Origin of the sequence: Chlorogloeopsis sp. ULAP01 (genome assembly GCF_030381805.1) — a bacterium.
GTDB lineage: Bacteria > Cyanobacteriota > Cyanobacteriia > Cyanobacteriales > Nostocaceae > Chlorogloeopsis.
This window is the reverse complement of record NZ_JAUDRH010000005.1, coordinates 230,687-288,357: the sequence shown is the minus strand read 5'-3', so window position 1 is coordinate 288,357 and position 57,671 is coordinate 230,687. Positions and strand designations below refer to the sequence as shown.

The window sequence follows — 57,671 nt, the reverse complement described above, 5'->3', positions numbered from 1 at the left end:
ATTAGCTGACAATAGTGGTACACCATCCAACCATTCCATTACCATCAACTTGGCAGTAGTCACATCCCAGTAAATTTCGGCAACTACTACCTGATTAGGGTCAAACCAACGACCTTGAGATAGATTACGTCGTAATTGATCAGTATAACTAGCTTCTCGCGTAAAATCTAACTCAGCTTCTAGGGCTTTGGTAAATTCTTCGGCTATGGATTTGATTTCGTAAGTTTGCCCAAATTCGGTACGTGCCACCAAATCGGCAATACCTTGAATCAAAGCAATATCTTGGTTAACGATAATATCTATTCCCGGACGTTGAACTTTCAGCGCGACTTCCCGTCCGTCTTTGAGTGTAGCCCGATGTGTCTGAGCAATTGAGCCAGCCGCTACAGGTATAGGATTAATAGTTGCAAAAGTTTCCTCTAAAGGCTGTTTTAATTGTTTACGGATGATAACTTCTATTTCTGACCAAGGAACAGGTGGTACTTCATCTTGCAGCGTTGACAATTCCTCGATATAAGACGCGCTTAGTAAGTCCGGGCGGGTAGACATTAACTGTCCAAGTTTAACATAAACAGGCCCCAAATCTACCAAGATATTTTTCAAAACCGCAGGTGTGGGCAATTGAGGCTCATCTGGTTTACCGCCAGTGAGCAACCTTCGCATATAGTCCCAGCCATTGCGGAATAAAACTTCGATGATTTCTCTTTGACGGGGAACAGTTTGGGTGAGAAACATAATTCTAACGAACTGCCATTACGATGCAGGAAACGCGAAAAAATAAATTAATTAAAGAGGTATGCAGCAAGGGATGACAATACAACCGCCACCAGAGTTTCTAGTTGTAATAATTTTGCTGGCATGAGTACAATCTTTAAATCTTTGTAAAGATGATTGTACGGCTTCTACTAAACTTTGCTCAGTCAGCATTTTTTTAACGTATTGAGAGCAGGAATCCCCGCCATTTAATAGCCGATGAGGGCAGGAAAATCCTTTGTACGGAGAAATATAATCTTGATAAGCAGTAATAGAGTTGATTGCTGTTTTCTTAACAAAAGGCTCAAAGTAGGTAATTTCCATAACTAGGAGACAAAATATCCAACACTCAATTTATATCGAAAAATTTGTCTTTTCAGCCTCTGTCAAGGGTTAGGGGCTAAGAAGAGGATGGGGAGAGGGGGAGATAGGGAAGAATTGACTCTTATTACTTCCTCACCTCCCTCACCTCCTTGTCACCTGTCCCCTGTTCCCTATCCCCTTCAAAGTAGTTCTGTAAATCGGGGATCGTTTTGAAGAGTTTTGAGGATTTGTTTGATTTCTTGGGTGCGGTCTTTTTTTACAATCAAAGTTACATTGCGATCGCGCACAATTACCACATCTTCTAAGCCGATAGTAACAACTACATCATTGGGATCGCTATTGTAAATAATTGCTCCATTGGTATCCAATCCAACATGAGCACCTAATTCTACATTTGTAGTATCTTCTTTTTTCAATAAACGCTCGATCGCATTCCAGTCACCTAAATCATCCCAACCAAATTCCACCGGAATTACGTATGCTAGACCTGTCTTTTCCATAAGGGCATAGTCTATACTCATCTTAGGGAGATGAGTATAGATATCAGGGCCATATTTTTCCAACGGCTCAATAATATCCGGAGCGTGGATATGCAGTTCCTTAAGAACAACACCCACCCGAAAGATAAACATCCCACTATTCCAGCTAAAGCGTTCCGTAGACAGAAACTTTTCTGCCGTTTGACGGTTAGGCTTTTCAGTAAAACGGTTAACGTGATAAGCTGGCAAGTCATTAAAGCAACCAATTTTTTCGCCTTGTTCTATATAGCCGTAACCAGTTGATGGAAAGGCAGGTTTGATCCCCAATGTGACAATCGCTGCTGTGTTTGCCGCTAGTTGAGTTGCTGCATATAATGTGTTTGCAAAAGCTTCTTGTTCAGCAATCCAGTGATCGGCGGGGAAAAAGCCAACAATAGCGTCATCTCCGTAACGCTTTTTGATTTCTAAGCTTGTCCAAGCAACAGCAGCGGCGGTGTCTCGTCCTTGTAACTCAATTAATAAGTTATCAGGTGGGAGTTTAGGCAGTTGTTCTTTAACTCCTTGAGCTATCTGACTAGAAGTTATTACCCACAAGTTGTCCCAATCGCCTGCAAGTGGTAGCAGCCGATCAGCAGTTCCTTGTAGGAGACTTCTACCACTACCATCTAAATCTAAAAATTGCTTGGGACGGTTTTGGCGACTTAAAGGCCAAAAACGCTCGCCCTTTCCACCGGCAAGAATTACAGGGAACAATGGTCTAGTCATATTGTCATGGAAAATTCAAGAATATTACAAGTTTACAGTGGTGTCTTTAACTAGCAAGATTTGTCGCTAGCATTAACATTACATCCAGGGAGTGGTTGAGTGGGGAGAAAGTTGTGGTTAAACAAGCAGAACGATTAAAAAATAAAATTAAATTTCAACGAGTGCAGCAGCCACCTGTTCAAGCAAATGCGCAACAGCAAGTAGAAGTTTCTTCTCAATTGGTAGAGTCTGTCGGTTCTATTCCTAGCCAGCTTTACCAAAGGTTGGGTTTAGCTATGCCTCGGTGGCTGTTTTGGCTATTGACGATCGTCGTTGGGATCACTTTGTCAGGGCTGTTGGTATCAACCTTGGCGCTTTGGACTCCGTTGTGGAGTGATATAGATAGAACAGACGAAGAATTGGGCATGGATAATCCAGATGCCGAGAAAATGCCATTGCCTGGGGAAATCTGGAGCAATATCTCCCAGTACAAGCTGATACGCCCGATGAATATTTTAGTGATGGGTATCGAACCAGTTCCTGGAACTGTTGACGGCTCACCAGAAAGTTTTGCTGGTAAAAGCGATACCATGTTGCTCCTCAGGCTCAACCCCGAAGACAAAACTATGCGGGTACTTTCAATTCCCAAAGATACAATGATAGCAATTCCAGAATCTAAGGGATTAAATAAAGTATCCGAAGCGAATGCGCAAGGAGGATCGGTTCTAGCAGCACGAGTTGTCAGCCGCACCCTGAGCAATGCGCCTATAGACCGTTATATCCGTATTTCTACTAGTGGTTTGCGGCAGTTGGTAGATCAACTGGGTGGAGTAGAGGTGTTCGTTCCTAAAGCGATGGAATATAGAGACTCTGCTGGTAAATTTTCGATTAACTTAGTCAGTGGCTGGCAAACTCTTAACGGAGAACAAGCAGAACAGTTTATCCGTTTCCGCGAAGCCAATACAGGGGATTTACCAAGAGTGCAGCGACAGCAAGCTTTAATTATGGGTTTGCGCGAACGTCTGTTTAGTCCTACTGTTTTACCCAAATTGCCCCAACTAGTGCGGATTATGGGCAAATACTTTGACACTAACTTAAAAGTTGAAGAAATGATGGCAATAGTCAATTTCACTCTCAACTTAGAGAGGGATAATTTCCAGATGACTATCTTGCCAGGTATTTTCAGCCGTTTAAGTGCAGATCCTGATAGCTATTGGCTAGATCTGTCTGGAAGAATTGACTTACTGACTAATTATACCGGAGTGATTATAGGTGGTCTCAAGTCAGATGCACGACCTGTAACTAGTCTCAAAATTGCTATTCAAAATTCTTCCAATCAACCCCAGCTAACAGAAAAAGTTATTAACTCTCTTAAACAAAAAGGCTTCACAAAAATTTATGCTGTCCCAGATTTACCCGATCGCCACAGCGAAACTAAGATTATCGCGCAAAAAGGTAACCGTAAAGCAGCAGAAAAACTGCAAGAAGTTCTGGGCTTAGGTAACATTGAGGTGTCGGCGACAGGCGATTTAGAATCAGAACTCACCATTCGGATTGGGAAAGATTGGAAAGAGTAATTTGGTTAGTGGTTAGTGGATAGTGGATAGTGGTTAAAAACCAACTACTAGCTACTGTACGGGTGGGTTTAGAAGATAAATTCTCGGTTTGAACGTAAACATAATCAACAGAACCCGCCTCTACTACCTACTAAAAAGCAACTATGTTATGAAAAAATTTTTGCTGCGCTTGTTTGGTTTGATGGGAATTTTGATTCTGGCTTGGTTATGGGTGTTGCTTAGTGCCAAACCAGCGATCGCTTGATGAAATGAGTTTTATCGAAAAAACCCTGACAAAGTTCTAGATTTCCGGTTAAATGTTTTCAGATAAGCGCCGTCTGAATATTTGTCGGGTACTATTTGTGACACAAGAACAAAAAGTTTCTCGTTCTCTTGCCGGGATTGCCGGAATTGTTGCTGTTGCCACCATCATTAGCAAAGTTGTAGGGTTGGCACGGCAAGTAGCAATAGGTGCGGCTTTTGGTACTGGCCCTGTTGCTGATGCCTATAGTTTCGCCTATATTATCCCAGGTTTTTTACTAATTTTACTTGGTGGCATTAATGGCCCTTTCTACAGTGCAATTGTTAGTGTCTTAGCCAAGCGCAAAAAAGAAGAAGCTGCTCCTTTAGTGGAGACTATGACAACCCTGGTTGGTGGTGTACTTTTGATTGTCACGATCGCTTTGGCAATCTTTGCTGGAAATCTGATTGAGGTAACTACACCAGGGCTAGATCAACGTGCAGATGGACAGTTGGTGAAGGCGATCGCCACAAAACAACTCCAGATCATGTCACCAATGGCTATTCTTGCCGGACTTATTGGTATCGGATTTGGCACACTCAACGTCGCAAATCAATTTTGGTTACCATCTATTAGTCCTTTATTATCAAGCATTACAGTTGTAATTGCCGTAGCTTTTTTATGGTTGCAATTAGGTACTAAAATTTACACTGCTGAGTATTTAATGTATGGCGGCGCGGTATTAGCGATCGGAACTTTAGCGGGAGCTGTGCTGCAATGGCTTGTGCAATTAGTGGCACAGGCACGTATTGGTATGGGTTCATTTCGCCTGCGGTTTGATTTTAATCAGCCGGGAGTTAGGGAAGTCATGAAAATTATGTTGCCAGCTACCTTCTCTTCTGGGATGCTCTACATCAACTGGCAGATCAATTCTATTTTCGCTTCCTTCATTCCTGCTGCTGCCTCTGGCTTGAATTATGCCAATTTACTGGTACAAACTCCATTAGGAGTCATTTCTAATGTCGTTTTAGTTCCTCTATTACCAATTTTTTCTCGACTAACCGATCCAAATGATTGGCATGAGCTAAAACAACGCATTCGCCAAGGATTAATTCTTTCTGCCTTCACGATGCTACCTTTGGGCGCATTGATGATTGCTCTTTCAAATCCGATTGTGCGTGTAGTGTATAAACGGGGAGCTTTCGATCAAGCTGCCTCAGATATGGTGTCCTCGCTGTTGGTTGCCTATGGTGTAGGAATGTTTGTATATTTAGGGCGTGATGTGCTAGTGCGGGTATTTTATGCCCTGGGTGATGGTGAAACGCCTTTTCGCATTAGTCTGTTTAACATCTTTGTGAATGTCTTCCTAGATTGGATTTTAATTAAATCTTTTGGCGCTCCTGGTTTGGTTTTAGCAACAGTAGGAGTAAATTTGAGTTCAACATTAATGCTCTTATGGTTGCTCGATCGCAAGCTGAATGGCATCCCTTGGCGAGAATGGAGCATACCTATTTTTGGTTTGACTGGTGCAAGCTTCGTCGCAGGTTTTGCCAGTTTCTTTACTTTAGGGGTTGTACAAAGGTTCTTGACTACAGATGGTTTACTGATTCAACTATTGTTGTTGAGTATATCTGGCTTGGTAGGTTTGGGCGTTTTTGGGGCGATCGCTGCTTGGATGAAGTTACCAGAAGTGAATATTTTTGTAACTCGGATGCGGCAAAAGTTTTTCAAGAAATAGGATAAGCATCTGTCATCATCTATTTACACCAAGGCAGGGAAAAAGTTATGGGGAACAGAACTATTAAACTCATCTGTCTCCTGTCCCCTATCCCCTATTACCTAATTTCCCTTCTGCCATCTGCCCTCTACTTAACTTCCAAAGCTTGTGATGTTGAAGTGACGCCTGCAAAACAAAATTGCTCCCAAATTACAAAACAAACAGGTTATCGCCAGCCACAGCAAAATATAGGTAGGAGCCATTACCACACCGATCGCAAACCAACTATAAACGTGCAAAACCATGACTAAAGCAAAAAGGCAAGCTACCCCTGCGGCTTGCCAGACTTGATGTGATGGGCGACGGAGTGCGGCGAAAATCATCGTCAAAATGGTGGCAAGCAAGTTTGCTGGCACCAGAAATGCGCAAATGCTAACACAGTTCACGCGGGAAAACTCACTTAAGCTATGAAAATCAAGCATTATTTTGTGGAGGTAATGTCAATTTAGTATAAGTTACTTAATAACTACATTAAATAATGAAATATAAAGCATGAGTACCACTTGCTGACATTGTAAAATAAATTAATGAATTTGAATATATACTCATTTGCAACTGAAAATTAACATCATAAAAAATCAACTTATAGGTCAAAATTATGTTAGGTTATTTAGTTGAGTTTGCAACAAATAACATCATTATTGTAAGTTAGTTATTCTCTGTTCAACTTCACCTGCTAGTTACTCTTAATAAACCAAATTAGTTGTGTCAGTTTACTGAAAATTAAATATTTACTCTATAAATCAATTATTACTATCTTTAGTGTCAGCTAATAAATTTTATATTTAAATTTATAATTAAATTTTTGAGTCTTTAGGGGTGGGAAGCTTACCCACCTTTGTATACCAAATATTCAACTACCCCATGAGAATCACTGTGTCGATAACGTGAATTACGCCATTGTCAGCTTCTATATCTGCTGCTAAAACAGTAGCATTTTTAACTTCAAATCCATCAGAACAATCAATATTAATTGTTGAACCTTCGACAGAAGTCACAGTGCCAAGTTTTGCTAAATCATCCTTTTTAAGTTTTCCAGGTACAACATGATACTTTAAAATTCTTGTTAGTTGGGGAATATTCTGTACTAAAGTTTGGATAGTTCCAGGTGGTAATTTGGCAAAAGCATCATCTGTGGGTGCAAAAACTGTAAATGGGCCAGGGCTTTTTAATGTTTCTACCAATCCTGCCGCTTGTACAGCAGTTACTAGAGTCTTAAAAGAATCCGCATTAACAGCAATATCAACTATATCAGCCATTTATTTCACCTTAATATTAGAAAGATTTTAAATAAAATATTAAATAAATGTAAATTAGTGTTGCTTTTGATTAAGTAATGGGAATCATTAGCAGAAACTAATACTCTCAAACATACTCAAGATTATTCTCGCTGTTTACCATTGAGAAGCTAGAAGCCATAATAAGTTCTTAATTCTCTCTTCTTTTTTTAGGAAATGTTGGAGCGCAGATACGCCATTCTCGGAACGGGCGCTTTAGGTGGATTCTACGGTGCTAGACTGCAACAAGCTGGATTGGATGTACATTTTTTACTTAAAAGTGACTTTGAACACGTAACTAAAAATGGTTTAGTCGTCGAGTCAAAAGATGGAAACTTTGCACTTACCCAAGTTAAAGCCTACTGTGACGTTGAGAAGATGCCGGGTTGTGATGTGGTAGTAGTTGCCTTAAAAACAACACAAAATCATTTGCTGCCACAGATGTTGCCTCATGTGCTCAAAGATAATGGCGTAGCTTTAGTACTGCAGAATGGGTTGGGGATTGAAGAGGAAATAGCTGATATTGTTGGTAATCATAAGGTAATCGGTGGATTATGCTTTTTGTGTTCTAATAAATTGGGGCCAGGTCATATTTGCCACCTCGATTATGGAAAAGTTACCTTGGGAGAGTACGCTCCTGACTATCAGGCAGTAGGCAATACAGACAGAATGCGGCAAATAGGTAATGACTTTGAGCGTGCTGGTATTGCGATTGATTTAGCTGAAGATTTACTTTTGGCACGTTGGCAAAAATTGGTGTGGAATATTCCTTATAATGGGCTATCTGTGATTCTCAACGCTACAACACGTGAATTAATGGCAGATGCTTATACTCGTAAATTGGTGGAAAATTTGATGTACGAAGTTGTCGCCGGAGCCAAAACTTCTGGTAGGACGATAGACGATCGCTTCATTGCCCAAATGCTTGAGTATACCGATAAAATGAAGCCTTATCGCACCAGTATGAAGATAGACTACGATGAGGGGCGTCCATTGGAAGTAGAAGCAATTTTTGGTAATCCATTAAGGAAAGCGCTTGCTGTTGGTGTAAATTTGCCACAAATTAGTTGTGTGTATCATCAGTTGAAGTTTTTGGATGCTAAAAGTAGAGACTTTAATAAGTAACAGGGTATGGGTTACAGGGGCAGAACAGGAGTTAGTATTTAAAGAAAAATTTAATTTTTGCAGGACTCCCACATAAAATGCTGACTGAGATATTGCCTTTTAGCTTTGACTTGGATGCAGTAGCAATAGCCGGAACTAGTTTATGGTCTTTGGCGCTATACTTGGGTTTTTCCCCAGTCAGTGAATGGGTAATCGAAATGCTCAATCGCTGGTTTAACTTTGCCGAGCGATCGCTTTATACAAGCCAGTCAGAATTTGAAAAGACTCGCCAAGCAAGAGAATCGCAAAACGCTTTCTACGCCTCATTGTTTAGTATTTTGCCTTTTCTTGGCATCGGTACTTTATGTAATTGGTTAGTCGAACTAAGTTTAGGACGTAGCTGGGCAATTAGCATGGGCATACTCGCCTGTGTCGGTTGCAGCGTGTACGAATTGGGACGACGGGATGGGAAGTCTTCTGGGGATTAGGGACTGGGGACTGGGAAAGAAGGAGAGGAGCAGGGGAGCACCAGGGGCAAGAATGTCAAGCACGATTCTCTGTGTCTCCGTGTCCCCACGCCCCTTTCCCTCTTCTAGCCCCTAGCTCCTATCTCCTCACACACCAACTGTGCAAGTTTTTGCGCTGCACCAGTTTCTCCTCTAATGCCGCGCAACTTGGCTCGTATTTCGTCTAGTTTTTCGGGATAAGTCAAATAATCTAATACTATTTCCGCTACCTCTTGCGGCTGAAGTTTTCCTACCAGTTCTGGCACAATCATTTCTTGCGCCCAGATGTTAGGCCATGCTAATAAACCTTTACGCCTCAAAAATAACCAGTTGATAGCTTTAGCAAAGGCAGAACCTACGCCAGGTAAATTTGCTAGCAATCCTGGCAAACCATCCCAAGCTCTCATCGCATCTAATTGTTGAGTGGGAAGCAAAACAATCATTGGCACTGCTAAAGAACCTAGTTCAGCTGTATTTGCTCCTACGGTTGTTAAGCACATACAACACTTGGACAGCATATCGTAGGCAGGATTTTTAGTTAACAGTTCGATAGTTAAACCAGTTGCGGTTTTAAGTACAGGAGCCTCATAGTGAAATAATTCTGCTGACGAAAAACCGAAAGTTTTCACAAAAGGGTTTTTCTGGGGATTGGCAAAACTAGCTAAAGTGTTTAAATCTAAAGTCGGCGCTACAGGAATGACAAATCTAGTTTGTGGCCTTTTGGCGTGAATATATTCTGCTGCTGCTAAAGTCAGAGGTACTCCCTGAGATAACTTTGCCGCCTTAGAACCAGGGAGTAAACCTATCAGTTCAGTCATTTGTCCTTGGTTTTCTACCATAGACAAATGATTAATGACTAATGACGAATCACTAGCTGCTTCTGCCATCAAATCCCCAACAACGGTAAATTTATGGGCATATTTCTGCGATGCTCTAGCGTAAACTTCTGGCTTCATTACCCCAAAGCGATTGATTAAACTATGCCAGCGTGCCTCCCATTCCGCGTAAACAACCGTACTATAACCAAGCCTTTTGCCAATAACTACAGGAAAAAATTGATCTCCACCAAGAAAAACAACTACACCTCGACTTCTCCAATCCCAATTTTCATCGGTTTTTCCCGAAAGTAAAAAACGCCAAAAATGCTTTGCTGACTGCACTCTATCTACTTCTGGGTAAGAACTGGCTATATCGGTTTCTTTACCAGTGGCGTTAGGGCAAGGCGATAAAATCACTGAAATTCTTACTTTTGAACGGTCATCTCCCAGCTGCTGACGTAATGCTCGCACTACTGGGCGTACCCAAGTCGTTACTTCTCCAGGGCCATTTGAGAGAATTACAATATCAACTGCTGGCATAGTCATTTTTTGATTGGCTGGTGATGGTGTGTTTGCTAAAGGCAGAGGGCAGGGTGAAGATTTTAGAAGGCAAAAGTGGAAAATAGATTTATTTAACAAAAATTTATACTTAAGCAAGTAATCACTTTTTTTCTTGTCAATATTTGTAACAAAGTATTTAATTATTTATATCGTTTTGTGTCAGATAAGCGACAAAATCGCCTGTGAGCAAGCTTTTTCTGATAAAACAAAACTCAGATTGCCTATAGAGAGGAAGTCTGAAAGGCGGCAATTGCCCCTCAGAACTTCTGGAGTAGAGAACACGCATCAAAGGAGCCGAGGAAGCATGTTCACCCACGTCAAGTCCACCATTAGACATATTGCGCCCGATGACCTACGGGGGCGTCATTTAATTAAGGTGGTCTATGTCGTGTTAGAGTCCCAGTACCAGAGTGCATTGTCACAAGCGGTTAGGGCGATTAACGAAAAAAATCCCAAGGTGGCGATTGAAATTAGTGGATACTTGATTGAAGAACTCCGTTCTGCTGAGAACTACGAGGAGTTCAAAAAAGATGTCGAGACTGCCAATATATTCATCGCTTCACTTATTTTTATTGAAGACTTAGCCCAAAAGGTAGTAGAAGCCGTAAAACCACATCGCGATCGCCTTGACGTTGCCGTAGTCTTCCCGTCTATGCCAGAAGTAATGCGCCTAAACAAGATGGGCAGCTTCTCAATGGCACAGTTAGGGCAGTCTAAGAGTGCAATTGCGCAATTTATGCGCAAGCGCAAGGAAAAATCCGGCGCTGGGTTTGAAGATGCAATGCTGAAGCTACTAAGGACTCTGCCACAAGTGCTGAAGTTCCTACCAATGGACAAAGCACAAGACGCCAGAAACTTCATGCTCAGTTTTCAGTATTGGCTAGGAGGTTCTCCAGAAAATTTAGGAAACTTCTTGCTGATGCTAGCTGATAAATACGTATTAAAAGATCTAGATAAACAAAATTTTGCACTTTTCCAATATCAAGAGCCGGTCGTTTATCCTGATATGGGAATTTGGCATCCTTTAGCCACAACAATGTTCGAGGATGTCAAAGAATACCTCAACTGGTACAATAGCCGCCAGGATATTTCCCAAGATTTGAAAGATCCTCTAGCGCCCTGTATTGGCTTGGTGTTACAGCGCACGCACTTAGTGACAGGTGATGATGCTCATTACGTGGCTATGGTGCAAGAACTAGAAGCAATGGGTGCAAGGGTAATTCCCGTATTTGCTGGTGGTTTAGACTTTTCTAAGCCTGTGGATGCCTATTTCTACGATAAGGGGACAGGGGATCGGGGAATGGGGACTGGGAAAAATCCAATCCCTGCTACCCATTCCCCAGTACCTAATCCCTTGGTTGATGGAGTAATATCTTTAACAGGTTTTGCGTTAGTAGGTGGCCCGGCACGGCAAGATCATCCTAAGGCAATTGAAGCACTAAAGCGGCTAAATCGTCCTTACATGGTAGCCCTACCCTTGGTATTCCAAACTACCGAAGAGTGGCTAGATAGCGATTTAGGTTTACACCCAATTCAAGTAGCTTTGCAAATAGCCATTCCCGAATTGGATGGGGCAATTGAGCCGATAATTTTATCAGGACGGGATGGCACTACAGGAAAAGCGATCGCTCTCCAAGATCGGATTGAAGCAGTAGCGCAACGAGCGCTGAAATGGGCAAACTTGCGTCGCAAACCCAAGCTGGACAAGAAAGTAGCAATCACCGTTTTCAGCTTCCCACCTGACAAGGGTAATGTGGGAACCGCCGCTTACTTGGATGTATTCGGTTCCATCTACGAGGTAATGAAAGCACTCAAAAACAACGGCTATGATGTGCAAGATTTGCCAGAAAATGCTCAGGCGCTCATGCAAGAAGTAATCCACGACGCGCAGGCACAGTACAGCAGCCCTGAACTGAACATTGCCTATCGGATGTCCGTGCCTGAGTACGAAGAATTTACTCCCTACTCCCAGCGTTTAGAAGAGAACTGGGGGCCACCTCCCGGACATTTAAATAGCGATGGGCAAAACCTACTAGTATACGGCAAGCACTTTGGCAACGTCTTTATCGGCGTTCAGCCTACCTTCGGTTACGAAGGCGATCCGATGCGGTTGTTGTTCTCCCGTTCTGCCAGCCCCCATCACGGTTTTGCTGCTTACTACACTTACCTAGAACAAATTTGGAAAGCTGATGCCGTACTGCACTTCGGTACTCATGGTTCCTTGGAATTTATGCCAGGGAAACAAATGGGTATGTCTGGCGAATGTTATCCAGATAATCTAATTGGTACAATTCCCAATCTGTATTACTACGCAGCTAATAACCCTAGCGAGGCAACAATTGCCAAGCGTCGCGGCTACGCTGAGACAATTTCTTACTTAACTCCGCCAGCAGAAAATGCTGGTTTATACAAGGGTTTAAAAGAACTCAGCGATTTAATTGGTTCTTACCAAACCTTGAAAGATACTGGACGCTGTATTCCGATTGTCAACACCATCATGGACAAGTGCCGGATGGTGAACCTAGACAAAGACATTAATTTGCCGGAAATCGATGCCAAAGATATGAGCGCTGATGAGCGAGATCATATCGTTGGCATGGTGTACCGGAAGTTGATGGAAATTGAATCGCGACTGTTGCCTTGCGGTTTACACGTCGTTGGCAAACCACCGAGTGCAGAAGAAGCAGTTGCTACACTCGTCAACATTGCTGGCTTAGATCGTACAGAAGAAGAAATTCAAAGCTTGCCCCGTATTATTGCCAATAGCGTTGGACGGGATATTGACGAGATTTACAAAAACAACGACTTAGGTGTTTTAGAAGATGTCCAACTGCTGCAAGACATCACGATGGCAACCCGCGCCGCAGTTTCCGCCCTTGTCAAAGAGCAAACCGACGCAGAAGGCAGAGTTTCCTTCGTTTCCAAACTCAACTTCTTTAACATGGGTAAAAAGGAACCTTGGGTAGAAGCCCTGCATCAAGCTGGTTACACCAAGGTTGATACTGCGGCATTAAAACCGCTATTTGAGTATCTGGAATTCTGCTTACAGCAAGTTTGTGCAGACAACGAACTCGGTGCATTACTTCAAGGCTTGGAAGGTGAGTACATTTTACCTGGGCCTGGTGGCGATCCCATCCGCAACCCGGATGTATTACCCACAGGTAAAAATATCCACGCCCTAGATCCCCAAGCTATACCTACCCAGGCAGCAGTACAATCAGCCAAAATTGTTGTAGATCGGCTGTTAGTGCGGCACATGGCCGAAAACGGTGGTAAGTATCCCGAAACCATCGCCTCAGTACTTTGGGGAACAGATAACATCAAAACCTACGGAGAATCACTGGCACAAATCATGTGGATGGTTGGTGCGCGCCCGGTTCCTGATGCCTTAGGAAGAGTGAACAAGTTAGAATTAATACCTTTAGAAGAGTTGGGACGTCCGAGAATTGACGTTGTGATCAACTGTTCTGGCGTATTCCGCGACTTGTTTATCAACCAGATGAACCTGCTAGATCAAGCGGTGAAAATGGCAGCAGAAGCGGATGAACCTGTGGAAATGAACTATGTCCGCAAACACGCTTTGCAACAAGCAGAGGAAATGGGAATTAACCTGCGACAAGCAGCGACTCGCGTCTTCTCCAACGCATCTGGTTCCTACTCGTCAAACATCAACTTGGCAGTGGAAAACAGCACTTGGGAAAGCGAAGCCGAATTGCAGGAAATGTACCTAAATCGGAAATCTTTTGCCTTCAGTGCTGATAGCCCCGGTACGATGGAAGAATCTCGCAAGATTTTTGAAAGTTCCTTAAAAACAGCTGAAGCAACTTTCCAAAACCTCGACTCTTCCGAAATTAGCTTAACTGACGTTTCCCACTACTTCGACTCCGATCCCACTAAAGTTGTCTCAAGTCTGCGTGGCGATGGTAAAACACCAGCATCCTACATTGCAGATACGACTACTGCCAATGCTCAAGTGCGAACATTATCAGAAACCGTGCGTTTGGATGCCCGTACCAAATTGTTAAATCCCAAGTGGTACGAAGGGATGCTATCTCACGGTTATGAGGGTGTGCGCGAACTCTCCAAGCGGTTGGTAAATACAATGGGTTGGAGTGCGACTGCGGGTGCAGTGGATAATTGGGTTTACGAGGATGTGAACACCACGTTTATTGAAGATCAACAGATGCAGAAGCGGTTGATGAACATGAACCCTCATTCTTTCCGCAAGATTGTATCAACATTGTTGGAAGTGAATGGACGCGGTTATTGGGAGACTAGCGAGAGTAATTTGGAACGCTTGCGCGAGTTGTATCAGGAGGTTGAAGATAGGATTGAGGGAATAGAATAACCCTCAAAATAGAGGCGTTCTCTAGAACGTCTCTATTTCCCCAACTGTTTTACTGATGACAAACAATGCAACGGCACGAAAATTAGAAATATACTTATTCTATAAGTATGTCTCCTAAAGATGTTTTTCATGAAGTTGTCAAAACAGCTTTAGAGAAAGACGGTTGGCAAATTACTAACGATCCACTCACAATTAGCGTGGGAGGAGTTAATCTTTCGATTGATTTAGCTGCACAAAGACTGATTGCCGCAGAATGCCAAGGACACAAAATAGCAGTCGAAGTTAAAAGTTTTTTACAGAAATCGTCTGCTATCTCAGAATTTCATACAGCATTAGGACAGTTTATTAATTATCGAGGTGCATTGAGAAGGGTACAACCAGAGCGTATTTTATATTTAGCAGTGCCTTTAACAACTTATAAAACATTTTTTTAGCTTGATTTTCCCAAAGACATGATAGCAGAAAATCAAGTGAAAATGCTGATTTATAATGTAGAGCGAGAGGTGATTTTCCAATGGATAAATTAACTCGGTATCGCCAGCTTGTACAAGAAATATTACATGAATATAGTGAGCAAAAACCAGCTTACGGCAATATAGAAGTTGAAAAAATTTTTGATAAAGAACGTGACCATTATCAAATAGTTCATGTAGGTTGGGAAGGTCAAAACTGGATACATAGTTGTATCATCCATATTGATATTAAAAATGGAAAAATTTGGCTCCAGTGGAATGGTACAGAGGATGATATCGCTGCTAATTTGGTAGCAGCGGGATTTCCCAAGGAAGATATTGTTTTAGGTTTTCAGTCTCCTTTTATGAGGCAATTTACAGAATATGCAGTAAGTTAGGGGATGTTTTGAAAGTCTCCAAGGGCGACTTTATGAATGTTAACCCCCATTCTTTGAGTAGGGTATAACTGTGTAAATAAATCCAATCCTATAGTGCCATCATAGGATTAGCGATCGCTCTCCTCTTCCCCACAACGCGATCACCTTATTTTTGAGGTTTTCTGCAAAGCGATCGCTCACAAAGTGAAATCAAAAAATATTGTGTAAATTGACAATATAGACAAGAAAAAAGCCAGTAGCGTTAATTCCACTGGCTATACTGGCATTTAAATGGTTGAATTCTATGACAACAAAAATCTCGAAATTGATGATGTCAGTAAATTCTTACCTCGTAAAGTCATATGCAACTTTCATGCAACATTAAAATTTTTGAGTTGTGTAGCAAAAAATTTGACATTGTTGATTTCATATATATAAATGATTTTGCGTAATCCCAAAATCTTTGTCAAGACGCGATATTATATCGCGTCTCTACATCCTTCTAAAGATTTGAGGGCATGAAAATCATAATGACAAATAAAGTTCCTAATTAGTTAGCCTTATTTGTGCCAAATTACTTAAATTTTAACTAGCAGAGAAAACATAATTTTTCTGGTAATATTCTTGATATTCTTCTGAGAGAAGAGGTTGCCACCAGTCGTGGTGAGTAAGATACCATTTCACAGTCAATCGTAAACCTTCTGCAACCGTAACTGAAGGCATCCATCCAAGCTGATTTTTAATCTTAGTAGCATTAATTGCGTATCTGCGATCGTGTCCTGGTCTATCTTTAACAAAAGTAATCAAATTCTCGGCAGGATTTACAGGCAATTCAGTTGCTAATTCATCCATTAACTGACATAACATCCGCACTAGATTAATATTTTCTACCTCATTGTTACCGCCGATATTATAAGTTTCACCGGGAACACCACGATTAATCACTACATCCAAAGCACTACAATGATCGCCTACATAAAGCCAATCTCGAACATTTTTGCCATCACCATACACTGGTAATTGTTTACCCATTAAAGTGTTAATGCACATTAAAGGAATAAGTTTTTCGGGAAATTGATAAGGGCCATAATTATTAGAACAATTTGTAATAATTGTTGGTAATTCATAGGTATGGTAGTAGGCACGAACTAAGTGATCGCTGCCAGCTTTTGATGCTGAATAAGGGCTATTTGGAGCATAAGGAGTAGTTTCACTAAAAGCAGGATCGTCAGCACCAAGACTACCATAAACTTCATCGGTAGAAACGTGCAGAAAACGGTAATGAGCAGGCTGTGAATTTGCTTGCCAGTGTTGACGAAAAGCTTCGAGTAGGGTGTATGTACCCACTACATTAGTTTGTACAAAAGCACCAGGCCCCAATATAGATCTATCTACATGAGATTCAGCAGCAAAATGGGCGATATTATCAATATTTTCGGTTTGGAGTAGCCGATCCACCAACGAGCGATCGCATATATCTCCTTGCACAAAGCAAAAATTTTCTTGCTCTTCCAACCCAGCCAAATTTGCCCGATTTCCCGCATAAGTTAGGGCATCTAATACTACCACTCGGTCATTAGGATAATGCTGACACCAATGATGCACAAAATTCGAGCCAATAAAACCTGCACCGCCGGTTACTAACAAACGACGACTCATGCAACTCGCTCCTGTTTGTTTTTAGCACTACAATACTAGCTGCTAAGTAGGTATTGGGTACAAGTTACAGGAAACAGGGAACAGGAAACAGCTGACAGGGAATAGGAATAAGGATTATCCCTATTTCCCCCACTCCTTCACTCCCCAATCCCCTATGTCGCTGGAGCGATGTTTTCAATTGCAGATGATTGAGAAGATACTCAAAAAACTCACAAATTTGTCAATGACTGATTTAACTCTACCCAAAGCCATAAGAAACATTCTCGACACTCACACTGAACCAGATTCTGTCTTTAGTGCCTTAGTTCCAGTTCTTGGAGAAATATTGCAGTGCGATCGCTGTTTTCTTTATATACGAAATCCTCAAACTAAGCTTGGCAAAGTTCCCTATTGTTGGCGGCGTAGTCGGGAAATTCCAGAAGTTATAGACTCTGAATGGAAATTAGAACCAGATTCATTAACAAAAGAAGATCCAATGTTTGCTGCTGCAATCAGAACTGATCCTTCTATTTATGTTGAAGATGTAGAAACCGCAAATCCAGAGGTAGTAAATAAAGAATTTGAACGTAAACAATTTGGACATAAAGCTTTAATTCATGCTCACTTATGTCAAGATGGGCAATTATGGGGTATTTTACAGCCAGCTATCTTCGGTCAAAAGCGAGTTTGGTCAAAATTTGATCGTGCCATTATCACTAAACTTGAAAGTGAACTAACACCGTTGGTGGTTAGGTACGTTGTAAATCAGGAGATGCAAACTTATGACTGATGTGAACGAGGTTGTTAAGGCGATGTGTGAGAAATATCAGGCAGCCGTTAACGCCAGCGACTCAAAAGCCTATCAAAAGCTATTTGCAAAAGACGCGATTCGGATTCCACCAGGCTCAGAGCCTGAGTACGGCCCAGTCGAGATTTCAAAAAGTGAGCAGAAAGATTATGATATCGCAAAATGGAGTATCCAATCTAAACCCATTGATGTTTTACAGCTCGACGATCAATGGATATACGGAATCGTACACATCGATATAACCACTATCACCCACGCTGACGGGACAACGAATTCATTCAAAGCTACGAAAACCTGGCTTCTCCACAAAGAGAACTCTGGGGAATGGCTGATTAAAAGACAGATGTGGAACCTCAAGTAACTAATTGAACAGAATACTTTATCCCACCTGGTAACGAGTCAATTTGTTTTTGGTAATCAACCAAGAGCTTTTAACAACATATTATTTTATTTGTGTTACGTCATTTCACTAAAACGCTGATCCAAACGCAGAAAATGTAGAGACACGAAATTACCCTGCGGGAATGCCTGCGGTGTACGTATGTCTAAAAAATTTATGGATTATACTAAATTGCCATGCGGAAGTATTGTTTCAAAATCCAAAATTCAACACCCAAAACTTGTACTGAGCTTCTCGAAGTATCTAAAATTGCTAGTATTCCACTATAACAGAGCGAAAACATCAATTATGAACTAAGCACCTTCTGTAAAGTTAGCAATAATTCCTTAACAGTATAAGGTTTTGATAAAAATGTTTTAGCCCCGAAAGTGGCTGCTTCAGCTAATTTACTATTAGACATCAATCCGCTTGTGGCAACAATTTTTACTGATGGATTAATTTTTTGTAAAGTACGAATAGCGGTAATCCCATCGAGTGATGGCAACATCATATCCATCAGCACAACACTGATTTTATTTCGATTTTGGGCGTACAGCGCGATCGCTTCAATTCCATCACTAGCGATTAATGTCTGGTAGTTATAAGCCTCTAGCGATGCTTTAGTAATCTCTTGAATAGCAGGCTCATCATCCACAACCATAATTAATTCTCCCTTACCTGCCAGTGGTTCTAGTTCTTGAACTAACTCTGTTTCAGTTTCCTGTGCTGCTGGCAAGTAAATTTTAAAGCTGGTTCCATGCCCGACTTCACTGTACACATTGACAAATCCACCGTGGCTTTTGACAATGCCAATGACAGTGGAAAGTCCTAAACCTGTACCTTTACCCAATTCTTTGGTGGTAAAGAATGGCTCAAAAATTCTCTCTAAAATTTCTGGAGGAATGCCAACACCATTATCGCTAATAGTAATAACAGCGTAAGAGCCTACTTTGGCTTCTAAATGCATCCGAGCATAATTTTCATCAATGACGAGGTTTTCGGCAGTAATTGTCAAAATACCACCACCCGGCATTGCATCACGGGCATTAACGCAAAGATTCATCAATACTTGATGCAGTTGCGTACTATCTCCGCAAACCGTCCACAGGTTTTGCGGTAAATCCATAACAACTTCGATAGATTTGGGGAAAGTTTGTTTAACAATCTTAACAACTTCTTTAATTAGGTGCTTGACTTGCAAAGTCATGCGCTTGCCTTCAACACCCCGCGCAAATGACAAAACCTGCTTAACTAAATCGGCACCGCGTCTAGCACTGTCTTCTAGTATTTCTAACAGGTGTTCGTGTTCCGAATACAGATCGGGAAATTTAATTGGTAGTAATTGAGCTACTGCCAGGATTGGTGTAAGGATATTATTCAGATCGTGAGCAATACCACTGGCAAGAGTACCAATGCTTTCTAGACGTTGAGTGCGAAATAATTGTGTTTCTAGTTGTTTTTTCTCAGTGATATCAGTATCAACAGTAAGAATAGATTTGGGAGAACCGTCTTGTTGACAAACTAAAGTCCAACGGCTGGCAACCAAAATTTCTTTGCCTGTTTTAGTAACTTTAGTTAACTCGCCCTGCCATTTACCTTTGGCAATCACCGTCAACAGCGCCGTTCCTACTTCTGACGGCAGTTCATCATTATATAAAAGTTCAGTGGCATCTTTACCGTAAACTTCTTCTGCACGCCAACCGTAAAGATTTTCTGCACCTCTATTCCAAAATATAATTTTGTTTTCTAAATCTCGCACCAGAATTGCATCTGTTGTCACATTCAGCAAAGCTGCTTGCTCGCGGATTTTTTCTTCTGCTAGCTTGCGATCGCTAATGTCAATACTGGCGCAGGTTATTCCCACTACTTCTTGTGCTTCATTGCGCAACGGCTCTACAGTTAAATCGTAATATCGAGTTCCTTGCGCTGTAGTAATAAATACTTCTTCTCTAGTGCCGACTCCAGTAGAAAGTACACGTTGTTTAATTTCTAACAGACGTTGCACTTGATCGGGAGCAATCAAATCTAAGTCCCGTTTACCGATAATTCCCTCATCTACAACACCTGGTGAGGTATTATAAACCCACGTATAACAGAGTTCCTTGTCTTGAGTAGAAACAATGATCGGAGAGTTTTTTAATGCTACCCGAAATCTCTCCTCACTTTGCCGCAGTGCTTCTTCTATCCGTTGTCGCTCAATAGCATAACGCATACAGCGCACCAACAAGTCTCCATTTACTTGTCCTTTGATTAAATAATCCTGCGCTCCTTCTTGCATCGCCCTTGTAGCTAAATTTTCATCATCTAAGCCTGTCAGGACAATAATTGGAATCGCTGGTACTTGCAGATGAATTTTGAGAAATGTTTCCAACCCTTGGCTATCTGGTAGTGAGAGATCCAACAGAATCACATCAAAGCTTTTTTGCTTGAGAATCTCTAATGCCTCATCAAGTTTTTCAACTGATATTAATTGAAACTGCGCAGAAGTGACTTCCCACAAAAATTCCTGCAACAGACGGATATCAGCGGGATTGTCTTCAACCAACAAAATTTTGAGCGGTTGTTCTGCCATTTTAGTCATTAGTTATTAGTCATTGGTCATTTGTCAATGGATAGTGGTTAGTAGTTAGTAGCTTATTAATACCCTAGTCCCTAGTCCCTACTCTTCACTCCGATGGCAGTTTGACAATAGTAAACCAAAAGCTTTCTATGGATTGTACGATTTTAACGAATTGGTCGAAGTCTACAGGCTTGGTGATGTAGCAGTTAGCTGCGAGGCTGTAGACTTTTAAAACATCTTCTTCAGCCTGAGAAGTTGTTAAAACTACTACAGGTATTCGCTTGAGAGTTTCATCTGCCTTGATTTCTGCTAGTACTTCTCTACCATCTTTTTTGGGCAAATTTAAGTCGAGTAAGACAATATCAGGGTGGGGTACATCAGCATATTTATCTTCTTTGCGCAGAAACGCGATCGCTTCTACACCATCCTCAACCACACTCAAGTTGACAGAAATTTTGCTATCTTCTAGAGCTATTTTGGTTAATTCTACATCACCAGGATTGTCTTCTACTAACAAAACCTCAATAGGCATGATGTCTGTTGGAGTATTCACGATGTCGTACCTATCCTATCCGGAATTGTGAAGTAGAAGGTGGCACCTTGCCCTACTTCTGACTCTACCCAGATGCGCCCACCATGACGTTCGACAATTTTCTTACAAATTGCCAAGCCAATGCCGGTACCGGGATATTTGCCTCTAGCGTGCAAACGCTGAAAAATGACAAAAATGCGATCGCGATACTGAGCTTCAATCCCAATACCATTATCGCGCACCCAAAAGAGCCATTCTGGGAGTGAAGAGGATGAGTGGGGGAGTGGGGGAGAGGGTATAGGGGTATAAGGGTTTAGGGGTGTAGGAGAAAAAACCTCTTTCATCTTTGGTGATGAAACTTGTTTCATAGCAACTGCCTCCTGCCCTCTATCTTCTACCTCCTGCCCTCTGCCTTCTACCCTAGTTACCCCAATTTCAATTTGTGGTGTCAGTTCGCTCTTGAACTTGATGGCGTTATTAATCAAGTTTTGAAATAGCTGGGTAAGTTGTGTGGCATCGGCGATGACTTGGGGCAAGGCTTCTGTATGGGTGATAATTGCACCGCTTTCGGCAATGGCAACTTTCAGGTTAGCGATCGCTTGCTCTAAAATCAGATTGCAATTAATAGTCTCAAAGGGTTGGGCGCGGGTACTAATGCGAGAGAAGCGTAACAAGTCATTAATCAGGATTTGCATCCGACTTGCACCATCTACTGCATAAGCAATAAATTCATCTGCTTTGGAATCAAGTTTGCTTTTGTATTTTCTCTCCAGCAGTTGTAGATAACTCGTCACCATCCGCAGTGGTTCTTGCAAATCGTGGGAAGCTACATAAGCAAACTGTTCTAATTCTGTGTTGGAGCGAGCCAATTCTTCTCGTTGGCGCACTTCTTGTTCCAACAGTTGTGCTTGAGATAAGGCAATTCCAATTTGGTTTGCTAATTGTTGCAATAAATCAATTTCAAATCTATTCCAATCTCTCGGCTCTACACACTGTTGAGCAATCAGTAAGCCCCAAAGTGTATCTCTAACAATAATTGGTACAACTATGTGTGCTTTTACACTTAAATTCTCCAAAAATTCTCTATGACAAGGATGAAGGTTTGCTGTGGCAATATTGGGGACGACATGAATTCTTCCTTGACGATAAGCTTCTTGGTAATCTTCGTAAAAACATTGCTCTACAAGCTTTTGCGCCAAAATGGAGCTACAATCAGGTACCACAGCTTCTTGCACAACTGTTCCCCAACCATCACGCCCCAATTGAAAAATTAATACTCGATCAGAATTAAGTAGTTTTTGGATTTCTGTAACTGTAGTTTGAAGGATTTCCTCAGTTCGTAAAGATTGGCGAATTTTAAGGGTGATTTCAGCTAAAAGTTGCGATCGCTGATTTTGGTGTCTTAATTCCTCTTCGGCTCGTTTACGTTCGGAAATATCACTGAGCGCTCCTAACATCCGTAGCGGATGCCCCCTAGCATCCCGAATTGCCTTGCCTCTAATTAGGAACCAGTTGTAGCTACCATTAATCTGACGCAACCGTACTTCCATTTGACAGGGTTGGTTGAGCTCCAGATGTTGATAAAGCAGTTCTGCAAATCGCTCTCGATCTTGGAGATGTACTAGTTGATAGAAAAACTCATAGAAATGCCTTTGTTCTTCTTTTGGTGGCAAACCCAGGAATTGATAAAACCGTTTTGAGCAAAAGCAATTGTTATAAACAATATCCCAATCCCAAATTGCATCATTGATAGCATCAATTACTAACTGCAATCGTTCTTCACTTTTGAGCAAGCCTGCCTCTGCTTGCTTGCGCTCGGTAATATCAGTAATTGTGCCAACAAAGCCAGTAATTTTACAACCATTTTCTCTTTCCGCCACTGCCTGTCCAAATACCCAAAATACGGCTCCATCATCACGTTGAAACCGATATTCCGATTGAAATGGCAATAGACACGTTGCATCCAAACTAACTGTATTTACCCATTGATACCATCCACTTGCAACACGCTCTTGGTCATCTGGATGTAAAGCTAGTATCCAGTCTTCTCCTAGTGCATCTTGGAAGGAGAGTCCGGTAATTTCACGCCAGCGTTCGTTAACATAAACAAAACTTCCTTGGGCATCGGTACGGAAAATTCCCACAGGCACGGCTTGGGCAAGAGTGGCATATCGGCGTTCACTCTCGCGCAAAGCTAGTTCTGCTTGCTTGGGCTTCGTAATATCTAAATCTATGCCTGCAATTTGGATCGGTTTACCTGTAGTATCGCAGATCACATGACCTTTTGTCGCAGCCCAACGAATTTTACCGTTAGGTAAGACAAAGCGAAATTCTAAGTCAAGGTAAGAATCTTCTTTTTCCTCGATCGCGCGGATGATCGCATCCAAAACTCTGTCTCTGTCTTGTGGATGTAACAACTTGATGAAAGTTTCAGAGCGCCCGTCAAAGCTCCCCACCTCCATTTCAAATAGCTGTTCTAGGTTAGCAGACCAACTCAACCTTTGCGTCAGTAGATTCCAGTCCCAAGTTCCCATTCCAGCTACTTCCATTGCCAGTCGCAATCTTGCTTCGCTAGCTTGTAGTGCTTGCTCTGTCTGCTTGCGATCACTAATATTAATCCAGTAACCAACGATTTCTAAAGGCTCGCCAAAACTGTCTCGGACTAAAGTCATTTCATCCCGAACCCAGCGATAACTGCCATCTTGGTGCTGAAAACGATATTCATGGGTGTGATGTCCCTGCTCAAACAAAGTAGCTAAGTTTGCAAGTACACTGGCAGCATCTTCAGGATGGATATGCTCTACCCAAAAGCTAGTATTTTCAGTAAATTCACGGTGATTATAGCCCAAAATAGAGCTAACATTATCACTAATAAAGGTAGCAGAAAAATCTCCACTCGGTTGGCAAGAATATATAACCGCAGGGCTAGCGCTCAGTAAGTGTCGCAATCTTGCTTCTGCAAGCTGATGTTGTTCCTCGACTTGTTGCAGCGAAATTACATCTCGCCGCATTTCCAGTTGTGTCATCACTTGCCGTCCTAAAGCTTGCAATGCACTCACCTGTTGTGGATTCAATTGTCGCGGTTCTCGATCCATAACACAAAGAGTAGCGATCGCTTGCCCCTCTGGCGCGAACAGGGGTACACCAGCGTAAAATCGCACATTAAAAGGAGAAGCCACGATTGAGTTTTTCCGCCACTGTGGCTCTGCCAAAGTATCAGAAACAATTAAAACATCATGCTGCTGAATACAAGCAGAGCACATCCCAATCTCGCGTGATAATTCTGTAAAATTCCAACCAACCTTTGCTTTCAACCATTGACGATGTTCATCAATAAAATTGATACAAGCTATTGAGGTGCCACAAATGAGGACTGCTAACTGGACAAGATTGTCAAAAGTTGCTTCGGGTTCAGTATCAAGTATTTGATATTGACGGAGCACTGCTAGCCTTGCCCTTTCCCGATCAATTGGTAGAGCTGACATTAATATTAGTGAAGCAAATCAAATTTTAAGCTTGAAAATAGTAAAATTTAAAATTTGCAAATATTCTAACTACTTAATATTGGCAAATTAAAAGCATAGTAACTCTATTATTTTTTAAGTTACTAAATTAATTTACCGAACTTGATTTTTCACAGGAGTTTCTTTAGATTTTTGTTAAAAAGCGCAACACGAACAAAGGTGCTCAGGCACAGCCGATTTTACGGAAATGCCTCTTCTGGCGTAAGAGAAACCGTCGTCTGATTTGTCAACCAATTCTTGGCAAAGTCAACAGCAGATCTAACCGGAAATAGCCTGGCAGTAGCAGAACCAACTTTCGAGACTTTGACGTGACCTGCTTGTTCAAAAGCTGTACCCATCTCAACAAAACAGTCGTCTTCAAACTCAATATCTGTGTAAAGTTTCCACACTCTCTGTCCTGCCTCCAAAATAGCAGCCCCCTTGGTAACTCGTTTTGCTCTATTGATGCGGTACTCGGCGAGATGAAAGCAGGTGGAACTATCATAGCCAACTCCCAATAACAGCACCCAACCGTTCAAGTCGTAGAGGCGAGCTAGAGGAGAACCCTCTCCAAGAGAGTCGTTTAGAGAGTGATCCGCGATCATGGCTTTAGCGTGCTGCCCCCAAGCGGCAAATGAAACCGCAGGATGAGAACTCCGCAGCACATCAGGCCAGGTTCTGAAAACTTCTACAATCTCACTCATGCCTCGTGTGGGAGTTACCTGGGGGTCAAAAGCTGGCATCGTTTCTCGTATAATTGGCCACCACTCAGCTGGAACTGGTGGTGCTTGCCAATTGGCCGGATCGGAATAACTGGCAGAATGGGTGGGCATTACCAAAGTTCCTGTCGTTGTGACGACATCCATCAGCGCCTCAGTCACTGTAACAGCACCACCACAAACCCATCCAAGTGAACTGAGGGAAGAGTGCACCATTACTGTCATACCCTCTGCCAATCCAAGTTGACGTAAATCCCTTAACAGTGAGGCACGAGTGCGAGGTGATGGTGTGCTTAAAATTATTTCCAGTTCACTCATTTTACGCAGAAAGTATGAAAAAGATACTAACTTCTATAAAAAATCATTAGTTGATTACTTTTTAGCACGGGAAAAGCAAAATCTTTATATTTAGCTTGTACTAGCCCTTGAGCGCTCTAGACCCGTAGCAGCTTCTCGCAGACTAGCACTACTACAAACTAATTATGATTATTAACACCGACTTACTTATCAATATTAATTCCAAGTAAGAACTATGGACTTAATTTTAGGAATTGTTCTGGCAATTTGTATTGGTATTAGCCTGGGATTAATTGGAAGTGGCGGATCAGTTTTGGCAGTACCACTTTTAATTTACATACTAGGTGTACCGCCAAAATCAGCGATAGCGATGAGTTTAGTTATTGTCGGTGCTGTAAGTTTAATTGGTGTTATTCCTCATTGGCAACAAGGTAATGTAAATCTGAAAATTGCCGCCTTATTTTCTCCTACTGCCATGTTAGGTGCTTACATAGGTGCCAGAATTGCCTCACTGCCAATTATTTCTCCTACATTTCAGCTAATTTCTTTTGCGATCGCGATGGTAGTAGCTGCTATTTTGATGATTCGCAACAATAGTAACGAATTAGATAATAGCGATCGCCACAAAAACTATCAGTGGTTGGCAATACCAGTCGAAGGATTAGGGGTAGGAATTCTGACTGGATTTGTTGGTATTGGGGGCGGTTTTTTGATTATTCCGGCGTTAGTCTTACTAGGTAAAGTACCATTTAAAGAAGCTTTAGGCACATCATTAATAGTTATTGCCTTAAAGTCGGTGACAGGATTTGCTGGCTACTTTGGTCGCGTGTTCATTGATTTTAACTTGATGATGTACTTTACTATTGCTGCCAGTGTAGGCACAATTACTGGTGCTTATTTGACAAAATTTACCCAGTCCAAGCAACTAAAAACTGGTTTTGGTTTTTTTATGATTGCTGTAGCGATATTTATCGTCATGAAAGAATATCTTTTCGGTTTGACGTGAAAATAAGGCAGTCCTGATGAAAAAATTTCACTGCCAGGCATGAAAAAACTCACCCCTTACCCCTCTTTTTAGCAAGGAGAGGGACGTCTGACAGGAAGGAGTGAGCTAACTTTCAAGTCAGGAGGCAGAAGAGATAAAGATTTTTATCCTTAATAGTGTGATTAAATCACATGGGTGTCTGATTTAAAAATAGGCTGACGATCGGAGAATTATTAAACAAGAGCGATGAAAAAGGCGATCGCTTCCCCCTGACTTTGACGACATTCAGTCATACATTAAAAATTTGTAAAGGTTTATCACTAGTACAAGTATTCATTGCTTATGTAGTGGATGACAATCCTGACACTTAGTTGTTGAACCAATCGGGGGAAGCGTTAATGGAATTTTTGTCTGATACTGTAGTGCTGTCACGGATGCAGTTTGCACTGACAGCAATATTCCACATTCTTTGGCCTGTACTAACTACAGGCTTGGCAATTTATCTCGCCATTGTTGAGGGAATATGGTTGAAAACCCGCAATCCAGATTACTATTACCATGCTCGTTTTTGGTCAAAACTTTATGTCTTAAATTTCGGTATTGGTGTAGCTACTGGTATCCCAATGGAGTTTCAATTTGGGACAAACTGGGCTCCTTTTTCTGAGGCTGTCGGTAATTTTTTTGGCAGTGTTATTGGGTTTGAGGCTTCTTGGGCATTTATGCTAGAAGCTGCTTTTTTAGGGATTATGGTGTTTGGCTGGGAGCGCGTTCATCCGATCATTCACTTTATCTCTACCATCTTGGTTGCTACTGGTGCCAATCTATCAACTTTGTGGATTTTGACAGCAAATTCGTGGATGCAAACTCCTGCGGGTGGAGAGATGGTAAACGGCAAGTTTATTGTCCACGATTACTTTCAAGCGATTCTCAATCCATTTATGGCGGTGAGCGTGTCCCATATGTTCTTGGGTACACTAGAGACTTCATTGTTTGTAGTTGGTGGGATTAGCGCCTGGTATATCCTTAACAATCGTCAAAGCGCCTTCTTTTCTAAAGCTTTTAAGATTGCCTTAATAGCAGCGATCGCTGTAGCTCCATTGCAGATATATGTAGGACATTTGAGCGGCGAGCAAGTGTATCACTATCAGCCTTCAAAACTGGCAGCAATGGAAGCACAATGGGAAAGCACCCCAGCAGGACAACCAGCAGATTGGAGCCTGGTGGCTCTACCAAATGAAAAAGCTGAAAAAAATGATTGGGAAATTACGGTTCCCAATGCCCTTGGATACATTTTGGAATTTAAGAAAAATCTTTCTGAACCTGTACAAGGACTCAGGGAATGGCAACCCCAGGATAGACCGCACCTTGTTGGTCTAATTTACTACTCCTTCCGTACGATGATTGCCATTGGCTTCTTTTTAGCAGGATTGATGCTTGTCAGCACTTTGCAATGGCTGCGTGGCAAACTTTCTCCAGAAAACATTGCCCAGCAGCGTTGGTTGATGCGTGCTTGGATTTTTGCTGCTCCCCTGGGATATATTGCTGTCGAGTCAGGCTGGATTGTGCGCTGTGTAGGACGACAACCGTGGACTGTTTACGGACTGATCCGCACAGTTGATTCCGCCTCCAATGTACCTGCGACTAATGTCTTAACTTCTTTAATTGGGTTTGCAACTACCTACACAATTTTATTTATAGCTGTCTTGTACTTTGGTAGCCGTATTATCCGTATCGGGCCAAGATTAGACTTGCCAATACCGGGAATGGAAACTAAACCCGCAGTAGAAACAACTCCAGGGCAATTTGTTCCCGATGAGCGTCCCGTAGAAGCACAGCAATAGGAGGTGATATGGAGACGCTAACTTATTTTCTACCACAGGTTTGGTTTGGAATTTTAGCCCTTTTTCTCTTTCTCTACGTCATGCTGGATGGGTTTGATTTGGGAGTGGGAATTTTGTCTCTGACTGCTTCCAATGAAGAACGCCGTGGTATCTTGATGACCAGTTTGAGTAATATTTGGGATGCTAACGAAACCTGGTTAGTACTCATGGGAGGAGGTTTATTTGGGGCATTTCCTCTTGCCTATGGCACAATCTTGAATGCTCTTTACATCCCGATTTTATTGATGGTGTTTGGGTTGATATTTCGTGCCGTGGCATTTGAGTTCCGCGAACAAGCAAAACGAAAATTATTTTGGAACTTTGCCTTTGGCGCAGGGAGTTTTCTAGCAGCACTCGGTCAAGGATTTGCCCTTGGTGGCGTACTGAAGGGAATTCAAGTAGATCAAGCAGGGCATTTTATCGGTACAACTTGGGATTGGTTAAGTTGGCAAACTGTATTAGTAGCTTTGACACTAATTCAAGGTTATGTACTGATTGGCTCCAACTATTTAATTTGGAAAACTACAGGCGAGTTGCAGGAAACCCATTACAAAACAGCAAAAATTGCGGCTGTGACAACCCTAATCGGAGCAATTTTGATTACTATTACAACTCCGATATTTTATGAGTACGCTAGGGAGCGTTTGTTTCATCGTCCTCTAGTTTACGTCTTTGCGATGATTCCCTTGTTAGGAGTCTTTTTGATTTCGCTACTAATTAGGAGTCTATTTCGTAGAGAAGAGAGAGCACCGTTTATTTGGACAATTTTGCTTTTCATGCTCACGTTTATCGGGTTGGCAATGGTTGTTTTCCCTTACATTATTCCGACTCAAATCACCATTTATGAAGCCGCCGCCGATCCTAGTGCGCTGGTATTCATGATTATTCTCATCGGTGCGCTCATCCCGGTGATGTTGTTCTATAACATCTATCAGTACATTGTGTTTCGCGGTAAGGTCACAGGCGGACACTATGGGGAATAATTAACAACAGTAGAGATGCGACACATAGCGTCTCTACAATAGTTTTGGCGTTACACAAAATTATTTTCATAGCCTAAATCAGCAATGCTTCGTTGGTCGAAAATACAATGATATTAACCATCAAGACATTAAGGCACAAAGTAGCACAAGATGCTTATTATAATTAAGTAGATTCTCTGTACTCTAATTCATATCATGTCCGGTTAATCAAACTGAATAAAAATGTTTGCTCGTAGTGAGGACTCTAGTCCTCAAGCCGGGAATGAAGTCCTTACTAAAAACTGTTACTATGGGTGATTTGGCGGACATCATATCACCCTAATGGCCACACGCTCTCGTCCACCTTGATGTAGGATGACGTGTGATGCTTTGCCTGTCTCATCTACTACAAATGTGCGTTGAGCATCTATTAGCTTCATAAAAAACTTTGTTGATGATTCTGGAAACAGTTCAACTCGTTCTTGTCCAATCCATTGAGCAAAAATGCGATCACATTCTTTTGTCACTATCATCACCCATCCCGGCTCCAATTCATATCGCCCGACGTAGGCATCATAAATCGCAGTATCAAGTGCGATCGCTTGTCGTTGCTTAGGTAACTCATAGGGTTCACCAAACAAAATCGCAGCTAAATCATTTGCAATAGCTACAACTGGTGTTGCCACTGCTGGATCGATGTTGGTGAGTACAATAATAGAAACTTGTTCATCTGGATATCTAGCAATGCGAGTACTAAAGCCATCGATTCCGCCACCGTGATACAAAAGCTTACGTTCATAGTGAGTGCATATAATTCCTCCATAGCCGTGGTAATATCCTTTATTATCTTCTGCTGCGCGAATTGTAACCTTGGGTGTAAACATCATCTCCCTAGACGCCTCACTCAGTACTGCATCGGTATAAAGCCCTTGCTCCCATTTGTATAAATCTTCGATGGTTGAGTACATTGCCCCTGCACCCGATGGCCATGACATATCAACAAAATCTGCATTTTGATAAATTTCGCCAGTGAAAATATAACCCGAAGCTCGATGGGGCAAAATCATTTCTTGGCGATCGCAGCCTGAGTTAACCATTCCTAAAGGCTCAAGAATGTGGTGTTGCAGGTAATCGGCATAGGATTTACCGGAAAGTATTTCAATAATTTTGGTGAGTACCACGTAGCCAGAGTTTGTATATTGGTAACGCTTCCCTGGTGTAAACTCTAGCGGTTCACTGCTAAACCTGGCAATCAAATCATCTAGAGTTACCTTGATTTTCTTTGTCTGCTCAAAGTTAGAAAATTCCGTGTAGTTGGGAATACCCGAAGTGTGGTTAAGCAGGTGATGAATAGTAATTTGCTCACCGTTAGGGTAGTCGGGCAAATAGGTTGAAATCGAATCATGCACCTCTAGCAAACCTTGCTCCTGAAGTTGGAGAATTGCTGTTGCTGTGAATTGCTTGGTAATCGAACCGAGGCGGAACTTTGTTTGGGGTGTATTGGGAACATTATGCTCAAGGTTAGCCATGCCGTAACCTTTACTCAACAGTACTTCACCTGCACTAGCAACCAATACCGATCCCATGAAGTAACGATTTGCTAGACATGCTTGCAGATAAGCTGTCATCTTTTTAGCAACAGCTTGATGACTAAACTGTGACTGTTTCCCTTGATGATCCATGAAGACTCATACCAATGCGTGGATTTTGGATTAAAACTATTAATTAATAGGCTATTCCAGAATTTTGAAACCAGACTCCCGCGTGCCAATTTGGTATAAAAGAGCGTACCAGATACAGCATATACCCCCAGGGGCGATCGCCCTTGAGGGTTGAGATGAATGAGCAAATATTTGGTTAAGAAAAAACAGCAATCCTAACTACTAGCAGTAGCAGTTGGCTTCTTCCGCATCCTTTCAAAATAGTCTTCCCAAAATTTCTTTTGAGCGTCTAGCATCATCCGGTTATTTTTTTCTTGGGCTTCCAGAAAGGATTTCACAATTTCTTCTTGGAAATCCAGAGATTTATTAAAAGCTTCTGAGAGATTTTCTTCTCGTTGCATGTTCGGCAAATTTTCCAGGCAGGTATCTAAAAATTTTTTCTGCCAATCGCTAAACTGCTTTTGCCACTCGCTCAATTGCTTTTGGTACTCGTCAAAATAGGTAGTATACATTTGACGTTGAACCGCTACATACCCCATTTTCACTGCTTTGGAGAGGAAGTGGGGCGGTGTTTGCCACTTCCCTGTGAGTAAATACTCATCTACTAATAGTATATGCCAGTGGGATTAGCTTCATTTTGCCCACTTTACAGAATTTTGCAACCACTCGTCATCTATAGAACTTACGCAAAACTCCTCTAAAATCCTCTTTCCTCAGTGTCCTTTGCTGTTTATTATTCCGTAACTCGTGCGTAATACCATTTCACTTTTTGAGTGATTCATATTTAACCCCTCCCAACCTCCCCTTAGTAAGGGGAGGTGCCGTAGGCGGTGGGGTACATCCATATCAGCCTTTTCGTGAAATAGTATAAGTCCCAATCATTAGGACAAACAAAATCAGGGCGATCGCAAAATTTTTGTGGGTATCACAAATCAATCTCTGCTTTTACCAAATCTGGCATACGATGCAGGTGGAAGCCAGCCTTTTCGCAGGTTCTTTGCATAGCTGTATTCTCCGGTAGAATATCGGCAGTGATACGCTTAATGTGTTCATCCTGTCCTACTTGCAGCAGTAGTCTTAGCAATTGTGTACCCAATCCTTGGTATTGAAACTTGTCACTAACCAGCAAAGCAAATTCTGCCTCACTCAAACCATGCAATTTAGTCAATCTGCCTAAAGCTATAATTTCACGCTCATTTGTAGTTAGATTTTTATATTCTGCAACCAGTGCCATTTCGCGATCGTAGTCAATGCAGCACAGACGCATCAGACGTTCGTGAGCAATTCGTTGACTGAGTTTAACTAAATGGAAGTAGCGAAAATAAATACTTTGCTCCGACAACGTTTTATGAAATTTTACAGCTAGCGGCTCATCTTCAGGACGAATAGGGCGGATGATAACTTGTGTGCCATCTTTCAGCGTCCAAGATGTGACATATTGCGTTGGATAGGGGCGAATTGCTATTTTTGGCAGTTCCTCTTCCTTTACATTTGTTGGGTGAAGGACAATTCGCGCATCTAGGGCAACTAAACTAGCAGAGGATTTGATTGTAGAAGCAAACAGGGGATTAATATCAATTTCCTTGATCCAGCGTTGTTCCACCACCAGTTGGGAAAATCTCACCAGTAGTTGTTCAACAGCTGCAATATCCACTGGTAGACGCCCCCTCACACCTTTAAGCGCCTTGTAAATTCGAGTTTGTTCCATCATTCGCCGCGCCAAGGTTGTATTGAGGGGAGGGAGTGCGATCGCTCTATCTTTAAATACCTCCACTAATTGTCCCCCTGCACCAAACAATAATACCGGGCCGAACTGCGGATCGAGACTACTGCCGACAATTAATTCGTAGCCATCGTTGAGGTTTAACATTTGCTGTACCGTCACTCCCAAAAAGTGTTCTGCCCCTACTTTTTCTCTTACAGAAGATTCAATAGCGTGGTAAGCCCAGCGCACAGCTTGGGCATCCATAAGATTTAACTGCACGCCTCCAACATCAGTTTTATGGGTAATTGTCTTCGATAAAAGTTTGAGTACTACTGGATAACCAAGGGAATTAGCACAATCAACGGCTTCATCTATTGTGGCAGCCACGCAGACTTGCACAGTAGGAATACCATAGGCTTCTAGGATTTGTTTTGATTCCATCTCTGTGAGAATGGTTCGCCCTGCCTGACGGGCTATTGCTATTAACTTTTCAGCAAAGTTGCGATCAGGTAATTTATCCCATTTTTCTACTAGCACCGGAGTTTCATAGATGCCACGTAAGTTATATGTGTACTGCCACATATAAGTAAATACACGTGCTGCCGAATCTGGATAGGGATAAGTGGAAATACTAGCACGATTGAGAATCGCTTCTCCTGCCATTACCTCTGCTCCCCCCATCCAACTTGCCAGGATCGGTTTACCTTTTAGTGATGTATCATGAAGCGCCTCTACACAAGATTTTAGCCGTTCAGCAGTTTGGGTAGGATCAGTCATTGCTTGGGGTGTGAGAATCACCAAAAAACCATCGCTATGAGGATCTTTGGCAGCAATTTCTAGAGTTTTGGCATAGCGTTCTGGCTCGGCATCTCCCAAAATGTCGATTGGATTACTGCGACTCCAATAAGGAGGCAAAAATTCATTACCTGCGGCAATCGTATCTGTAGAAAGTTCTGCCAGTTCTCCACCTGTGCTAATCAGACAATCAGTTGCCAATACACCCGGCCCACCTGCATTGGTGATAATAGTTAAGCGTGGGCCTTTGGGACGAGGCTGTTTTGCCAGCACCTCTGCCATGTTAAACAATTCAGAAATTCTAGTGACTCTCAACACCCCACTACGCCGAAAAGCAGCATCCAGTACTTCATCACTGCCGGTGAGCGCCCCTGTATGAGAAGCCGAGGCTTTAGCAGCTGCCTCTGTTCGACCTCCTTTAATGATAATAATGGGCTTAGTTAGTGCTACCTCACGAGCCGCAGATAGAAATGAGCGTGCATCTCCTATGGACTCCATGTAAATAACTATACTGCTAGTACGTGGATCGTCACCAAGATAGTAAATTAAATCGCCCCAACCCACATCCAGCATTGAGCCAATAGACACAAAAGCACTAAAACCAACATTTTCTCGCAAGCTCCAGTCCAAAATAGATGTGCAGAGTGCGCCACTCTGACTGATAAAGCCTACCCTACCCGGACGGGCGATCGCGCTAGCAAAAGTTGCATTCAGTCCCGTATGAGGATTCATTACCCCCAAACAATTAGGGCCGATAATTCTGAGTTTACCTTTGCGAGCTTCCTGTAAAATTTGTTGCTCTAGTTGTATTCCAGGTTCACCAATTTCCTTAAAGCCAGCAGAAATGATGACTGCACTTTTTACTCCAGCTTCTACACACTGCCGCACTATGCCAGGAACTGTTGAGGCGGGTGTGGCTATCACTGCCAAATCTACAGGTTCTGGTACTTCTGCAATATTTTTGTAAGCTTTAATACCCATTACACTGTGGTGTTTGGGATTTACGGGAAATACTGTGCCACCGAAGGGGTTGCTGATTAAGTTCCACAGCAAGGTACGTCCTACACTTCCAGGCGAGTCGCTCGCACCTATGATAGCAACTGTCTCCGGTAAAAAAATAGAACTGAGAGGTTGACGCTCGGAACGTAGAATATCGTAGGTGAGATCGGTTTTAAACTTACTGCCCGATTGCATATGGCTGAAATTCCTTAATCAGGAAACCCTTGTAAAGCTTATAAATCCAGATGGTAGGTTAAAAGAAACAGTTGAGGAAATTGTGAGGAAATTTAACAAAAGTGCTGTTCTGATTGCATGAGTGAGCGTTTAGAGATTTTTTATACTCGATAAAGTCTGGTTCAAACGGCTGTATCGGCGGTTTCTATCAACTTAACTCCACCATATTCTCATTACTTTGTCGTGTGAATGCGATCGCCCTTCAGATGAATCGATAAATGGTGGGTTTAGGCTTGCGCCCAACCCACCCCACAGATAAACAAAACTTGTCTCTTACCTAAATCCGCGACTTGACAAATTTCTCTAACCTATCCATCCCCTTTTCAATAGTTGCTAAATCGGTTGCGTAGGAGAGGCGAATGTTGTCATCTGCACCAAAAGCAATACCAGGAATGACTGCAACTTGCTGTTCTCCTAGTAAAGCATCACAAAAATCTAGAGATTTAAGTCCCGTTTTACTGATGTCGGGGAACAGATAAAACGCGCCATCTGGTTGAGGACAACTCAATCCTGGAATAGCATTGAGCCTTTCTAGCATGACCTGACGGCGTTTAGCAAACGCTTGGCGCATTTCTTCGACACAGTCTTGAGAATCTTCTAAAGCAGCGATCGCACCATATTGGGCAAAGGTGCATACATTGGAAGTGCTGTGGCTTTGGATGGTAATTGTAGCTTTAATTACATCAATTGGCCCTGCTAAATAACCTATACGCCAGCCCGTCATCGAGTAAGCTTTGGCAAAACCGTTGCTAATAATTGTGCGAGCAAATATTTCGTCTCCCAAGGAACCAATTGTCACGTGTTTTGCGCCGTCATAGAGAATCTTTTCGTAAATCTCGTCAGATACAACCAAAATATCTGCTTCCACTACTACTTCCGCCAGTGCCTTAATTTCTTCTGGCGTATACACCATGCCCGTAGGGTTAGACGGCGAGTTGAGGATAAATAACTTTGTCTTGGGAGTAATTGACTTTCGCAATTGGTCAGGAGTAATTTTATATCCTGTAGAGGCATCTGTAGGAACAATTACAGAAGTACCACCTGCTAGCGTCACCATTTCAGGATAGCTTAACCAATAAGGAGCAGGAATAATTACCTCATCACCTGGTTCAATTGCTGCCAGCATCAAATTGAACAGAGAATGTTTGCCACCATTAGTAACAATGACATTTTCTGCTTTATAATTCAGACCATTATCGGTTCTTAGTTTTTTGGCGATCGCTTCTCTCAGTTTTGGTTCTCCAGAAGCTGGCCCGTACTTGGTTTTCCCTTCCTGTAAAGCCTTTTGGGCTGCGGCTTTGATGTGCGCCGGAGTATCGAAATCTGGTTCACCAGCACTAAAACTACAAACATCAATTCCTTCTGCCTTCATTGCCTTAGCTTTCGCTGCGATGGCTAAGGTTATAGAAGGTGTCACTTGACTTACTCTTCCTGCCAGCTTCATCGTCACTAAAATGATCCGTAAATAGGTGTAAAATACATTCAGAATCAGGATTCAAATCCCTAACAGCAATTGAAATAGAAGATTTCTTGCGATAAAGTTCTCAACTATTCCAGAATATCTCACAATCTCGATCGAGAATTTGCTGTCTTGTCATGATTTCATGAAATAAGGGATATCACCCCTCATCTGATTTCATCTGAAAAATGCTATCCACGGCACGCTGAGAAGATAAGCTTCGTTATAGTTCAAAATTTACGGTGGGTTACGGCTTGCGCCTAACCCACCCTACTGGCTACTAGAGAGAATTTAGATGATCAGGCGATCGCAGAAGCACCACTTTTTGAAAAACAAGGCAACTTTATCTATCGTCCTAATTCCACACAATTGCACTCTCTGCGTTGCTATCTGGGTATCATCAAAGCCATTCTCAGCAATCGTTGGAGGAACCCTACACGGTGAATTTTGCTTTAGGGGTTGTGCGTTCGTGGGGTTTATCGCGAAGTCAGGATGCAGAACAAAAGAGAAACTGGGGATTGGGGACTAGGGATTAGGAACCTAGTACCCAATACTCGATACCCAAAGAAGTCGCCAGTTTCCCTGGCTTCCTAGCTTGCGAGGCTCGATTCCGCACCTTTCTTGCGAAGCCGAGGCTAGCAGAGTGGAAAAGCATTGAGCCAATGCTGGGCATCTCTATTGCTCGGTCGCACCTGGAAAATGTTGTATTTTAAGAATTTTATTTCAAATCCAGAAAATTTTTAGTTACTCTAAATATAAAATCTGCATTTATATGTTTTGGGGTATAATTGGGAGTTAATTGTAGATTTTCACCCGATTCTAATACTAGAAGAACCTGAAAAAAGTGTTCGTCTATACTGGTATCAATCTTTTCAAGTTTAACAGCAGTAATTTCATTTAAAGAATATTGAAAAACGGTTTTTCCTAATATTCAAAACCACCTGTAACGGCTAAGTTTTACAGTGTTTGTTTCTTTATCAAAATGACAAGTGATAAATAAACCTGCTGAGGCTACTAGCAATGTTAATAGTCCGCAGAATAAAGTAATAATCAATATAATGTAACCAATAGAAGTATCATCAAGCATAACTGCTAAATTATTCTCTAGAGGATTTGTTAAAAAATTATTAATTATTAACACTGTTGATTGTAATTGTTCGAGTTGAAATTTTGTATATGTTTTGCGTGTAAAATCTTCCCCACATTACACGACTTTTGGCTGGGCGATCGCTCCTTAATAAAAGCTGTTTATGTTTCAATGTCTTTATACCTTTGATGAACCTGATGAAGAATATTTAAACAGCTTGAGCTTAAGTCCAGATGGAATTCTTCTAGTAGGCTGTTTTCATAATCTTGTGAAGGTTTGGGATTTAACAACTGGGAATATTAATCATTCATTTGAACTGCGCGGAGATCGGTATGGTCACTCTAATACTTTGGTAAATCCAGATTGGAAAACCATTATTAGCAATGACAGATATGGTAATCTCAGAACTTATGACCTTTGGACAGGAGAGGAAGTCTTCTGTTTTCAAGGAGAAAACAGTGCTTTAGCATTTTCTCCTGATGGAAAAGTATTATTTTCAGCCACGAGCAAAGCTCATCATAGTAGCAATGCCAGGATTGAAATTAATGTTATTGAATTCTCAACAGGACAATTACTCCGCACTCTGCTATTTGCAAATGTATATCTTCCAGTTCGCTGTCTACTACCTAGCCCAGATGGTAGTATTTTGGCTGCTCAAACATTTGATTTACTAACTCAAGTTTGGGATTGGCAAAATGGGCAAGTTATAAGCGTATTTAATGCTTTACCTACAAGTTCTTCCCTTCACTTGGGCAATTGTGTTTGTAGGCATTGGCTTGATGCAGTTGCAACTCGCCCAAATAGCCAAATTATTGCTGCCGTGGCACAAAGAGACAAACTTAATGAACAAACAACAGTTGGCATTTGGGATATACAAACAACGGAAACACTTTATACACTTGGGATTAGCCAGCGCGAACCTCATTCGGGTATGCCTCATAGTGCGATGACACCCGATGGTTCGCTGCTTGCGGTTGGCAATATTAACTCTATTGAAATTTGGGATTTGGAGAGTAGGCAGCAGCTTTGTGTACTTGATGGGCATCAGTCTAGGATTGACTATCTCACAATCAGCCTAGATGGAAAAATTATTATCAGCCATGCGTCTGGTGACAGCATCAAAGTTTGGCATAGTAATGGGACTTGCTGTGATCTAACAACTGTATTGCCGCAAATAAATTAAAGCCTTTAATAAGGCAGGACAGGAACAACTGCACACACTCTTCAAAAAACGATCGCTGCCAATGTCGCGCAAGGAAGTTACTCAGCATTACCCAAAAGAAATGCTTATGATAAGCCGTCTATAGTTTTGACATCACAAGTATTTCTTAATTTTTGATTTCTGCTGATTGAGCGATCGCTAATCTGTAGTTGATTGCTCTTTGCCAGATCATTCCAAGGATAAGTTGTCAAATTGATATTACATGATTGAATTTTGATAAGATGTCTGTCTCATGTCTTCCATCCACGCTCTTGCCCGCCAAGAAATAAATTTCAAAGGCTGCAAAGCTAAAGTTAGTTAAAACTGACTAGGTAAAAATTTCAGTCCGTTAAAACGGACTTCAGCTATAAGCCTGGAACTGAAGTACCAGGCGTTTTAGGGGTGAGGTGCTGCTTCTTGATCAATCACTCAAATACTACTGTACGATTCCTATACACCAACACACGATTCTGTAAATGCAAACGCACTGCCCTTGCCAATACAACTCTCTCTAAATCCTTACCTTTTCTAATCAAATCTTCAACTTCATCGCGGTGGCTAACTCGCACTACATCTTGTTCAATAATTGGCCCCGCATCTAAATCAGAAGTTACATAATGTGCCGTTGCACCAATAATTTTCACGCCACGTTCAAAGGCTTTATGATAAGGATTTGCACCTACAAATGCTGGTAAAAATGAGTGGTGAATATTGATAATTTGCGGAAATTTAATAATAAAATCAGCACTTAAAATTTGCATATATTTTGCCAATACAACTAAATCAATTTTGTACTGCTGCAATAATTCTAATTGTTTGGCTTCTTGTTCTATTTTGTTCTCCTTTGTAATCGGAATATGGTGGTAGTCAATACCAAACTGCTCCGCCATCTCTCTCAGGTGGGGATGGTTACTGATAATAAGGGGAATCTCAGCAGTAAATTCTTTGGCACGATTGCGCCAAATCAAATCTAGCAGACAATGGTCTTGCTGACTAACCCAAATCGCAATCCGAGGAACAGTGTCGGAAAAATGAAGTTCCCATTGAGCCTGTAATGGTTGAGCGATCGCATTAAATGCAGGTGCGATCAACTCACGGGGCAAGTTAAACCCTGCTAATTGCCATTCAATACGCGTCAGAAACAAGCCTGCTGCAAAATCTGTATGTTGATCTGCATGAATAATATTGCCGCCATTAGAATAGATAAAGTTAGCAAATTTCGCTACTAGTCCCCGTTGATCGGGGCAAGAGATTAATAGGGTGGCTGTTGGACTTGTCATAAGAACATTAGTATATCGAAAGATTGATGTCACCAAGGATAGCTAAATTTAAGCTTAATTAAGATAGCAAAATTAGTATATTTTGTTTGAAAGTTTTTTTGTTGTTAGAAAAACTGTGTAGTAGTCACTAAGTTAGTGTTGAATTATTATAATTAATCGAGCAACAAATCATTTGAAATAGAGAATATAACTATAATTATGAATATAATCGAGCAAAATATTCTCTTTTACATAGCTATCATAATTTACTTAGTAATGACTTACTGTTTCTTTACTAACTGGCTGGAGTTCTTTCGACAAGACAAAGACATGAATCCAGCAGAACGATTATTTTCTGGTGTCATTTTGGTGATAGCTACTATTCTATGGCCGATAATCGTTCCTTTTGCTTATTTGGAGTTATTAAGATTTCACAAAAAGCATAAACAATCTATTGATAAATTAATTAATGAGTCTACTTCTAGTTTTGGCGATCGCTAAGATAAAAATACTAATTTATTAATAATAAATTTTAAATTTGTAGGATGCATTAACGCAGTATAATTTACATTAAGACTCCTACCAAAAGCCACTACATTGAACCTGGTAATGAGAAATAGAAGAAGATTGCTCTTTTCATCGTAGGGTATAAAGATATCAGGTAAGGTACTTTTGTGTTCTGATAAATACAGCGCAAATTCGATTGCATTGAATCATTTAATTTTGTGGAGTTGGTAAATTGAGGCTAGGTAAAGGTTTGCCTTCACCAACATTTGGAGTTTGTTTCCACTCTGATAGTTCGCGATTGACTGCATTTTCAAAATCTTTGGATACTAATAGCACATCTACATTCCCACTTGATTGACGAGCAGGATTAGTTTGAGCATACACGAAACTACCCTTAAAATCAGGCTTACCCAAAGTCAACTGATGAGTTTGCTGATTTTTCAGTACAATGACGATTGTTGCTTGAGGCTGAACTAAACCAAATTCGGTAAGCTGATCAGCTGGAATTGATAAAGTGCGATCGCTTTTACCTTTGACCAATAAATCCATTAAATAAGACACGATTGCGTCACTAGCTGGAGCTTGTTGGGGAGATGTTATTAACCACTGTGGTTGTTCTGAGCCTTTGTTACGCTCCAAATTGAGAGTATAATCTTTGGTTTTTACTGTCAAAGTCTGTACATCATCTGCTCTAAAAGAGAAAATCTGCTGTGTTTTTTTCTGTACTTCTTCTTGTTGAGTTTTTGAGTAAAATTCATAGAAGTAAACAAAACCGCCTAAACTCAACGCTAATAGTATTAAAATTAAAGTTGTTCGCTGTAGTTTCATATTTTAGTCATTAGTTAATGGTTAATGGCTAATGGCTAATAATTAATGGCTAATAATTAATGGCAATCAACTATTAACAATTAACTATTAACGATTTCCTTATCTTCGCAGCCACCACAAAACAAATGCTGCTGCAAATCCAATTAAAGGTAAAACTAACAGAGAAGAAAAGCCAATCACACCGGCTTGCAAGTTTGTCAGATTGATACGACGGTTTTTCGATTCTTTAGGGCGAATGGAAAGGGTTTGTTGATTTTGTTGAGTTGCCCAACTAACTGAATTAAGGAATACATCTCCATTTAGCTGCTGTAAAAATGAACCATTGGTAGCAAAGTCTGAATCGCCTATAATTACCATTCGAGACTCGGTGGCAGTTGAGCTAGGAGATGGTGATTCTACTGGTAGTTTACGCTTTAAAGCTACACCTAATGTTAAAGGCCCTTGGCGATCGCTTTCTTTGTCGAACTGCAAGTTTTCATTTTGGAGGTCGCTTTCTGCCCAAGTATTGGGATAAGCTTTGGTCAGTAATATAGGAGTAGCTTCAACGCCAGGCACAGGTGTGGTATAAATCGGTCGTGCTAAACGATAAAAAGAAATACCGTTACCAAAATCTTTTGTAATCGGATGTTGACCGTAATCTGTCACAATTGGCACAGCAGGGCCAAAAGCAACACTACCAGAGACATCGACTGCTAAACGATTATCCAGTTTTACACCCCATTGTGAGAGTAAATTATCGAGTTTGGGATCTGTACCTGGATCGAGCATCAGTAACAAATTACCACCGCGATTGAGATAGTTTTGTACTGCTGTGACTTCACTGTCCAAAAGCCCTCGTTTCGGATCGGCTATTACTAAGACATTGGCATCACTCGGAACACTGGATTTTTCTGCTAGATTGAGTGGGGCGGTGGTGTAATTTTTGTTGCCAAGAGCTTCAACAGCTTGTGACATACCATTTTCACTGCCATCAAGTGGGCGTTCGCCATGTCCTTGTAGGAAGTAAACTTTGGCACTCGTTGGATTAACGATTTGTTGCAGGCTGTTGGTTAACTTAACTTCTGAGAGGCGATCGCTAACATTTACTGTCTGCACCAATTGGCGTCTATTTCCAGATTGTAGGTAAACTTCACCATAATCTTTGACACCAAATTTCTCTGCCACTGCAAATCTAGTTTGCGGATCGACGAACTCAAACTGAAATTGAGGATTTTGTTGACGATAATTATCTAATAATTCTCGATCTTGGGGATTTTGAGCTACATCAAATACCCAAACTTTTACTGGTTGTTGTAAATTTTGTACTAATTGCTTTGATTCAGGTGCAAGGGTAAATAGCTGAGTTTCTGTTAAATCTGCTCGGAAGTAGTAGCGAGTAGCTAAGAAATTAATTAACCCTAAAATTGCTAAGACAGCCACAGTTGCCACCAAGGCATTAGTACTAGCTTGGGTAGAACGACGCCCCCACCAGCTACTGTATCGGCTTTTCCCTACTAACCATAAGCCAATAATTAGTATTCCAGAAATTATCAACGCTAAGGGTATTGCTCCCCATTGATCTGTAATTAAACCTGTGATTAAACCAGCAACAACTAGGGATTGGCCAATCCAAAATAATAGATAGTTCCAAGTTTTATTTTTTGCAATAATCTTCATTTTTTTAGTCACTTGTCCTACCCTTGTCCATACTAACGAGATTGTACAGACACGATGAATCGCGTCTCTACTAACCAATGACTAATGACTAATAACTACTGTCGTTGAAAGCGGAGTGCATCAATTGATTGTGCCGTGAGAAAGATACCTAAGATTATGTAACTGCCAAATAATACCAAGCTGCTAGTGTCAAAAATTCCTTGGATGAGATTATTGTAATGTTTTAATAGTGATAAATGCCCCAAAGCTTCTCCGATCGGGCCACTAACATTTTTAGCTACTAAATCAATAAATAGCAGCAACAAAATGACTGCAAAGGTAAGTACAGCTGCCAAAATTGTGCTGTCTGTCAAAGAAGAAATAAACATTCCCAACGATAAAATTGCTGCTGCTAGTAAGATTAATGCCAAATGTCCAAGCAGGGGAATGATGGGTGGCATTGCTGGAGTTGATCCACTCAAGGCGATCGCTTCCAATGCCAACAACGGTACTACCATCGTGATAAAAAATGTTAGCACTCCTAATAATTTACCTACAGCTACCGCCCAATTAGTAACTGGTGATGTAGCTAGCAGTTCTAAAGTACCGCGCTTGCGTTCTTCGGCATACAGCCCCATTGAGAGAATGGGCAGCACAAACAACAACAACCATCCCAAGCGATCTAGAAATGCCCGCACAAATTCATAAGGCACGTCTATTGGTGGTACTGGTACTCCAAATTGTTGTCCTTGCAGATCTGCTGCTGCTACTGCTGTTAAAATGCCGTCTGGCCCCATCAAAATGAGAACCAAGAACAATCCTGCCAAAAACCAAAAAATGCCAGCGATCGCATAAGCCAAGGGAGATACAAAATAACTCTGTAACTCTCGACGATAAATGGCAATAACGTTACTCAGTATTACACCCATTTAAGCTGCCTCCTCCTCATTAGTTATTGTTGAGTCAGCCTGATTTTCTGGAATATTTTCTTCCGTAGTTAGCTGCAAAAATACATCTTCTAATGTCGCACTAACGCGTCGCATTTCATACAAGTTAAATCCGGTACGTAGCAACGCTGCCGCAATTTCTTTTCCTGGTTCTGTACCTGGTTGCGAAATTACTCGCAGGTAAATACGCCCATCTTGAATCGGAGTATGACTTGGTAATGCCGTTGCAGTAATTGATTCTACCAGCTTCACACCTGGCAGATTTTGCAGCATTTGTTTAGCCAAACTTGCTTCGCCTTCAATTTCTAATTCATAGCCTGAGCCAACTGTTAATTGAGTCAACAAATGTTCTGGGGTATCGGTAGCTACTACTTTCCCGCGATTAATAATGGTGACGCGGTTACAAGTCATACTTACTTCTGGCAAAATGTGGGTGGAAAGAATAATAGTATGGGTACCAGCCAGGCTTTTAATTAAATTTCGCACCTCAATAATTTGTCGGGGATCTAGTCCTACTGTCGGTTCATCTAGAATAATCGCTGGTGGATCGTGAACAATTGCCTGAGCAATGCCTACTCTTTGACGATATCCTTTAGATAATTTGCGAATAATGACGCGGCGCTTTTGTTGTAAGTTGCAACGTTCTATAGCTGCTTTTACTTTCGCAGGGCGATCGCCTGCCGATACTCCTTTAATCCGCGCCACAAAATGCAAAAATCCTTCCACCGTCATTTCCGAATACAACGGTGGAGTTTCCGGTAAATAGCCAATCCTTTGCCGCACAGCAAGAGAATTTTCATGGACATCGAATCCAGCAATTCGGGCTGTACCGCTTGTTGCAGGCAAATAACCAGCTAAAATTCTCATAGTGGTAGTTTTGCCAGCGCCATTTGGCCCTAAAAATCCTAAGATTTCCCCTTTTTCGACGTTAAAAGTTACATCAGTAATTGCTGGGGTAGAGCCGTATATTTTACTCAAATGCTCAACTTCAATCATTGGTATCAGTTATCAGTTATCAATTATCAGTTACCAGTTACCAGCTCCCCATTCCCTGTTCCCTTTTATTTTGTTGTGACATTTTCTCATGGAGGTCTGTCTAGTAAATGACGAGTTTATGAAAATGAAACCACAAATTAACAAAACATCAAAAGTAGCTTACAAGATACAGGTGACAGCTTGGTTAAATTCCTCATTTTTCTTGCTTTCCCCTACAACGCCAGTCCGCTCAAGTCGGGAAACCCGCCCACGCGGCTGGCTCCCCTACACTCCACAACGCCAGTCGCACGCCACTTGTACTCAACGAGGGAAGCTCCAAGGGCGCAGTGGCTTTCCTATCCCTTCTATTTTTAAAACCATCTGACTATATTTTCATATGCAGACATAAAGTTCTTGTCATCAGGTAAATCAACAGTTATTTTTGATTGTCATGATTTAAAATTTTTGCTCGTATATAAATCATCAATGGTCAACTCTATCCTCGTTGCTACACTTTATGTCAACCCCGTAACGGGGAATGATAAAAATGCGGGGACGCGGTTGCTTCCCTATAAAACTCTTACCCGTGCTTTAAAACTATCTAGAACTGCAATCATTATTCAGCTAGCACCAGGAACCTATAGTTCTGCTAATGGTGAGCTTTTCCCACTTATCGTTCCAGGTGGAGTGATGGTAGTGGGTAATGAGGCAACCAAAGGTCAAGGTATTATCATTTCTGGAAGCGGTGAATATCAAAGTGAAAGTTTTGGAACGCAAAATATTACACTGCGATTACTAGATAATTCTAGTCTGATGGGTGTGACGGTTACTAATTCTATTGCCAAAGGTACTGGCGTCTGGATTGAATCAAATGCCTCACCAACTTTGGCTAATAATACTTTGGTTGGTTGTGGACGTGAAGGTGTTTTTGTTAGTGGTAATGCCAAACCAGCAATTCTAGATAATGTGTTTGTAGAAAATGGTGCCTCTGGGTTATTCATGGCACGTCATAGCAAAGGGGAAGTGTTGCGCAATGTTTGGCAACGCAATGCGATCGCCATCGCGATTAGTGATTTTGCTGCTCCTTTGCTTGCGAATAATCAAATCTCTCAAAACCAGACTGCGATCGCTCTTGCTAGAGAAGCACGACCCGTTCTGCTACACAATATTATTGAAAAAAATCCCCAAGGCGGTTTGTTGGTGAATGGCAATGCTATCCCCGATCTAGGTAGCGCTCACAATCCAGCAGGTAATATTTTTCGCGACAACGAAGCCTTTGACATTCAAAATGCCACATCAAATAAATTAGTTTCCGTTGGCAACCAACTCAATCCTGTGGGTATCAAGGGTTTAGTTGAATTAAGTGCAACGGCAGTCGAAGCTCCCAAGTCAGTGACTGTTAGTACTAGTTTTTCCGATCTACGGGGACATTGGGCAGCCGCTTTTGTGGAAGCTTTACTCAGTAAAGGTTTAATTAGTGGATTGGGCGATGGTAAGTTTCAAGCTCAAGCCTCGATGAATCGTGCCGCTTTTGCCGCTATTATTGCCAAGGCTTTTGATGTACCAGCAAAAAAACAAGTATCTAAATTCACAGATGTTAAACCAGACTTTTGGGCAGCAGCATCGATCCAGCGTGCTGCCAGTATGGGTTTTCTGGGTGGTTTCCCGGATGGAACTTTTCGACCAGGACAAAATTTAACTAAAGTCCAAGCGATTGTATCTATAGTAAATGGCTTACAAATCAATGGTGGTAATCCTCATGTGTTAGCAGTATATCGCGATCGCGCTCAAATACCCAGTTATGCAATTGACGCCATTGCGATCGCCACTCAAAAATTACTGGTACTAAATTATCCCCAAACCGAACTACTAGAACCGTTGCGGGATATCACTCGTGCCGAAGTAGCTGCGTTAATTTATCAAGCGTTAGTAGCCAATGGTAAACAAAAGCCCATTGTCTCTCCCTATATTGTCAATCCTGATGCAGATATTCCTTCGTTTACTGACATTATGGGGCATTGGGCAGAAGGGTTCATACGGGCTTTAGTAAGTATGAACATAACTCGTGGTTTTGCTGATGGCACCTATAAACCAGATAAATCGATGACTCGCGCTCAGTATACAGCTTTAGTTGTCGCTGCATTTAACCCAACTCCCAAACGTCCAGTACCAGATTTTACTGACGTACCCCCAGAATTTTGGGCATATAAGGCGATCCAACAAGCAGCACAAGGTGGTTTTGTTGGTGGATTTGGCGATGGTAGTTTCCACCCACAGCAAAATGTGCAACGGTTACAAGTAATCGTCTCCTTGGTAAACGGGCTTACCCTACCACCGGCTCATGCTGATACTTTATTAAATTTTAATGATCGCAATAAAATCCCTGAATATGCCCGTACAGCTGTCGCAACTGCTACAGTGCAAAGAATTATAGTTAACTACCCAGATCCTAAGCAAATCGAGCCTCTGCGAGAAGCAACACGGGCAGAAGTCGCAGCAATGGTGTATCAAGCTTTAGTTGCAATTGGGCGATCGCCCAGCGTTCATTCACCGTATATTGTTTCGCCTTTTTCTGTTACCAGCAAGTAGAATTAAGAACACCTCTTGAAAAAAGACACTCTTGGGACAAAACACTGTAGCAAAAAGCGCGGTAGGCTATATGCGACGGGAGCACAATTTAGCTGTATTGCCTCAAGTAGATAGCCCAATGTTCACGCCGACTTTGGGAACATCTGCTGACTTGGCAATAACCTTATTAATTCACTATAGTTTCGACCTCAGTGGTTATGGTGCTGCTGAACTAGTTGAGCGCTGGCAAAATCAATATCCAGATGGCTGGCTACACTTAGCGGTGATTGAAGCACTGTATCAAGGTCGCTACAAAGCCATATCGGTACAGCAAATATTAACACTCTGGCAACGACGCGATCAGCCTAGTTTTCATTTCAATATGGAATTTGAACGCCTGATTTGCAGTAAATTTCCTGAAAACTTAACTTCGTTTGCAACTCCATCCCTCAACTCTGCTCATCTTCATGAACAGAGATATCAAGCTTCTAGTTCACCGCAATTGCCATCTTATCAAAAACACTCTTCTGGGCATTTACAAACAGAGGAATCTCGCTATGGCAAAGGTTCTTCTACTCTCAAGCTTCCTACTCCCTTACCTCCTGTCTACCATTCTCCATCGAGCGATCGCCAAGCAAAGCTACTACCACCGGCTGTCAATCATCCACCAATTCAACAATTCACCCCCCAATGGTGCGATCGCTCGACATCTTTTACCGAAAAACTCAAAGCGATCGCCCAAGAAGAAAACCAAGATGAAAACAACTTATAGTAGTCCCCGATGCTGCTGATTCCTCACTTGGAACATCATCTCAATTTGATTATTTGCTCATGCAATCAAGACAACTGTTTATTGATGCTCGTATAAACAGTGTATGGCAAATGCTTGGCTTGAATTTAAAAGTATGATCCCAAATTGGCGAGCGGGAGTCTGGTTTCAAAATTCTGGACTAGCCGATTAATCAATTGTTTTAATCCAAAATCCAAAACTTGTACCGAGCTTGTCGAAGTATCCACGCATTGGTATGAATTCATAGTTGTGTTATTTAACATTTAAAACCTATCTGCCTACTCCATCTTTAAAGTAGAATTGTGATATGATTGCAGATTGTGTCCCTAATTTTGACACCTGCCTAGTTTTGGTAAAGTACATAGTTATTCATATTTGTTTATAAAATTTTTGAGTTCTGATTCTACTGGCAACAAAGCGGTTTGAAGCTAAAGATTAAAAATTCCGATCTGCCGTTTCAAAAATAGTGTTTCTTAAGGAAGCTATTAATCATGAGAATTTTGCTAGCAGAGGACGATCAGCGCATTGCTGAGTCACTTGCAGAAGCTCTTGCTGCTCAACATTATATTGTTGATGTAGCTACTGATGGTGAAAAAGGTTGGGATTTTGTGAGAACTTTTGCTTATGATTTATGTTTGCTGGATGTAATACTACCAGAACTAGACGGTATCAGCCTTTGTCAGCGTGTGCGCTCTCATGGTTATCAAATGCCAATTTTGCTAGTGACTGCTCGTGATGCAACTAACGATATAGTTACAGGGCTAGATGCAGGTGCAGACGACTATGTGCGTAAACCGTATAAGCTACAAGAATTATTGGCTCGGATCCGAGCGTTATTACGCCGTGGAAACACCACTTTATCACCTGTGATGGAGTGGGGAAGTTTGCAAATAGATCCTAATATTTGTCAAGCTACCTATGAAGGTAAGCCGTTACATCTCACACCCAAAGAGTACCGTTTATTAGAGCTTCTCCTTCGTCGTAATGGTTGCATTCTAAGTCGTAGCAACATTTTAGAGAACCTTTGGTCTTTTGAGGAGCCTCCAGAAGAAGACGCAGTCAAGGCTATTGTTAAACGTTTAAGACAGAAATTAAAAGCAGCTGGAGCACCCAGTGATTTTGTCGCCACAGCTTATGGAATGGGCTATTATCTCCAACAGCGTTCGCAACAGCAATTTCGCAACTATGAAGAGGCTACATCCTGCCAGAGTGTAAATAGTAGTTCTCTAGTCGGTAGGACAGGTATTTCATCTTAATATTGGATGCAAGGAAAAAATCTGGGCAACAGCAGTATCTCGATTGATTTGCATATAGCGTTTTGTCTAAGTTTTCATGTTTGAATCTCTGCACAGAAATTTTCTGTTTCCTTCTCTAAATAGACGCTTTACACTCGTGCTGCTTTCGGTGATGGCAATTTCAGCACTATCGGGGGTATTATCTTTAGAAAATTATAGATACTCTATAGCTAAATCTCAAAATTCCTACCTAGAGCCAGTTCACGATTTAAATGCTCGCCTGTTGGCTTTAGCTCAGAGTGCTGCTCCTTCTCTAACGATAATTAAAATTAATGCATTGCAAGGTGTAGAAGAAGCTAACGATCTGCCTTGGCGTAAGTCTTTCAAGGAAGGGCAAGGTTTGGAATGGTTTGATGCTAAGGGCAAACTTCTGGTAAGTGAAGGAAATACTTTCCCTAATGCTCCTTTAGCTAGAGTCCTATTTTATTCACGCTTGAACAAAGATGCTCCAGTAATAGAACAACATGAATATGTTCGTTCTGTGTCAATTGCTGTATATACCAAACAAGCAGATCGGGAAAATGAGAAGCTAGAAGGCTACATTCGCGCTAGCGAACTCACCTATCAAGTGGCATTGACAGCAAAATCACCTGAACTTGAATTAATTGAATTAGTGTTGATCATCTTTGCTGGCGTCAGTACCGTAAGCCTGTTCTGGTTTATGTTTAAGCCTCTAAAGAAGAATTTTCAACAGTTACAACATTTCAATGCCGATGTTGTTCACGAGCTACGCAATCCTTTAACGGCAATAAATATAGCTGCTGAAGTGATGCAAAGTCAATCACAACAACTTACTCCTCTAGTGGCAAAAAAGCTAGCAGTTATTCTCAGTTGTACCGAGCAGCTAACACGTTTAGTAGATGATTTGTCTATGCTATCAAAGCTAGATAAAGTGGAAAAAGACTCTCGTATTCATCATTCTCTTATCCCTTTAGATGAACTGCTAGAGGATTTAGTAGAACGCTTTGAGCCTCAAGCTGAAATTAGGAAAATTTATTTTGAGTCTCATTTACCCACTGGCATTTTTGTTACAGGTGATGCTCATCAACTCTGTCGTTTGTTTTCAAACCTTTTAGAGAATGCCTTTAAATACACAGCAGCAGGAGGAAGAATTGCTCTAATGTTGAGAATTGAGAAACGATTTGCTGTTGTACATATAGAAGATACTGGTATTGGTATTCCCCAAGAGAGTATACCACTCATCTTTGAGCGTTTTTGGCGATCTGATAAAGCAAGGCATAAACAAGAAGATGGTTTGGGATTAGGATTGGCGATCGCAAAATCCATCGTAGATAGACATAGCGGACAAATTAAAGTCAGAAGCACAGTCGGAGTTGGCAGTAGCTTTCGAGTCTACCTACCACTAGCTGGAACTAAAACTGCTTAAATCCATTTTTTATCTTCTCCGTATTAGTTCAATCAAGCTATGTGAGTTTGGTGAACGATTAACCTGAGTCTGATGTCCAGTTGAGCAGTTTAGCAACTTGTTCTGGTAGGAGCGTGGGGTTAAATGGAAGTGCGATCGCTCCAGCTATACCCATTTCTTGAAGCAGGAAAGGTGGAAACCAACTAGCTCTGGTACTAAGTAGCAAAATTGGAATAGATTGGGTGAGGGGATGATCTCTAAACTGTTGAAGAATCGATAAGTTATCAACGTCTAGGGTTGGTACATCTAGAAGAATAGCATCGGGCTGTTTTTTCATTAACACTTTAAGCCCTTCTTGCCAAGAGAAAACTGAAAATACATCCCAACCACCGAGATCGCGCAAACACACTTGTAAGACTTCTCGAACAGAAGCTTCACTATCGATCAGCAAAATTTGCTTACGGGACATAGCCTAAAGCTAGAGATGTTTGATGAGTAGTTGAGCAAAATTAAATTCATTCGTGGAGACAGAGAATAAGGAATAGCACAGAGAATGTGCAATTTATCAAGACTTTGTTGTAATTTTATGATTGAGAAGGTGACAAACCTGGAATAAAAAAGTGACAAAGTCGAGACATCAAAAAGCGATCGCTTGGCATCTTTGAACGAGAAACTCAAAGCGATCGCTCAAAAAAGTTAGAGATGAAAGTAGCTACAGGTTCATCATTAATCCATGAATACGCTGATATTCACGGATCATAATCGCGTTTTTTAGCTCAATTTTGGAAAGCAGGGAGTCAGGAAACTTATCGCCTGAATAGCGAGCTTGATACCAACTTTGACTCTCAAAATAGCGCTGCAACTTTGGCTCTTTAAACATCCGCCCGTGACGCGCATAGATTTCGTTACGCATCAGTGTTAGTTCCCAAGCACTGCGCCCTTTTAAGTCTGCTGAAGTTAGTAGCCGTTGTTGAAACAAGGGTATAGTTGTAGTGTTTAAAACCTTAGACTTGGCAAGTTGCGAGTCTTGTTTTTTGGGAGTTTGAGTAGTCGCTTTTGATACGGTTTGCTGTGCAGTATTTCCAGGTGTAGAGCTTGGTTTTGGGGATGCGGCTTTGGGTATACTAGTTTTATTTTTAACTTCTGTTTTTTTAGTTTGTGCAGGGCTAAAGCTTGGCTCTGGGATTGCGACTTCTGGTTTACTGATACTATTTTTGACTTCAGTTTCTTGACTCTGGGTTTGAGCAAACTTAGGATGCTGCCGTACTGAATTGAGCGGCTTATCCTTGGCTGCAACTTCTTGATTCGATAATACAGCCCAGGAACAAGCCCCTCCTGCAACAAATCCCCCCACAAACATCACAGAAGCTAACCCTACTTTAGAACTTACATCCCCAACAGATGAAGAACTTGGTTTTCGGAACTGGAACTTGGGTTTTTCCAGAGGAATTTGAGATTCTCTGGTATATGAATCAATTTCTTCCAGATTATCTTCTTCTAGGAAGATATAAGAAATGGTATCTAGTAATTTCTGCTGGTTTAAGGGTTTGTCATGGAGGTAGTGTCTAGTGGTATCTTTTTTTGGCGTCACTGGTTCTGGAACTAGATCGCTGAGTTCCAGTTCAAAAGTTAATATCTGTTGTGTTTGTTGTTCAGAATTTTGGGCATTTTCTTGAGTTTCTTGAGCTTGAAGAGCAACAATCTCACCATCTTCCTCTCCCAGATCTAGAGAAAGTAGACTAGAGATAATCAAAGGTTCTTCCTGCTGTGCATCAGGTTCATGAAACTCCTGAAAGTGATTTGCATTGATAGTGCTGTTACAAGTGCTATTAAGAGTGTCGTCCATATTAATGAAGTGCGAGTACAGCTAGGCAGTTGCCTGAAAGTGAAAATGAAGCACTAGAAAACTGACTTAACAATGCTGAGAGTTATGATTTTGAAAACTCAAAGCAATGTTTTGGGCAGAAGTAATTATGGCAAGATGCACAACTGTATCAAGTTAATTGATTGTTTCCCGTCATTTGCGGAAAACGATCAGATATATCTATTGAAGAAATTTTATACTACCCTTCAAAAAAGCGATCGCCCCTGATACCCCACATCAACAAGCGATCGCTTATGAAAAATTAGATCCGAAAAACTGTTAATGGTTAACAGTCAAAAGTTAACAATAATGTATGAATAACTATTAACTAATTGCCAATTAACTCCATCGTCGCTTGTAACCCATTATCATTAAGTATTTTCAGCATTTGTTCAGCGTTAGAGCGACTGCTAAAGACTCCCACTTGCATAGCTGCTTTACCTTGCCAAGAAGTCGCAAAGGCACCAGGAGCAAGAAACCTCACTAATTCCTGATCTTTTTGTGTTTGTACTGCTGCCATAACTCGGTAACGCCCTACCGCTTGAGATTGCCCACTCAATGAACTTCTAACTTGAGATGGTTTAGCACTAGCGCCAGGTACTGGCACTTTTCGCATATTAGTAGTATTGCCAAAGGGAATCTTGGCAGAAGGAACCGACAAAAGTGCTGCTTCGCCTGGAGGTACAGGTTGTAATACTGGCAATGACTGGGCAGCAGGTGCAACAAACTCTATGACATTGTCATCATTGTTAGCAATCTGCACGTTATTCGTCTGTGATTTGCCAGATGCATCTGTTTGCTGCCATCCCCTGACTGTTTGTCTACTCGTCAAGGTACTTGGAATTGGAGATGTTTCAGTCTTTGTGGAAGTGGGTTCCTTTAGTTTGGATGGTGTAACACGCAGACGAGACACTACAGAAGGTTGCTGTGAATTCCTGACATTTGCGCTTCTGAGCGCTCTCATCTCAGTTAATGCCCGTGGCACACCCATAGCAGTTTCTGTTGGCTGAGGTTGAGATTGTAAGTTACGGGCGATGGGTGCTGTTGTACCTTTGGTATCTACCTTACCAACGATGCGATCGCTTACTAATGTATTGCCGTAAGCAGGAATAGTTTGCTTGGCGGCGTTGGCGTTAATGTCATAACGTTTGTTGTTACGAAACTCGTTGCCACCAGCATCAGCAAGCCTACCTAAATCTGGCTGTGCTTGAGCGATCGCAACTAAACCATCTTCTTTACTACCCTGAATGATATTTTTCCTTATAATTGGGCGAGAAGCGGCTTGTACAATCATCCCACTTCTGTTGTCTTGAATTTGATTACCAACAATTAAGGGTTGAGCTTTTTGAGCAATATTAATCCCAAAACCCGTTTCCTGAAAAACATTTTCGCGAACTTCTGCATCAGAGGTGCCAGTAATTGTAATGCCGTTGGCTCCGTTACGATAAAACAAATTATGACGAATAATTGGTTTTCCGTTACCAGTTACGGTAACTCCATCTTGAGTACTGCCAGTAAAGGTATTCTCTGCTACTGTCAGATTGCTAGATTCAATCCATAAACCATAACCACGTGGGTTGGAGTTGGTAATAGTCACTCCAATTAACTGCGCTTCCTTAGCTCCCACAATCACAACATTTTTACTGCCAAAACTACGACTGAGATAGTCACCACCACCAGCGATAATAATATTGCGACCTTTGCTGCTAGCATCTCCTTGAAGCGTAACACCAGGCTTTAGTATTAAAGGAAACACCTCTCCTGTTTGGGAACTATAAGTTCCCTTGGCTAGCTTAATCGTAGTATTAGGAGCAGCTATTCGCAAAGCCTGAGTAATAGTTTTCAAAGGAGTGCTTTCACTCACCTTGCCTTGTTTGTCATCTCCGACACTTGGGTTGACAAAAAGCACGTTAACCTGAGAAATTGTACTCTCACTTGGGTGTATCTGCACTGGTGTCTTCGGTATCTGAGCAACAGCACGATCCAAGCAATTACCCAGAAAAACTGCACTACCTACTCCCATACCAACAAGCACAGATAAAAATGAAAAACGAGACAGGTGAGGAATTGCGACAAAAACACAAAAATATCTTTTGCGCTTTTGAGCAAATCTGTGTGTTAATTGGGTATCCTGCCAACAAGACTTAGAAAAAAAATGGAGGTCAATCACTTTTGCTGCACTCCCTATAAAAAGCTAGCATTTTTTATACTCTTTCTTTTGCAAAAATGTCGATCAGACTGCTTGATTACCGTAATGGTAGCTATTTTTGATACAAAGTGTTTTAATGAAGTGCCAGGGGCGAGAGTAGAAACATTCTACAATCCCTCATCTTAAATTCTTAGTAAAAAATTCGTAGATATGCAAAAAATATTGAGAATATGAAACAGGCTGACTGTTACGATGAAAGCACTAATGGGGTTGTTGTAATGGTCGAGCCATACAGCCAAAGAGAGCAAATCCAACAAGTTGTTTACCGCATCTTGGATGCAAACTTAGATCGGGTGCGGGAAGGCTTGCGAATTATTGAAGAATGGTGTCGCTTTGGCTTGAATAATTCCCAGCTAGCTGGGGAATGCAAGCGAATGCGGCAAGAGGTAGCAAGCTGGCATACAGCTCAATTGCGGGCGGCGCGTGATACACCAGGGGATTCTGGTACTGAATTAACCCATCCTCAAGAAGAGGAACGCTCAGGCATAAAATCCCTGCTGCAAGCTAACTTCTGTCGAGTGGAAGAAGCCTTGCGAGTGCTAGAAGAATATGGTAAGCTTTACCGCCCAAATATGGGGAAAGCTTTTAAACAAATGCGATATCGGGTTTATACCCTAGAAAGTGATTTAATGGGTTATCAACGGCATCAATTACTGTTGCGATCGCATTTGTATCTTGTCACTTCCCCCAAAGAAAATTTACTAGAAACTGTCGAAGCAGCCCTTAAAGGTGGGCTAACGTTAGTACAGTATCGCGATAAAAATGCTGATGATAGTACCCGGATTGCATTAGCTGAGAAATTGCGGCAGTTATGCCATGCTTATCATGCAATGTTCATCATTAATGACAGGGTAGATTTGGCTTTAGCAGTAGATGCTGATGGGGTACACTTGGGACAACAGGATATGCCCATTGCCATTGCCCGACAGTTACTAGGGCCTCATCGTTTGATTGGTCGTTCTACCACAAATGCGGATGAAATGCAACGGGCAATTACCGAAGGTGCGGATTATATTGGTGTAGGGCCAGTTTATGAAACTCCTACAAAAATTGGCAAGCCAGCTGCTGGTTTAGAATATGTCAGTTATGCTGCCAAACATTGTTCCATACCTTGGTTCGCCATTGGGGGTATAGATCCAAACAACATCAATGAGGTGATTGATGCTGGAGCGCAACGTGTAGCAGTGGTACGCAGTATCATGCAAGCCGAACAACCTACTTTGGTAACACAATATTTTCTATCGCAGCTAAATCGCATTCAACCAATTCCTGAAAAGTCCTATGTCTAATCAAATTACCCTTCAGGTAAATGGGGAAACTCATAGCTGCCCTTCTCAAAGTTCTTTACCCGATTTACTTCAACAGTTGGGGTTTAATCCTCGTTTGGTGGCAGTCGAGTATAACGGTGAAATTCTTCATCGTCAGTTTTGGCAAAATACTCAAGTGCAGCCAGGCGATCGCTTGGAAATAGTCACCATTGTTGGTGGTGGTTAAGTCAATAAGCAAGAATAGCGAGCCTCACGAACGTAAAGCCATCGATGCAAACTTCTCTTGTTGGCTAAGACTTTTCCCCTGCGCCCTAGTTTCTCGCGCAATTGTTTGTTCTCACATAGTTGTCTAAATGCTGCCAACATCTCGTTGCCTGAATTAGGATTTACTAGTATGCCATTTTCTCCATGGCGGATAACATCCATTGCAGTACCAAAACAAGAGGCGATTACAGGCTTGCTAAAATAACCAGCTTCTAGGTGAGCAATACTAAAGCTTTCAATACTAGCAGCCTTGCGATCGAATAAAGTTAGCATAGCAAAAATGTCACAAGCTGCATAGTAGCCAGCTAACTTACTATTAGATATGTGTCCGGCAAAATGTACCCACCGATCTAAGCGCAAATGCTGCACCTGAGAGCGAAGTTTTTGCTCAAAAGGGCCTTGTCCACAAATTATATAGTGGACATCTAGCCCCAAAGTTAACAGTAGCGGTAAATTGTCAATTACTAAGTTGTTGCCTTGATGCTTGTGAAGTGTTCCGACAGAAAGGATTACTACAGAGGATTGAGGAATATTGTAGCTGTTTCGCACCTGCAAGCGTAAATGCTCTATACTTGTGGAATTTTTAATGTCAAATTTTTCCCTTCTGACTACCGGGTGAATGACATGGGTAGGAGTATTAAATTGAAAATGCTTGGTAACAAAATCACGGGTGAAACAACTGTGACAAATAATGCCTGCGGCACGTTTTAGAGTAAATGCAAACAGTGATCGTGCTATGGGGTTACGCAAAGCACGCAAAATTTCATTTTCGTTTAGATAGATAAAAAAGCGAATCGGTAAAAGATAACTCAAAACTAATAAACAAAGAAAATCACAACCCTGGATCCACTCTATATAGCGATAGTGATAACGAAAATAGAGCTTAATTGCTAGTAGAAAATTGCATACAAAATTGAACAAAGGTGTTAAAAAAATTCCCTTCAAACCATCATACCAAAATGTAGGGATTTGCCAGCGATATATGGGAAAGTCTTGTGCTCGATCAAATGCTCTATCACCTATACAATTAGCCGTAAGCACAATTACTTTTTCCCGTTCTTGAAGACAACGATTGTATATATATTCCTCACTCCCGCCCTCTGTTGGTAAAAAAGTACGAGACATGATTAAGATATCTGGAGATGCAACTGTATCTCTAATTGTTGCTACCCTTT

At 41.5% G+C, this 57,671-nt stretch carries 44 protein-coding genes and 2 pseudogenes (2 of these 46 running past the window's edge); 22 read left to right on the top strand and 24 right to left on the bottom strand.

Annotated elements, in window-relative coordinates; genetic code table 11:
* From QUB80_RS11865 to QUB80_RS11855, 3 genes are all read right to left on the bottom strand, one after another.
* A protein-coding gene (locus tag QUB80_RS11865; RefSeq protein WP_289789705.1) for an ABC1 kinase family protein crosses the window boundary here: on the bottom strand, nt 1–735 show its beginning. 912 nt of this gene lie to the left of the window's left edge; 735 of the gene's 1,647 nt are visible here — the first part of the coding sequence; it begins with the start codon at nt 733–735; its stop codon lies off the left edge, out of view.
* A gap of 51 nt (nt 736–786) precedes the next feature.
* Nucleotides 787–1,077, bottom strand: a complete 291-nt coding sequence (gene yidD, locus QUB80_RS11860) for a membrane protein insertion efficiency factor YidD (RefSeq protein ID WP_289789704.1) — start codon at nt 1,075–1,077, stop codon at nt 787–789.
* 179 nt (nt 1,078–1,256) lie between these two features.
* Nucleotides 1,257–2,321: a mannose-1-phosphate guanylyltransferase gene (locus QUB80_RS11855; RefSeq protein WP_289789703.1), complete on the bottom strand. Its 1,065-nt coding sequence runs from the start codon at nt 2,319–2,321 to the stop codon at nt 1,257–1,259.
* Between the two features lie 113 nt (nt 2,322–2,434).
* Here QUB80_RS11855 and QUB80_RS11850 point away from each other — a divergent pair, with 113 nt between their 5' ends.
* Both QUB80_RS11850 and murJ read left to right on the top strand, forming a co-directional pair.
* Nucleotides 2,435–3,877 carry an LCP family protein gene (locus QUB80_RS11850; RefSeq protein ID WP_289789702.1) on the top strand — a complete coding sequence of 481 codons (1,443 nt, stop codon included), beginning with the start codon at nt 2,435–2,437 and terminating at the stop codon, nt 3,875–3,877.
* 296 nt (nt 3,878–4,173) lie between these two features.
* Nucleotides 4,174–5,835, top strand: a complete 1,662-nt coding sequence (gene murJ / locus QUB80_RS11845; protein ID WP_289789701.1) for a murein biosynthesis integral membrane protein MurJ — start codon at nt 4,174–4,176, stop codon at nt 5,833–5,835.
* A 131-nt stretch (nt 5,836–5,966) separates the two neighbouring features.
* On the opposite strand, the gene QUB80_RS11840 is transcribed toward murJ, so the two are convergent.
* Complete coding sequence (locus QUB80_RS11840) at nt 5,967–6,296, bottom strand: hypothetical protein (RefSeq protein ID WP_289789700.1); 330 nt, start codon at nt 6,294–6,296, stop codon at nt 5,967–5,969.
* A 435-nt stretch (nt 6,297–6,731) separates the two neighbouring features.
* Complete coding sequence (locus QUB80_RS11835) at nt 6,732–7,133, bottom strand: fasciclin domain-containing protein (protein WP_289789699.1); 402 nt, start codon at nt 7,131–7,133, stop codon at nt 6,732–6,734.
* Nucleotides 7,134–7,328: 195 nt separating this feature from the next.
* Between QUB80_RS11835 and QUB80_RS11830 the strand changes: the two genes are divergently transcribed.
* Both QUB80_RS11830 and QUB80_RS11825 read left to right on the top strand, forming a co-directional pair.
* Nucleotides 7,329–8,276 carry a putative 2-dehydropantoate 2-reductase gene (locus QUB80_RS11830; protein WP_289789698.1) on the top strand — a complete coding sequence of 316 codons (948 nt, stop codon included), beginning with the start codon at nt 7,329–7,331 and terminating at the stop codon, nt 8,274–8,276.
* Between the two features lie 77 nt (nt 8,277–8,353).
* The gene (locus QUB80_RS11825; protein WP_289789697.1) at nt 8,354–8,743 is read left to right on the top strand and encodes a hypothetical protein; all 390 of its coding nucleotides are present in this window, start codon (nt 8,354–8,356) and stop codon (nt 8,741–8,743) included.
* 104 nt (nt 8,744–8,847) lie between these two features.
* Here the strand turns inward: QUB80_RS11825 and QUB80_RS11820 are convergent, their stop codons facing one another.
* Nucleotides 8,848–10,119, bottom strand: a complete 1,272-nt coding sequence (locus tag QUB80_RS11820; protein WP_289789696.1) for a glycosyltransferase family protein — start codon at nt 10,117–10,119, stop codon at nt 8,848–8,850.
* A gap of 325 nt (nt 10,120–10,444) precedes the next feature.
* Between QUB80_RS11820 and QUB80_RS11815 the strand changes: the two genes are divergently transcribed.
* The 3 genes and pseudogenes from QUB80_RS11815 (at nt 10,445) to QUB80_RS11805 (ending at nt 15,338) form a co-directional block, all read left to right on the top strand.
* Complete coding sequence (locus tag QUB80_RS11815; RefSeq protein ID WP_289789695.1) at nt 10,445–14,488, top strand: magnesium chelatase subunit H; 4,044 nt, start codon at nt 10,445–10,447, stop codon at nt 14,486–14,488.
* Between the two features lie 107 nt (nt 14,489–14,595).
* Nucleotides 14,596–15,015 (top strand): annotated as a pseudogene (locus QUB80_RS11810) (XisH family protein).
* Nucleotides 15,003–15,338: a XisI protein gene (locus tag QUB80_RS11805; RefSeq protein WP_289789694.1), complete on the top strand. Its 336-nt coding sequence runs from the start codon at nt 15,003–15,005 to the stop codon at nt 15,336–15,338. Before QUB80_RS11810 ends, QUB80_RS11805 begins: the two are co-directional and overlap by 13 nt.
* 564 nt (nt 15,339–15,902) lie before the next feature.
* Here QUB80_RS11805 and rfbB read toward each other — a convergent pair.
* Nucleotides 15,903–16,976, bottom strand: coding sequence for a dTDP-glucose 4,6-dehydratase (rfbB, locus tag QUB80_RS11800; protein ID WP_289789693.1), 1,074 nt, complete (start codon nt 16,974–16,976; stop codon nt 15,903–15,905).
* 223 nt (nt 16,977–17,199) lie between these two features.
* Between rfbB and QUB80_RS11795 the strand changes: the two genes are divergently transcribed.
* Both QUB80_RS11795 and QUB80_RS11790 read left to right on the top strand, forming a co-directional pair.
* A complete protein-coding gene (locus QUB80_RS11795) occupies nt 17,200–17,745 on the top strand; it encodes a GAF domain-containing protein (protein ID WP_289789692.1) in 546 nt (181 codons plus the stop codon).
* On the top strand, nt 17,738–18,124 hold the full coding sequence (locus QUB80_RS11790; RefSeq protein WP_289789691.1) for a YybH family protein: 387 nt from the start codon (nt 17,738–17,740) through the stop codon (nt 18,122–18,124). The genes QUB80_RS11795 and QUB80_RS11790 overlap by 8 nt, the downstream gene beginning before the upstream one ends.
* Nucleotides 18,125–18,449: 325 nt before the next feature.
* On the opposite strand, the gene QUB80_RS11785 is transcribed toward QUB80_RS11790, so the two are convergent.
* The 4 genes from QUB80_RS11785 to QUB80_RS11770 all read right to left on the bottom strand — a co-directional run bounded on the left by QUB80_RS11785 (nt 18,450) and on the right by QUB80_RS11770 (nt 25,774).
* Entirely contained in the window at nt 18,450–20,714 is a 2,265-nt protein-coding gene (locus QUB80_RS11785) for a hybrid sensor histidine kinase/response regulator (protein WP_289789888.1), read from the bottom strand.
* A gap of 94 nt (nt 20,715–20,808) precedes the next feature.
* Nucleotides 20,809–21,255, bottom strand: coding sequence for a response regulator (locus QUB80_RS11780; protein ID WP_289789690.1), 447 nt, complete (start codon nt 21,253–21,255; stop codon nt 20,809–20,811).
* The gene (locus QUB80_RS11775) at nt 21,252–24,719 is read right to left on the bottom strand and encodes a PAS domain-containing protein (protein WP_289789689.1); all 3,468 of its coding nucleotides are present in this window, start codon (nt 24,717–24,719) and stop codon (nt 21,252–21,254) included. The genes QUB80_RS11780 and QUB80_RS11775 overlap by 4 nt, the downstream gene beginning before the upstream one ends.
* A 218-nt stretch (nt 24,720–24,937) precedes the next feature.
* Nucleotides 24,938–25,774, bottom strand: coding sequence for an AAC(3) family N-acetyltransferase (locus QUB80_RS11770; RefSeq protein WP_289789688.1), 837 nt, complete (start codon nt 25,772–25,774; stop codon nt 24,938–24,940).
* A 214-nt stretch (nt 25,775–25,988) separates the two neighbouring features.
* On the opposite strand from QUB80_RS11770, the gene QUB80_RS11765 reads away from it, so the two are divergent.
* The 3 genes from QUB80_RS11765 (at nt 25,989) to cydB (ending at nt 29,601) form a co-directional block, all read left to right on the top strand.
* On the top strand, nt 25,989–26,759 hold the full coding sequence (locus QUB80_RS11765) for a sulfite exporter TauE/SafE family protein (RefSeq protein WP_289789687.1): 771 nt from the start codon (nt 25,989–25,991) through the stop codon (nt 26,757–26,759).
* 377 nt (nt 26,760–27,136) lie between these two features.
* Complete coding sequence (locus QUB80_RS11760) at nt 27,137–28,579, top strand: cytochrome ubiquinol oxidase subunit I (protein ID WP_289789686.1); 1,443 nt, start codon at nt 27,137–27,139, stop codon at nt 28,577–28,579.
* Between the two features lie 8 nt (nt 28,580–28,587).
* Entirely contained in the window at nt 28,588–29,601 is a 1,014-nt protein-coding gene (gene cydB / locus QUB80_RS11755) for a cytochrome d ubiquinol oxidase subunit II (protein WP_289789685.1), read from the top strand.
* Between the two features lie 308 nt (nt 29,602–29,909).
* Here the strand turns inward: cydB and QUB80_RS11750 are convergent, their stop codons facing one another.
* From QUB80_RS11750 to QUB80_RS11735, 4 genes are all read right to left on the bottom strand, one after another.
* Complete coding sequence (locus QUB80_RS11750; RefSeq protein ID WP_289789684.1) at nt 29,910–31,262, bottom strand: serine hydrolase; 1,353 nt, start codon at nt 31,260–31,262, stop codon at nt 29,910–29,912.
* Between the two features lie 194 nt (nt 31,263–31,456).
* Complete coding sequence (locus tag QUB80_RS11745; protein WP_289789683.1) at nt 31,457–31,753, bottom strand: thylakoid-associated protein; 297 nt, start codon at nt 31,751–31,753, stop codon at nt 31,457–31,459.
* A 413-nt stretch (nt 31,754–32,166) separates the two neighbouring features.
* Entirely contained in the window at nt 32,167–34,935 is a 2,769-nt protein-coding gene (locus QUB80_RS11740; protein WP_289789682.1) for a bifunctional acetate--CoA ligase family protein/GNAT family N-acetyltransferase, read from the bottom strand.
* A 316-nt stretch (nt 34,936–35,251) separates the two neighbouring features.
* Nucleotides 35,252–36,418: a pyridoxal phosphate-dependent aminotransferase gene (locus QUB80_RS11735; protein WP_289789887.1), complete on the bottom strand. Its 1,167-nt coding sequence runs from the start codon at nt 36,416–36,418 to the stop codon at nt 35,252–35,254.
* Nucleotides 36,419–36,709: 291 nt separating this feature from the next.
* Here QUB80_RS11735 and QUB80_RS35215 point away from each other — a divergent pair.
* A pseudogene (locus QUB80_RS35215) lies at nt 36,710–36,969 on the top strand (hypothetical protein); the annotation flags it as partial.
* Between the two features lie 714 nt (nt 36,970–37,683).
* On the top strand, nt 37,684–38,703 hold the full coding sequence (locus tag QUB80_RS11730; RefSeq protein WP_289789681.1) for a WD40 repeat domain-containing protein: 1,020 nt from the start codon (nt 37,684–37,686) through the stop codon (nt 38,701–38,703).
* 443 nt (nt 38,704–39,146) lie between these two features.
* Here the strand turns inward: QUB80_RS11730 and purU are convergent, their stop codons facing one another.
* Nucleotides 39,147–40,001 carry a formyltetrahydrofolate deformylase gene (purU, locus tag QUB80_RS11725; RefSeq protein WP_289789680.1) on the bottom strand — a complete coding sequence of 285 codons (855 nt, stop codon included), beginning with the start codon at nt 39,999–40,001 and terminating at the stop codon, nt 39,147–39,149.
* 198 nt (nt 40,002–40,199) lie between these two features.
* Here purU and QUB80_RS11720 point away from each other — a divergent pair, with 198 nt between their 5' ends.
* Nucleotides 40,200–40,481, top strand: coding sequence for a hypothetical protein (locus QUB80_RS11720; RefSeq protein ID WP_289789679.1), 282 nt, complete (start codon nt 40,200–40,202; stop codon nt 40,479–40,481).
* Between the two features lie 216 nt (nt 40,482–40,697).
* On the opposite strand, the gene QUB80_RS11715 is transcribed toward QUB80_RS11720, so the two are convergent.
* From QUB80_RS11715 to QUB80_RS11700, 4 genes are all read right to left on the bottom strand, one after another.
* A complete protein-coding gene (locus QUB80_RS11715) occupies nt 40,698–41,315 on the bottom strand; it encodes a DUF4340 domain-containing protein (protein ID WP_289789678.1) in 618 nt (205 codons plus the stop codon).
* 99 nt (nt 41,316–41,414) lie between these two features.
* Nucleotides 41,415–42,971, bottom strand: a complete 1,557-nt coding sequence (locus QUB80_RS11710; RefSeq protein ID WP_289789677.1) for a GldG family protein — start codon at nt 42,969–42,971, stop codon at nt 41,415–41,417.
* A 95-nt stretch (nt 42,972–43,066) separates the two neighbouring features.
* Nucleotides 43,067–43,879: an ABC transporter permease gene (locus tag QUB80_RS11705; RefSeq protein WP_289789676.1), complete on the bottom strand. Its 813-nt coding sequence runs from the start codon at nt 43,877–43,879 to the stop codon at nt 43,067–43,069.
* On the bottom strand, nt 43,880–44,893 hold the full coding sequence (locus QUB80_RS11700) for an ABC transporter ATP-binding protein (protein WP_289789675.1): 1,014 nt from the start codon (nt 44,891–44,893) through the stop codon (nt 43,880–43,882). It abuts the gene before it with no gap.
* A 124-nt stretch (nt 44,894–45,017) separates the two neighbouring features.
* Here QUB80_RS11700 and QUB80_RS11695 point away from each other — a divergent pair, with 124 nt between their 5' ends.
* From QUB80_RS11695 to QUB80_RS11675, 5 genes are all read left to right on the top strand, one after another.
* Nucleotides 45,018–45,257 (top strand): hypothetical protein, encoded by a 240-nt coding sequence (locus tag QUB80_RS11695; RefSeq protein ID WP_289789674.1) that lies wholly within the window; start codon nt 45,018–45,020, stop codon nt 45,255–45,257.
* Nucleotides 45,258–45,358: 101 nt separating this feature from the next.
* Nucleotides 45,359–47,461, top strand: a complete 2,103-nt coding sequence (locus QUB80_RS11690; protein WP_289789673.1) for an S-layer homology domain-containing protein — start codon at nt 45,359–45,361, stop codon at nt 47,459–47,461.
* 70 nt (nt 47,462–47,531) lie between these two features.
* Entirely contained in the window at nt 47,532–48,212 is a 681-nt protein-coding gene (locus QUB80_RS11685; protein ID WP_289789672.1) for a hypothetical protein, read from the top strand.
* A gap of 509 nt (nt 48,213–48,721) precedes the next feature.
* Nucleotides 48,722–49,486 (top strand): response regulator transcription factor, encoded by a 765-nt coding sequence (locus tag QUB80_RS11680; protein WP_289789671.1) that lies wholly within the window; start codon nt 48,722–48,724, stop codon nt 49,484–49,486.
* A gap of 76 nt (nt 49,487–49,562) precedes the next feature.
* On the top strand, nt 49,563–50,912 hold the full coding sequence (locus tag QUB80_RS11675; protein ID WP_289789670.1) for a sensor histidine kinase: 1,350 nt from the start codon (nt 49,563–49,565) through the stop codon (nt 50,910–50,912).
* Nucleotides 50,913–50,970: 58 nt separating this feature from the next.
* Here the strand turns inward: QUB80_RS11675 and QUB80_RS11670 are convergent, their stop codons facing one another.
* The 3 genes from QUB80_RS11670 to QUB80_RS11660 all read right to left on the bottom strand — a co-directional run bounded on the left by QUB80_RS11670 (nt 50,971) and on the right by QUB80_RS11660 (nt 54,778).
* Complete coding sequence (locus tag QUB80_RS11670) at nt 50,971–51,360, bottom strand: response regulator (protein WP_289789669.1); 390 nt, start codon at nt 51,358–51,360, stop codon at nt 50,971–50,973.
* Between the two features lie 243 nt (nt 51,361–51,603).
* Complete coding sequence (locus tag QUB80_RS11665; RefSeq protein ID WP_289789668.1) at nt 51,604–52,737, bottom strand: YARHG domain-containing protein; 1,134 nt, start codon at nt 52,735–52,737, stop codon at nt 51,604–51,606.
* A 346-nt stretch (nt 52,738–53,083) separates the two neighbouring features.
* Entirely contained in the window at nt 53,084–54,778 is a 1,695-nt protein-coding gene (locus QUB80_RS11660) for a DUF1565 domain-containing protein (protein WP_289789886.1), read from the bottom strand.
* Between the two features lie 356 nt (nt 54,779–55,134).
* On the opposite strand from QUB80_RS11660, the gene QUB80_RS11655 reads away from it, so the two are divergent.
* Nucleotides 55,135–56,253, top strand: a complete 1,119-nt coding sequence (locus QUB80_RS11655) for a thiamine phosphate synthase (RefSeq protein WP_289789667.1) — start codon at nt 55,135–55,137, stop codon at nt 56,251–56,253.
* Nucleotides 56,246–56,458 (top strand): sulfur carrier protein ThiS, encoded by a 213-nt coding sequence (gene thiS / locus QUB80_RS11650; RefSeq protein WP_289789666.1) that lies wholly within the window; start codon nt 56,246–56,248, stop codon nt 56,456–56,458. The genes QUB80_RS11655 and thiS overlap by 8 nt, the downstream gene beginning before the upstream one ends.
* Here the strand turns inward: thiS and QUB80_RS11645 are convergent.
* Nucleotides 56,455–57,671, bottom strand: the 3' portion of a protein-coding gene (locus QUB80_RS11645; protein WP_289789665.1) for a glycosyltransferase family 4 protein. 16 nt of this gene lie beyond the right edge of the window; only the last 1,217 of its 1,233 coding nucleotides appear in the window; its start codon lies beyond the right edge, outside the window; it ends in the stop codon at nt 56,455–56,457. The genes thiS and QUB80_RS11645 overlap by 4 nt on opposite strands.

Bases quoted from the DNA above. Each gene is read 5' to 3' on its own strand.
- yidD (WP_289789704.1), bottom strand. From the start codon at position 1,077: ATGGAAATTACCTACTTTGAGCCTTTTGTTAAGAAAACAGCAATCAAC.
- QUB80_RS11855 (WP_289789703.1), bottom strand. From the start codon at position 2,321: ATGACTAGACCATTGTTCCCTGTAATTCTTGCCGGTGGAAAGGGCGAG.
- murJ (WP_289789701.1), top strand. From the start codon at position 4,174: ATGTTTTCAGATAAGCGCCGTCTGAATATTTGTCGGGTACTATTTGTG.
- QUB80_RS11840 (WP_289789700.1), bottom strand. From the start codon at position 6,296: ATGCTTGATTTTCATAGCTTAAGTGAGTTTTCCCGCGTGAACTGTGTT.
- QUB80_RS11835 (WP_289789699.1), bottom strand. From the start codon at position 7,133: ATGGCTGATATAGTTGATATTGCTGTTAATGCGGATTCTTTTAAGACT.
- QUB80_RS11830 (WP_289789698.1), top strand. From the start codon at position 7,329: ATGTTGGAGCGCAGATACGCCATTCTCGGAACGGGCGCTTTAGGTGGA.
- QUB80_RS11825 (WP_289789697.1), top strand. From the start codon at position 8,354: ATGCTGACTGAGATATTGCCTTTTAGCTTTGACTTGGATGCAGTAGCA.
- QUB80_RS11820 (WP_289789696.1), bottom strand. From the start codon at position 10,119: ATGCCAGCAGTTGATATTGTAATTCTCTCAAATGGCCCTGGAGAAGTA.
- QUB80_RS11815 (WP_289789695.1), top strand. From the start codon at position 10,445: ATGTTCACCCACGTCAAGTCCACCATTAGACATATTGCGCCCGATGAC.
- QUB80_RS11805 (WP_289789694.1), top strand. From the start codon at position 15,003: ATGGATAAATTAACTCGGTATCGCCAGCTTGTACAAGAAATATTACAT.
- rfbB (WP_289789693.1), bottom strand. From the start codon at position 16,976: ATGAGTCGTCGTTTGTTAGTAACCGGCGGTGCAGGTTTTATTGGCTCG.
- QUB80_RS11795 (WP_289789692.1), top strand. From the start codon at position 17,200: ATGACTGATTTAACTCTACCCAAAGCCATAAGAAACATTCTCGACACT.
- QUB80_RS11790 (WP_289789691.1), top strand. From the start codon at position 17,738: ATGACTGATGTGAACGAGGTTGTTAAGGCGATGTGTGAGAAATATCAG.
- QUB80_RS11785 (WP_289789888.1), bottom strand. From the start codon at position 20,714: ATGGCAGAACAACCGCTCAAAATTTTGTTGGTTGAAGACAATCCCGCT.
- QUB80_RS11775 (WP_289789689.1), bottom strand. From the start codon at position 24,719: ATGTCAGCTCTACCAATTGATCGGGAAAGGGCAAGGCTAGCAGTGCTC.
- QUB80_RS11770 (WP_289789688.1), bottom strand. From the start codon at position 25,774: ATGAGTGAACTGGAAATAATTTTAAGCACACCATCACCTCGCACTCGT.
- QUB80_RS11765 (WP_289789687.1), top strand. From the start codon at position 25,989: ATGGACTTAATTTTAGGAATTGTTCTGGCAATTTGTATTGGTATTAGC.
- QUB80_RS11760 (WP_289789686.1), top strand. From the start codon at position 27,137: ATGGAATTTTTGTCTGATACTGTAGTGCTGTCACGGATGCAGTTTGCA.
- cydB (WP_289789685.1), top strand. From the start codon at position 28,588: ATGGAGACGCTAACTTATTTTCTACCACAGGTTTGGTTTGGAATTTTA.
- QUB80_RS11750 (WP_289789684.1), bottom strand. From the start codon at position 31,262: ATGGATCATCAAGGGAAACAGTCACAGTTTAGTCATCAAGCTGTTGCT.
- QUB80_RS11745 (WP_289789683.1), bottom strand. From the start codon at position 31,753: ATGTATACTACCTATTTTGACGAGTACCAAAAGCAATTGAGCGAGTGG.
- QUB80_RS11740 (WP_289789682.1), bottom strand. From the start codon at position 34,935: ATGCAATCGGGCAGTAAGTTTAAAACCGATCTCACCTACGATATTCTA.
- QUB80_RS11735 (WP_289789887.1), bottom strand. From the start codon at position 36,418: ATGAAGCTGGCAGGAAGAGTAAGTCAAGTGACACCTTCTATAACCTTA.
- QUB80_RS11730 (WP_289789681.1), top strand. From the start codon at position 37,684: ATGTTTCAATGTCTTTATACCTTTGATGAACCTGATGAAGAATATTTA.
- purU (WP_289789680.1), bottom strand. From the start codon at position 40,001: ATGACAAGTCCAACAGCCACCCTATTAATCTCTTGCCCCGATCAACGG.
- QUB80_RS11720 (WP_289789679.1), top strand. From the start codon at position 40,200: ATGAATATAATCGAGCAAAATATTCTCTTTTACATAGCTATCATAATT.
- QUB80_RS11715 (WP_289789678.1), bottom strand. From the start codon at position 41,315: ATGAAACTACAGCGAACAACTTTAATTTTAATACTATTAGCGTTGAGT.
- QUB80_RS11710 (WP_289789677.1), bottom strand. From the start codon at position 42,971: ATGAAGATTATTGCAAAAAATAAAACTTGGAACTATCTATTATTTTGG.
- QUB80_RS11705 (WP_289789676.1), bottom strand. From the start codon at position 43,879: ATGGGTGTAATACTGAGTAACGTTATTGCCATTTATCGTCGAGAGTTA.
- QUB80_RS11700 (WP_289789675.1), bottom strand. From the start codon at position 44,893: ATGATTGAAGTTGAGCATTTGAGTAAAATATACGGCTCTACCCCAGCA.
- QUB80_RS11695 (WP_289789674.1), top strand. From the start codon at position 45,018: ATGAAACCACAAATTAACAAAACATCAAAAGTAGCTTACAAGATACAG.
- QUB80_RS11690 (WP_289789673.1), top strand. From the start codon at position 45,359: ATGGTCAACTCTATCCTCGTTGCTACACTTTATGTCAACCCCGTAACG.
- QUB80_RS11685 (WP_289789672.1), top strand. From the start codon at position 47,532: ATGCGACGGGAGCACAATTTAGCTGTATTGCCTCAAGTAGATAGCCCA.
- QUB80_RS11680 (WP_289789671.1), top strand. From the start codon at position 48,722: ATGAGAATTTTGCTAGCAGAGGACGATCAGCGCATTGCTGAGTCACTT.
- QUB80_RS11675 (WP_289789670.1), top strand. From the start codon at position 49,563: ATGTTTGAATCTCTGCACAGAAATTTTCTGTTTCCTTCTCTAAATAGA.
- QUB80_RS11670 (WP_289789669.1), bottom strand. From the start codon at position 51,360: ATGTCCCGTAAGCAAATTTTGCTGATCGATAGTGAAGCTTCTGTTCGA.
- QUB80_RS11665 (WP_289789668.1), bottom strand. From the start codon at position 52,737: ATGGACGACACTCTTAATAGCACTTGTAACAGCACTATCAATGCAAAT.
- QUB80_RS11660 (WP_289789886.1), bottom strand. From the start codon at position 54,778: ATGGGAGTAGGTAGTGCAGTTTTTCTGGGTAATTGCTTGGATCGTGCT.
- QUB80_RS11655 (WP_289789667.1), top strand. From the start codon at position 55,135: ATGAAACAGGCTGACTGTTACGATGAAAGCACTAATGGGGTTGTTGTA.
- thiS (WP_289789666.1), top strand. From the start codon at position 56,246: ATGTCTAATCAAATTACCCTTCAGGTAAATGGGGAAACTCATAGCTGC.